The 57,255-nt window shown below is 70.2% G+C and carries 48 protein-coding genes, 1 tRNA gene, 1 other RNA gene and 7 pseudogenes (2 of these 57 cut by a window edge); 40 read left to right on the top strand and 17 right to left on the bottom strand.

What is annotated here, in order from left to right; translation table 11 throughout:
- The 4 genes from ACYUED_RS16625 to ACYUED_RS16610 all read left to right on the top strand — a co-directional run.
- Positions 1-245 carry the 3' portion of a serine/threonine-protein kinase gene (locus ACYUED_RS16625; protein ID WP_491293058.1) on the top strand. 1,393 nt of this gene lie to the left of the window's left edge, so only the last 245 of its 1,638 coding nucleotides appear in the window; the start codon falls outside the window, past its left edge; the stop codon is at positions 243-245.
- Between the two features lie 118 nt (positions 246-363).
- The gene (locus ACYUED_RS16620) at positions 364-1,602 is read left to right on the top strand and encodes a serine/threonine-protein kinase (RefSeq protein WP_491293057.1); all 1,239 of its coding nucleotides are present in this window, start codon (positions 364-366) and stop codon (positions 1,600-1,602) included.
- A gap of 251 nt (positions 1,603-1,853) precedes the next feature.
- On the top strand, positions 1,854-2,960 hold the full coding sequence (gene prfB / locus ACYUED_RS16615) for a peptide chain release factor 2 (protein ID WP_266584109.1): 1,107 nt from the start codon (positions 1,854-1,856) through the stop codon (positions 2,958-2,960).
- Positions 2,961-3,259: 299 nt separating this feature from the next.
- Positions 3,260-3,883, top strand: coding sequence for a hypothetical protein (locus ACYUED_RS16610; protein WP_491293056.1), 624 nt, complete (start codon positions 3,260-3,262; stop codon positions 3,881-3,883).
- Between the two features lie 106 nt (positions 3,884-3,989).
- On the opposite strand, the gene ACYUED_RS16605 is transcribed toward ACYUED_RS16610, so the two are convergent.
- Positions 3,990-4,181, bottom strand: a complete 192-nt coding sequence (locus ACYUED_RS16605) for a hypothetical protein (RefSeq protein WP_266515389.1) — start codon at positions 4,179-4,181, stop codon at positions 3,990-3,992.
- Between the two features lie 264 nt (positions 4,182-4,445).
- Between ACYUED_RS16605 and ftsE the strand changes: the two genes are divergently transcribed.
- From ftsE to ACYUED_RS16575, 6 genes are all read left to right on the top strand, one after another.
- Positions 4,446-5,135: a cell division ATP-binding protein FtsE gene (gene ftsE, locus ACYUED_RS16600; protein ID WP_266515387.1), complete on the top strand. Its 690-nt coding sequence runs from the start codon at positions 4,446-4,448 to the stop codon at positions 5,133-5,135.
- Positions 5,136-5,171: 36 nt separating this feature from the next.
- Positions 5,172-6,092: a permease-like cell division protein FtsX gene (gene ftsX / locus ACYUED_RS16595; RefSeq protein WP_491293055.1), complete on the top strand. Its 921-nt coding sequence runs from the start codon at positions 5,172-5,174 to the stop codon at positions 6,090-6,092.
- A gap of 67 nt (positions 6,093-6,159) precedes the next feature.
- Positions 6,160-7,341 carry a S41 family peptidase gene (locus tag ACYUED_RS16590; RefSeq protein ID WP_491293054.1) on the top strand — a complete coding sequence of 394 codons (1,182 nt, stop codon included), beginning with the start codon at positions 6,160-6,162 and terminating at the stop codon, positions 7,339-7,341.
- A 76-nt stretch (positions 7,342-7,417) separates the two neighbouring features.
- Positions 7,418-7,960, top strand: coding sequence for an SsrA-binding protein SmpB (gene smpB / locus ACYUED_RS16585; RefSeq protein ID WP_491294285.1), 543 nt, complete (start codon positions 7,418-7,420; stop codon positions 7,958-7,960).
- 89 nt (positions 7,961-8,049) lie between these two features.
- Positions 8,050-8,436, top strand: a transfer-messenger RNA (tmRNA) gene (gene ssrA, locus ACYUED_RS16580).
- A 101-nt stretch (positions 8,437-8,537) separates the two neighbouring features.
- Entirely contained in the window at positions 8,538-9,521 is a 984-nt protein-coding gene (locus ACYUED_RS16575; RefSeq protein WP_491293053.1) for an extracellular catalytic domain type 1 short-chain-length polyhydroxyalkanoate depolymerase, read from the top strand.
- A gap of 9 nt (positions 9,522-9,530) precedes the next feature.
- Here the strand turns inward: ACYUED_RS16575 and ACYUED_RS16570 are convergent, their stop codons facing one another.
- From ACYUED_RS16570 to ACYUED_RS16545, 6 genes and pseudogenes are all read right to left on the bottom strand, one after another.
- The gene (locus tag ACYUED_RS16570; protein ID WP_491293052.1) at positions 9,531-10,541 is read right to left on the bottom strand and encodes a LacI family DNA-binding transcriptional regulator; all 1,011 of its coding nucleotides are present in this window, start codon (positions 10,539-10,541) and stop codon (positions 9,531-9,533) included.
- Positions 10,541-12,808, bottom strand: a complete 2,268-nt coding sequence (gene yicI / locus ACYUED_RS16565) for an alpha-xylosidase (RefSeq protein ID WP_491293051.1) — start codon at positions 12,806-12,808, stop codon at positions 10,541-10,543. The genes ACYUED_RS16570 and yicI overlap by 1 nt, the downstream gene beginning before the upstream one ends.
- A gap of 13 nt (positions 12,809-12,821) precedes the next feature.
- The gene (locus ACYUED_RS16560; RefSeq protein ID WP_491293049.1) at positions 12,822-13,646 is read right to left on the bottom strand and encodes a carbohydrate ABC transporter permease; all 825 of its coding nucleotides are present in this window, start codon (positions 13,644-13,646) and stop codon (positions 12,822-12,824) included.
- Entirely contained in the window at positions 13,643-14,611 is a 969-nt protein-coding gene (locus ACYUED_RS16555; RefSeq protein WP_491293048.1) for a carbohydrate ABC transporter permease, read from the bottom strand. The genes ACYUED_RS16560 and ACYUED_RS16555 overlap by 4 nt, the downstream gene beginning before the upstream one ends.
- The gene (locus ACYUED_RS16550) at positions 14,608-15,906 is read right to left on the bottom strand and encodes an ABC transporter substrate-binding protein (RefSeq protein ID WP_491293047.1); all 1,299 of its coding nucleotides are present in this window, start codon (positions 15,904-15,906) and stop codon (positions 14,608-14,610) included. Before ACYUED_RS16550 ends, ACYUED_RS16555 begins: the two co-directional genes overlap by 4 nt.
- Before the next feature lie 129 nt (positions 15,907-16,035).
- Positions 16,036-16,971: pseudogene (locus ACYUED_RS16545) on the bottom strand (MFS transporter); the annotation flags it as partial.
- On the opposite strand from ACYUED_RS16545, the pseudogene ACYUED_RS16540 reads away from it, so the two are divergent.
- From ACYUED_RS16540 to ACYUED_RS16525, 4 genes and pseudogenes are all read left to right on the top strand, one after another.
- Positions 16,925-17,344 (top strand): annotated as a pseudogene (locus ACYUED_RS16540) (LysR family transcriptional regulator); the annotation flags it as partial. The pseudogenes ACYUED_RS16545 and ACYUED_RS16540 overlap by 47 nt on opposite strands.
- A 151-nt stretch (positions 17,345-17,495) precedes the next feature.
- Entirely contained in the window at positions 17,496-18,518 is a 1,023-nt protein-coding gene (locus ACYUED_RS16535; RefSeq protein ID WP_491293046.1) for a hypothetical protein, read from the top strand.
- Positions 18,519-18,757: 239 nt separating this feature from the next.
- A complete protein-coding gene (locus ACYUED_RS16530) occupies positions 18,758-20,887 on the top strand; it encodes a bifunctional polysaccharide deacetylase/glycosyltransferase family 2 protein (protein WP_491293045.1) in 2,130 nt (709 codons plus the stop codon).
- Positions 20,884-22,167 carry an acyltransferase family protein gene (locus tag ACYUED_RS16525; RefSeq protein WP_491293044.1) on the top strand — a complete coding sequence of 428 codons (1,284 nt, stop codon included), beginning with the start codon at positions 20,884-20,886 and terminating at the stop codon, positions 22,165-22,167. Before ACYUED_RS16530 ends, ACYUED_RS16525 begins: the two co-directional genes overlap by 4 nt.
- Positions 22,168-22,173: 6 nt before the next feature.
- On the opposite strand, the gene ACYUED_RS16520 is transcribed toward ACYUED_RS16525, so the two are convergent.
- Together ACYUED_RS16520 and tnpA are read right to left on the bottom strand one after the other, a co-directional pair.
- Positions 22,174-22,371 carry a DUF397 domain-containing protein gene (locus ACYUED_RS16520; RefSeq protein ID WP_491293043.1) on the bottom strand — a complete coding sequence of 66 codons (198 nt, stop codon included), beginning with the start codon at positions 22,369-22,371 and terminating at the stop codon, positions 22,174-22,176.
- Positions 22,372-22,553: 182 nt separating this feature from the next.
- Positions 22,554-22,982 (bottom strand): IS200/IS605 family transposase, encoded by a 429-nt coding sequence (gene tnpA / locus ACYUED_RS16515; protein WP_491293042.1) that lies wholly within the window; start codon positions 22,980-22,982, stop codon positions 22,554-22,556.
- A 47-nt stretch (positions 22,983-23,029) separates the two neighbouring features.
- On the opposite strand from tnpA, the gene ACYUED_RS16510 reads away from it, so the two are divergent.
- From ACYUED_RS16510 to ACYUED_RS16465, 10 genes are all read left to right on the top strand, one after another.
- Positions 23,030-24,265: an RNA-guided endonuclease InsQ/TnpB family protein gene (locus ACYUED_RS16510; RefSeq protein WP_491293041.1), complete on the top strand. Its 1,236-nt coding sequence runs from the start codon at positions 23,030-23,032 to the stop codon at positions 24,263-24,265.
- Between the two features lie 184 nt (positions 24,266-24,449).
- Entirely contained in the window at positions 24,450-25,394 is a 945-nt protein-coding gene (locus tag ACYUED_RS16505) for a hypothetical protein (protein ID WP_491293040.1), read from the top strand.
- A gap of 300 nt (positions 25,395-25,694) precedes the next feature.
- The gene (locus ACYUED_RS16500) at positions 25,695-27,074 is read left to right on the top strand and encodes a nitrate/nitrite transporter (protein ID WP_491293039.1); all 1,380 of its coding nucleotides are present in this window, start codon (positions 25,695-25,697) and stop codon (positions 27,072-27,074) included.
- A 116-nt stretch (positions 27,075-27,190) separates the two neighbouring features.
- Entirely contained in the window at positions 27,191-28,351 is a 1,161-nt protein-coding gene (locus ACYUED_RS16495) for a uroporphyrinogen-III synthase (protein WP_491293038.1), read from the top strand.
- A gap of 399 nt (positions 28,352-28,750) precedes the next feature.
- Complete coding sequence (locus ACYUED_RS16490; RefSeq protein ID WP_491293037.1) at positions 28,751-29,350, top strand: CGNR zinc finger domain-containing protein; 600 nt, start codon at positions 28,751-28,753, stop codon at positions 29,348-29,350.
- 317 nt (positions 29,351-29,667) lie between these two features.
- A complete protein-coding gene (locus ACYUED_RS16485; protein WP_010039908.1) occupies positions 29,668-30,189 on the top strand; it encodes a sigma-70 family RNA polymerase sigma factor in 522 nt (173 codons plus the stop codon).
- Positions 30,189-31,010: an anti-sigma factor family protein gene (locus tag ACYUED_RS16480; RefSeq protein WP_491293036.1), complete on the top strand. Its 822-nt coding sequence runs from the start codon at positions 30,189-30,191 to the stop codon at positions 31,008-31,010. Before ACYUED_RS16485 ends, ACYUED_RS16480 begins: the two co-directional genes overlap by 1 nt.
- Before the next feature lie 69 nt (positions 31,011-31,079).
- Positions 31,080-33,452 (top strand): HelD family protein, encoded by a 2,373-nt coding sequence (locus ACYUED_RS16475; RefSeq protein ID WP_491293035.1) that lies wholly within the window; start codon positions 31,080-31,082, stop codon positions 33,450-33,452.
- Positions 33,453-33,751: 299 nt separating this feature from the next.
- A complete protein-coding gene (locus ACYUED_RS16470; RefSeq protein WP_491293034.1) occupies positions 33,752-35,164 on the top strand; it encodes an NAD-dependent malic enzyme in 1,413 nt (470 codons plus the stop codon).
- Positions 35,165-35,509: 345 nt separating this feature from the next.
- On the top strand, positions 35,510-35,791 hold the full coding sequence (locus ACYUED_RS16465) for an HU family DNA-binding protein (RefSeq protein WP_007382399.1): 282 nt from the start codon (positions 35,510-35,512) through the stop codon (positions 35,789-35,791).
- Between the two features lie 298 nt (positions 35,792-36,089).
- Here ACYUED_RS16465 and murA read toward each other — a convergent pair whose 3' ends face one another.
- Entirely contained in the window at positions 36,090-37,436 is a 1,347-nt protein-coding gene (gene murA, locus ACYUED_RS16460) for a UDP-N-acetylglucosamine 1-carboxyvinyltransferase (RefSeq protein ID WP_491293033.1), read from the bottom strand.
- Between the two features lie 252 nt (positions 37,437-37,688).
- Here murA and ACYUED_RS16455 point away from each other — a divergent pair, with 252 nt between their 5' ends.
- The 12 genes and pseudogenes from ACYUED_RS16455 (at position 37,689) to ACYUED_RS16400 (ending at position 48,607) form a co-directional block, all read left to right on the top strand.
- Positions 37,689-38,261, top strand: coding sequence for a YqgE/AlgH family protein (locus tag ACYUED_RS16455; RefSeq protein ID WP_491293032.1), 573 nt, complete (start codon positions 37,689-37,691; stop codon positions 38,259-38,261).
- A 30-nt stretch (positions 38,262-38,291) separates the two neighbouring features.
- Positions 38,292-38,576, top strand: a complete 285-nt coding sequence (locus ACYUED_RS16450; protein ID WP_491293031.1) for a DUF3039 domain-containing protein — start codon at positions 38,292-38,294, stop codon at positions 38,574-38,576.
- Between the two features lie 115 nt (positions 38,577-38,691).
- A pseudogene (locus ACYUED_RS16445) lies at positions 38,692-38,833 on the top strand (carbohydrate ABC transporter permease); the annotation flags it as partial.
- Between the two features lie 273 nt (positions 38,834-39,106).
- Positions 39,107-39,460 (top strand): annotated as a pseudogene (locus ACYUED_RS16440) (carbohydrate ABC transporter permease); the annotation flags it as partial.
- 28 nt (positions 39,461-39,488) lie between these two features.
- Complete coding sequence (locus ACYUED_RS16435; RefSeq protein ID WP_491294284.1) at positions 39,489-41,138, top strand: beta-N-acetylhexosaminidase; 1,650 nt, start codon at positions 39,489-39,491, stop codon at positions 41,136-41,138.
- Between the two features lie 250 nt (positions 41,139-41,388).
- On the top strand, positions 41,389-42,282 hold the full coding sequence (locus ACYUED_RS16430; protein ID WP_491293030.1) for an FAD binding domain-containing protein: 894 nt from the start codon (positions 41,389-41,391) through the stop codon (positions 42,280-42,282).
- Positions 42,279-44,066 (top strand): (2Fe-2S)-binding protein, encoded by a 1,788-nt coding sequence (locus ACYUED_RS16425; protein ID WP_491293029.1) that lies wholly within the window; start codon positions 42,279-42,281, stop codon positions 44,064-44,066. The genes ACYUED_RS16430 and ACYUED_RS16425 overlap by 4 nt, the downstream gene beginning before the upstream one ends.
- The gene (locus ACYUED_RS16420; protein WP_491293028.1) at positions 44,063-46,372 is read left to right on the top strand and encodes a xanthine dehydrogenase family protein molybdopterin-binding subunit; all 2,310 of its coding nucleotides are present in this window, start codon (positions 44,063-44,065) and stop codon (positions 46,370-46,372) included. Before ACYUED_RS16425 ends, ACYUED_RS16420 begins: the two co-directional genes overlap by 4 nt.
- The gene (locus ACYUED_RS16415) at positions 46,369-46,509 is read left to right on the top strand and encodes a hypothetical protein (protein ID WP_491293027.1); all 141 of its coding nucleotides are present in this window, start codon (positions 46,369-46,371) and stop codon (positions 46,507-46,509) included. The genes ACYUED_RS16420 and ACYUED_RS16415 overlap by 4 nt, the downstream gene beginning before the upstream one ends.
- 10 nt (positions 46,510-46,519) lie before the next feature.
- Positions 46,520-46,603: pseudogene (locus ACYUED_RS16410) on the top strand (phosphotransferase); the annotation flags it as partial.
- 85 nt (positions 46,604-46,688) lie between these two features.
- Positions 46,689-47,250: pseudogene (locus ACYUED_RS16405) on the top strand (phosphotransferase).
- A 196-nt stretch (positions 47,251-47,446) separates the two neighbouring features.
- Positions 47,447-48,607: an SUKH-4 family immunity protein gene (locus ACYUED_RS16400; protein WP_491293026.1), complete on the top strand. Its 1,161-nt coding sequence runs from the start codon at positions 47,447-47,449 to the stop codon at positions 48,605-48,607.
- Positions 48,608-48,724: 117 nt separating this feature from the next.
- On the opposite strand, the gene ACYUED_RS16395 is transcribed toward ACYUED_RS16400, so the two are convergent.
- Positions 48,725-48,940 carry a hypothetical protein gene (locus ACYUED_RS16395; protein WP_491293025.1) on the bottom strand — a complete coding sequence of 72 codons (216 nt, stop codon included), beginning with the start codon at positions 48,938-48,940 and terminating at the stop codon, positions 48,725-48,727.
- 277 nt (positions 48,941-49,217) lie between these two features.
- Positions 49,218-49,289 (bottom strand) — tRNA-Cys (locus ACYUED_RS16390).
- Between the two features lie 295 nt (positions 49,290-49,584).
- Between ACYUED_RS16390 and ACYUED_RS16385 the strand changes: the two genes are divergently transcribed.
- The 4 genes and pseudogenes from ACYUED_RS16385 to ACYUED_RS16370 all read left to right on the top strand — a co-directional run bounded on the left by ACYUED_RS16385 (position 49,585) and on the right by ACYUED_RS16370 (position 53,598).
- Entirely contained in the window at positions 49,585-51,375 is a 1,791-nt protein-coding gene (locus ACYUED_RS16385) for a DEAD/DEAH box helicase (protein ID WP_491293024.1), read from the top strand.
- 350 nt (positions 51,376-51,725) lie between these two features.
- A complete protein-coding gene (locus ACYUED_RS16380; RefSeq protein WP_266515280.1) occupies positions 51,726-52,367 on the top strand; it encodes an IclR family transcriptional regulator in 642 nt (213 codons plus the stop codon).
- Positions 52,368-52,458: 91 nt separating this feature from the next.
- Positions 52,459-52,743, top strand: a pseudogene (locus ACYUED_RS16375) (o-succinylbenzoate synthase); the annotation flags it as partial.
- 63 nt (positions 52,744-52,806) lie between these two features.
- Positions 52,807-53,598 (top strand): S16 family serine protease, encoded by a 792-nt coding sequence (locus ACYUED_RS16370; protein WP_491293023.1) that lies wholly within the window; start codon positions 52,807-52,809, stop codon positions 53,596-53,598.
- Here the strand turns inward: ACYUED_RS16370 and ACYUED_RS16365 are convergent.
- The 5 genes from ACYUED_RS16365 to ACYUED_RS16345 form a co-directional block, all read right to left on the bottom strand.
- Complete coding sequence (locus ACYUED_RS16365; RefSeq protein WP_491293022.1) at positions 53,595-53,777, bottom strand: hypothetical protein; 183 nt, start codon at positions 53,775-53,777, stop codon at positions 53,595-53,597. The genes ACYUED_RS16370 and ACYUED_RS16365 overlap by 4 nt on opposite strands.
- Before the next feature lie 18 nt (positions 53,778-53,795).
- Positions 53,796-54,386 (bottom strand): ArsR/SmtB family transcription factor, encoded by a 591-nt coding sequence (locus ACYUED_RS16360; protein ID WP_491293021.1) that lies wholly within the window; start codon positions 54,384-54,386, stop codon positions 53,796-53,798.
- 85 nt (positions 54,387-54,471) lie between these two features.
- Positions 54,472-55,431, bottom strand: coding sequence for a glycine betaine ABC transporter substrate-binding protein (locus tag ACYUED_RS16355; RefSeq protein WP_491293020.1), 960 nt, complete (start codon positions 55,429-55,431; stop codon positions 54,472-54,474).
- Positions 55,428-56,303 carry an ABC transporter permease gene (locus tag ACYUED_RS16350; RefSeq protein ID WP_491293019.1) on the bottom strand — a complete coding sequence of 292 codons (876 nt, stop codon included), beginning with the start codon at positions 56,301-56,303 and terminating at the stop codon, positions 55,428-55,430. The genes ACYUED_RS16355 and ACYUED_RS16350 overlap by 4 nt, the downstream gene beginning before the upstream one ends.
- On the bottom strand, positions 56,300-57,255 hold the 3' portion of the coding sequence (locus ACYUED_RS16345; protein WP_491293018.1) for a betaine/proline/choline family ABC transporter ATP-binding protein. Its footprint extends 307 nt past the window's final position; only the last 956 of its 1,263 coding nucleotides appear in the window; the start codon falls outside the window, past its right edge; the stop codon is at positions 56,300-56,302. Before ACYUED_RS16345 ends, ACYUED_RS16350 begins: the two co-directional genes overlap by 4 nt.

Raw genomic sequence — 57,255 nt, 5'->3', positions numbered from 1 at the left:
AGCAGCCGCAGCAGCCCGCGCGTGAGCCGCGGCAGCGCAGCGCCAACCCGATGAAGATCCCCGGGCTGGGCTGTCTGAAGGGGTGCCTGTTCACGATCGTCATCCTGTTCGTCGCGGGCTGGCTGGTCTGGGAACTGAGCCCGCTGCAGGACTGGCTCCACACGACCAGGGGCTACTGGCAGCAGTTGACGCACATGTACAACACCGTGAGCGGGTGGATCGGGAAGCTGGGCGGCGGCAACTGAGCAGCGAGCTTGGCGATTTGTCGACACCTGGCGGGTGATTTCCGTCTCCGCAGTGAAGGTTGGCTCTCCGGACGCGTAGTTTTAGCGACTAACACGCGTCGGGTCGGTAGGAGCAGTCTTGGCACGGAAGATCGGCAGCCGGTACACCGCGCACCAGATCCTGGGACGGGGCAGCGCCGGCACGGTGTGGCTGGGCGAGGGCCCCGAGGGGCCCGTCGCCATCAAGCTGCTGCGCGAGGATCTGGCCTCCGACCAGGAGCTGGTCGGACGCTTCGTGCAGGAGCGCACGGCGCTGCTCGGCCTGGACCACCCGAACGTCGTCTCCGTACGCGACCTGGTGGTGGACGGCAACGACCTCGCGCTGGTCATGGACCTGGTCCGCGGCACCGACCTGCGCACCCGTCTGGACCGCGACCGGCGGCTCGCGCCCGCGGCGGCGGTGGCGATCGTGGCCGACATCGCCGACGGGCTCGCGGCCGCACACGCGGCAGGGGTCGTGCACCGGGACGTGAAACCGGAGAACGTACTGCTGGACATGCAGGGTCCGCTCGGCCCGGGCGGCTCGCACCCGGCGCTGCTGACGGACTTCGGTGTGGCCAAGCTCATCGACTCCCCGCGCCGCACCCGCGCGACGAAGATCATCGGTACGCCGGACTACCTGGCCCCGGAGATCGTGGAGGGCCTGCCCCCGCGCGCGGCGGTGGACATCTACGCGCTCGCGACGGTCCTGTACGAGCTGCTGGCGGGCTTCACGCCGTTCGGCGGCGGGCACCCCGGCGCCGTGCTGCGCCGGCACGTCACGGAGACCGTGGTGCCGCTGCCGGGCATCCCGGACGAGCTGTGGCAGCTGCTCGTGCAGTGCCTGGCCAAGGCGCCGGCCTCCCGGCTGCGGGCGTCGGAGCTGGGCGCGCGGCTGCGGGAGCTGCTGCCGCTGGTCGCGGGGATGCCGCCGCTGGACGTGGACGAGCCGGACACGGAACCCGACGAGGAGTCGCAGGCCGCGCCCGCGGACACCGCGGCGCCGACGCGTGAGCGGATACGGCGGGGCGCGGTGCCGCTGGTGCCGGGCGCGAAGCCGGCCGACTCCAACCGCGACACCCACACGTCGATGAGAGTGCCGGCACCCGACGAGCTGGCCGGCGGTGCGCGTGGGACGGCCCGGGCACCGCGGGCGGCGGGTGCCCCGCGGCCGGGATCCGCACGGCACCGTGCCGTGACCCGACGGCGCCGGTTGGCCCTGGGCGTCGCCGCGGTGGCGCTGGTGGCGGCGGCCGGGGTGGGGACGTGGCTGGCGACGTCGGACGACGCGGGAGGGTCCCCCCAGGACACGAAGAACTCGGCGCCGGCGTCCCCGTGAGGATGCAGGGGGCGGCCCCGGGCTCCTCTTCGCCCCCGCCGCCCTTCCCCGCCCCGTCTCCAGGGGCTCCGCCTCCGGACCCCCGCTCCTCAAACGCCGGACGGGACGAAATCAGCCCGTCCGGCGTTTGAGGACGAGGCCGTTCAGGCCGACGGAGGGGGTCCGGGGGCGGCAGCCCGGTCGACGGAGCCGGGAACCCCGGCTACAGCCCAGCGCGGCGTCCCGCTTGGCGGAGCCGTTAGGCTGGAGGCGTGGCAGTCGTCGACGTATCCGAAGAGCTCAAGTCCCTCTCCTCGACCATGGAGTCGATCGAGGCCGTTCTGGACCTCGACAAGCTGAGGGCAGACATCGCCGTGCTCGAGGAGCAGGCGGCCGCGCCGTCCCTGTGGGACAACCCGGACGAGGCGCAGAAGATCACCAGCAAGCTGAGCCATCTGCAGGCCGAGGTCAGGAAGGCCGAGGCGCTGCGGGGGCGGATCGACGATCTCGCCGTGCTCTTCGAGATGGCCGAGGAGGAGGACGACCCGGACACCCGCGCCGAGGCCGAGTCCGAGCTCGTGTCCGTCAGGAAGGCGCTGGACGAGATGGAGGTCCGGACGCTGCTGAGCGGGGAGTACGACTCCCGGGAGGCCCTCGTCAACATCCGCGCCGAGGCCGGTGGCGTCGACGCCGCCGACTTCGCCGAGAAGCTGCAGCGGATGTACCTGCGCTGGGCGGAGCAGAAGGGCTACAAGACCGAGATCTACGAGACGTCGTACGCCGAAGAGGCCGGCATCAAGTCGACCACCTTCGCCGTGCAGGTGCCGTACGCCTACGGCACTCTCTCGGTCGAGCAGGGCACCCACCGGCTCGTGCGCATCTCGCCCTTCGACAACCAGGGGCGCCGCCAGACCTCCTTCGCGGGCGTCGAGATCCTTCCCGTGGTCGAGCAGACCGACCACATCGAGATCGACGAGTCCGAGCTGCGCGTGGACGTGTACCGCTCCTCGGGCCCCGGCGGCCAGGGCGTGAACACCACCGACTCGGCGGTGCGGCTGACCCACCTCCCCACCGGCATCGTCGTCTCCTGTCAGAACGAGCGGTCGCAGATCCAGAACAAGGCGTCCGCGATGAACGTCCTCCAGGCCAAGCTGCTCGACCGGCGCCGGCAGGAGGAGCAGGCCAAGATGGACGCCCTGAAGGGCGACGGCGGCAACTCCTGGGGCAACCAGATGCGTTCGTACGTCCTGCACCCGTACCAGATGGTGAAGGACCTGCGCACCGAGTTCGAGGTCGGCAACCCCGAGGCCGTGTTCAACGGCGAGATCGACGGATTCCTCGAAGCCGGAATTCGCTGGCGCAAGCAGCAGGAGAAGTAAGTTTATCGACAAGGCAACTGCCGCCCGCCGGGCGGCAGTTGCCTTTTTCGTGCCCGCTTCCGCGCGCGATGTCTGGGTTTTACATCACACTCACACGCTTCAATGCCTGGCATAGAGCCCGTAGTTGGACATTGCGCGCGCAACGGCCTTGACGTTGTCTTGAAAAATGGGAAGGGTGCAGCGTGGCATGCGTATCTCTGGGGCGCATGTGAACCGGGGGCTTTCGCGTAGCTGACTCCGTCGATCACTGCCCCCGAGCGCCGCCCAACTGACGATGAGCTACTGGGGGTAGCAACCACATGACCAAGAAGACGCGCATCCGTGTCGCGCGGATCGCCGCCGGCGCCGTGATCGCCGCGGGTGCTTCGCTGACCGCTGCCGGTGCCGCTTCCGCGCTGGACATCGGCGTGAGCGTTGACGGCGGCGGTGTCGGTGTGAACGTGGACACCGGTCTCGGTGACGACCCGACGGACCCGCCCACCGGCCTCCCGACGGACCCGACGGACCCGCCCACCGGCCTGCCGACGGACCCGCCCACCGTCCCGACGGACCCGCCCACCTCCGACGACCCGACCGAGCCCACGGGGGAGCCCACCGAGCCCACCGAGGACCCGACGGGCCCGACCGACGAGCCCACCACCCCGGCCCCGACCCATGGCGGCGGCACCGGGCACCATGGCGGCGGCAACAACAACACCGACCCCGACGGCGGTTCCGGCACCTCCGCCCAGGAGGAGGGCTCCTCGGCCCTCACCGACACGGGCTCCGACACCTCGGCCCAGGGTAAGGGCGCCCAGCTCGCCGAGACCGGTGCAGGCCAGACGGCCTTCCTGATCATCGGTGCCGCCACCATGATCGCCGGTGGCATCGGCTTCCGTGCTCTGCCGCGCCTCGTGGGCGGCCGGGGCGGTGCGGCTGCCTGACGGTGGCCGCTCGCACACGGAACGTGTGTGACGACGTACGACGAGGGGCCCGGAGCGTGCATCGCTCCGGGCCCCTCGGGCGTCCTCGCTCCTGCTGTACCGCGCGCTATGCGGTCTGGTGCGCCAGCAGCGCCACCGCCGCGATCAGCACCGCCAGCAGTGCGATCAGCGTCATGGGGTTGACTCCCGCGAAGAAGTTCTCCTGCTGCAGCCGCTCGCGGTTCGCGCGGCACACGGGGCACCGGCCCTCGCTCACGGGCGCCGCGCAGTTCGCGCACACCAACCGGTCGTACGTCATGCGCTCGCCCTCCTTGCACCGGTTCCACGTAGTGAACGCCCTCGGGGGCGAGAACGTTCCCCTCTCTACTGTGCCAGGTTCGCCCGGAGGGTGCGCGGGGGTCGCTCCCAAGGGGTACGTGGGGGTCGTCACGCCGCCGCCGACAGGTGGGCCGGGCACACACAAAACGCACATCCGGTACGCAACCCCAACCGCCGCCTGCGCCCGCCCGCCCGACTCGCGTATGGTCACGCTCATCTACCCCCGGCGACCCGTGGTGCATCCGTGATCCGATTCGACAACGTCTCCAAGGTCTACCCCAAGCAGACCCGCCCCGCACTCAGGGATGTCTCCCTCGAAGTGGAGAAGGGCGAGTTCGTGTTCCTCGTGGGGTCCTCCGGCTCCGGAAAGTCCACCTTCCTGCGGCTGGTCCTCCGCGAGGAGCGGACCAGCCACGGTCAGGTGCACGTCCTGGGCAAGGACCTCGCGCGCCTCTCCAACTGGAAGGTGCCGCAGATGCGGCGCCAGTTGGGAACGGTGTTCCAGGACTTCCGGCTGCTGCCGAACAAGACGGTGGCGGAGAACGTCGCCTTCGCGCAGGAGGTCATCGGCAAGTCGCGCGGCGAGATCCGCAAGTCCGTTCCCCAGGTGCTCGACCTCGTCGGGCTGGGCGGGAAGGAGGACCGGATGCCCGGTGAGCTCTCCGGTGGTGAGCAGCAGCGTGTGGCCATCGCGCGCGCCTTCGTGAACCGGCCCAAACTGCTCATCGCCGACGAGCCCACCGGCAACCTCGACCCGCAGACCTCCGTCGGCATCATGAAGCTGCTCGACCGGATCAACAGGACGGGCACGACCGTGCTGATGGCCACGCACGACCAGAACATCGTGGACCAGATGCGCAAGCGCGTCATCGAGCTGGAGAAGGGCCGCCTCGTCCGCGACCAGGCACGCGGTGTCTACGGCTACCAGCACTGACCGCGACCGTCCACGGAAAGGCCTGAAGAAGACGCCATGCGCGCCCAGTTCGTACTCTCCGAGATCGGTGTCGGTCTCCGCCGCAACCTGACCATGACCTTCGCGGTCATCGTCTCCGTCGCCCTGTCGCTCGCCCTGTTCGGTGGTTCGCTCCTGATGAGCGACCAGGTCACCACGATGAAGGGCTACTGGTACGGCAAGGTCAACGTCTCGATCTTCCTCTGCAACAAGAGCGACGCCACGTCCGATCCCCACTGCGCCAAGGGCGCGGTGACCGAGGACCAGAAGAAGGACATCCTCGGCGACCTGGACAAGATGACGTCGGTCGTCCAGAAGGTGACCTACGAGTCGCAGGACGCGGCCTACAAGCACTACAAGCAGCAGTTCGGCGACTCCCCGCTGGCCAGCTCCCTCACGCCGGACCAGATGCAGGAGTCGTACCGGATCAAGCTGAAGGACCCGGAGAAGTACCAGGTCGTCGCGACCGCCTTCGACGGGCGCGACGGCGTGCAGTCCGTGCAGGACCAGAAGGGGATCCTCGACAACCTCTTCGGGCTGCTGAACGGCATGAACTGGGCCGCCCGGGCCGTCATGGCGCTGATGCTCGTCGTCGCGCTGATGCTGATCGTCAACACCGTGCGCGTGTCCGCGTTCAGCCGCCGCCGGGAGACCGGGATCATGCGGCTGGTCGGCGCCTCCGGGTTCTACATCCAGGCGCCGTTCATCATGGAGGCGGCGGTCGCCGGACTGATCGGCGGGACGGTCGCCTGCGGATTCCTGGTGGTCGCGCGGTACTTCATCATCGACCACGGCCTGGACCTGTCCCACAAGCTGAATCTGATCAACTTCATCGGCTGGGACGCCGTTCTGACCAAGCTGCCGCTCATCCTCGCCACCAGCCTGCTGATGCCCGCGCTGGCCGCGTTCTTCGCGTTGCGCAAGTACCTGAAGGTGTGACACATGCCAAGAGGGCCGTACGGGCAACCAGCCGTACGGCCCTTCGCGTTGTCCTAGACTCACCGGCATGTCCGGCCGAGACCTGTTGTGCCAGCCCCGCCGCATCCGCCGCGGGGCCGCCCTGACATTGGTCTTCGCGAGCGTGCTCGTCGCAGGCGCGGCGACCGGCTCCTTTTCCGAGGCCGACCGGAAATCCGCGTCCGGCGCGGCCCGTTCGGCCGTCCCCGCGGGGCATCACGAGGACGTGGCCAAGGCGGCCGAGGAGGCCATGGCCGACGGCAAGTCCCCCATGGAGGCCGCCGAACGCGCGGTCAGCCGCAGCGGCGACCGCTGGGGAGCCGTCTACTCTCAGGGTGACTACGAGGAGTTCGAGGAGGCCCTCGACGGCCAGTACACCGGCGTCGGCCTGTGGGCGCGACGCGAGCGGGACGGCCGTATCGAGGTGACCAAGGTGGCCGCCGGCTCGCCCGCGGCCGCCGCCGGGCTCCACCCGGGCGACCGGCTGCGCAGCGTCGACGGTGAGCGGGTCGACGGTCAGCCCGTCACCGAGGTCGTCTCCTTACTGCGCGGCGACGCCACCGACGCGCCCGCCGGTACGGCGGTGCGGCTCGGCCTGCAGCGCGGCACGCGCGCGTGGACCGAGACCCTGCGCCGGGCTCGGCTGTCCACGGACTCGGTCACCGTCCGAAAGCTCGCCGACGGAGTCACCGTCATCAAGATCGCCGCGTTCACCAAGGGCTCCGGCGACGTCGTGGGCACCGCCGTGCGGCGGGCCCCGGTCGGCGCCGGCATCATCCTCGACCTGCGCGGCAACTCCGGCGGCCTGGTCACCGAGGCCGTGACCACGGCCTCCGCCTTCCTCGACGGCGGCCTCGTCGCCACCTATGACGTCAACGGCGAACAGCAGGCCCTGCACGCCGATCCCGGCGCCGACACCACCAGGCCCCTGGTCGCGCTCGTCGACGGCGGCACGATGAGCGCGGCCGAGCTCCTCACCGGCGCCCTGCAGGACCGCGGCCGTGCGGTCGTCGTCGGCTCCCGCACCTTCGGCAAGGGCTCGGTGCAGATGCCGAGCCGGCTGCCGGGCGGCTCCGTGGCCGAGCTGACCGTCGGGCACTACCGCACCCCGTCGGGCCGCAGCGTCGACGGCCGGGGCATCACTCCGGACCTGGACGTGGAGCAGGCCGACGGGCAGCGCGCCCTCCAGCGGGCCGCGACCGTGCTCAGCGGCCTGGGCGACGCCGACTGAGCGTTCCGCCGCCGATTAAGGGCTGGCCCCGACCCCCCTCCTTAGTGCGAAAATGGACGGCACTATGAGCAAGGGAATGTACGTACCGAAGGAGTCCCAGCCCAAGCAGGGCGGTGGGACCAGCAAGGCCAGGGACGGCGAGAAGGGCGGCAAGCGCAAGATCGTCGCCCAGAACAAGAAGGCCCGCCACGACTACGCGATCGTCGACACCTACGAGGCCGGCATCGTCCTCACCGGTACCGAGGTCAAGTCGCTGCGCGAGGGCCGCACCTCGCTGACCGACGGCTTCGTCCAGATCGACCAGGGCGAGGCGTGGCTGCACAACGCCCACATCCCGGAGTACCACCAGGGCACCTGGACCAACCACTCCGTGCGCCGCAAGCGCAAGCTGCTCCTGCACCGCGAGGAGATCGACAAGCTGGAGTCCAAGTCCCAGGAGACGGGTCACACGATCGTGCCCCTCGCCCTGTACTTCAGCAACGGCCGTGCGAAGGCCGAGATCGCCCTCGCACGAGGCAAGAAGGAGTACGACAAGCGTCAGACCCTGCGCGAACAGCAGGACCGGCGGGAGTCGGACCGGGCGATCGCGGCGGCGAAGCGGAAGCAGCGGGAGGCGTAGCCGGGAATTGGCTGGCATCGTCGGGCGTTGTTCACGTACGATGGCATCAACACCGGCTGAGACCGGTGTGTGCATTGAAAACAAAACATGGGGATGATCGGTTTCGACAGCGGCTGTTGAAGCAGGGGAAGCGTGTCGAGGAAGCGGCAATGATCTCGTTAACCATATGTCGCAACCAATAATCGCCAATTCCAAGAGCGATTCCCGCGCCTTCGCCCTCGCTGCCTAATAAGCAGTGAGTGAAGGCCCTAACGGGTGTCAGCCCGGGGGTGTTCCCGACCCGGACCCTGGCATAATCTAGGGGACTAAACCATCGAGCCCGGTCACGGGGTTCGATGGGAAATCAAACAGTGACTGGGCCCGTCGGCGACTTGTTCGCGTGATCACCGGGGCCGAGAAAATCACAGCGAACTGCACACGGAGAAGCCCTGATTCTGCACCGTTGGACGCGGGTTCGATTCCCGCCATCTCCACTCATCCCATGTTGAAGAGCCTCTGACCTACCCAGGTCAGAGGCTCTTTTTGTGGTGGCGGGCCACATATGCGGGGATCGTTCACGCTTCTACGGTCCCTCCCCATGACACAGACCAGAGCCGCATGTCATGTCACCGTCCTCGCGACCCTCCTGGTCGCCCTGATCGCCGCCCTGCTCACTCCGGGCAGAGCCGCTGCCGCCTCTCTCCAGGAGGTCACCGGGTTCGGATCGAACGCCGGCGCGCTGCGGATGTTCCGCTATGTGCCCGCCGGGCTGCCCGCCGGACGGCCCGTCGTCGTCGCGCTGCACGGGTGCACGCAGGACGCCGCCGGATACGGGTCGGGCAGCGGATGGATCCAGCTCGCCGACCGGTGGGGGTTCTCCGTCGTACTGCCGCAGCAGCAGAGCGCCAACAACGCCTCCAGCTGCTTCGACTGGTTCCGGAGCGGGGACATGGAGCGCGGACAGGGCGAGGCCGCGAGCGTCGCGCAGATGGTGGACCGGCAGCTCGCCGACGCCGGTGGCGACGCCTCGCGCGTGTACGTCACCGGGCTGTCCGCCGGAGGTGGCATGACCGCGGTGATGATGGCGGACTACCCGGAGAAGTTCGCCGCGGGCGGGGTGGCCGCCGGGCTGCCGTACGGCTGCGCGCAGGCCGCCGCGTCGCCGTGGGTGTGCATGTACGTCGGCGCCACGCAGACGGCGAAGCAGTGGGGCGACCAGGTCCGGGCGGCCAGGCCCGGGTACGGCGGGCCCTGGCCCACGCTGACCGTCTTCCAGGGCACCGCCGACTACACCGTCAAGCCCGTCAACATGAGCGACCTGATGAAGCAGTGGACCGATGTGCAGGGGGCCGATCAGACCGCCGATGTCAGTGACACCGTCGGCGGCTACCCGCACCAGGTCTTCCGCGATCCCGCCGGAAAGGCCGTCGTGGAGACGTACAGCATCACCGGGATGGGGCACGGGCAGCCCGTCGATCCCGGCACCGGCACCGAGCAGTGCGGAACCGCCGGGGCGTACATCCTCGACGTCAACCTGTGTGCCGCCTACCGGCTCGGCCAGGCCTGGGGGCTCAGCCGGTAGTCCGCGGCCTCAGCCGACAGTCCTCGGCGCCGTGCTCGTGCGCTCCGTGAGCCGCGGTGGCAGCAGCGTGGCCTCGGGCACCGTGCTGCCGCCCAGCTTCCTCATCAGGAGCTCCACCGCCCGCTCACCCACCTCGGCGGACGGCACGGCGACCGAGGTGACGGGCACACGGACGGACTCGGCGAGCTCGTCGGGGCAGATGGCGGTGACGGAGAGGTCGCCGGGGACCCGCAGACCGAGCTGCTCGAAGGCGTCGATCAGCGGCCCGACGATCGCTTCGTTGTGGACCACGACCCCCGTCAACGCCGGGTGCTCGCGCAGCAGTTGCCCGGCCACCAGCCGGGCGGCCGTCGGCGAGGCCTCGCAGGGGTGCACGGAGGAGACCAGCCCGCCGCGGCCGGCGGCGGCCGTGAACCCCTGGGCCACCCGCTGCGCGAACGCGGTCTGCCGCACGTACACCTCAGGTGGCGACCCGACCAGCGCCACCACCCGGTGCCCGAGCCGCGCCAGATGTTCCACGCACGCCTCACCGGCCGCCTTGAAGTCGAGGTCGATGCAGGTCAGGCCCTCGGAGTCGGCCGGGAACCCGATCATCACCGACGGCAGTTCCAGCGAGCGCAGCAACGGCAGCCGGGGGTCCTGGAGTTGGACGTCCATCACGATCAGCGCGTCCACCAGAGCCGTGTCCACGACCCGCCTCAGGCCCTCCTCGCCCTCCTCCTGCGTCACCAGCAGCACGTCGTGGTCGTGTCTGCGGGCGGTCGTCACCACCGACACCGCGAACTGCATCACCACCGGGACGTGGATGCCCGGCCGTAACGGGATCACGAGTGCCAGCACGTTCGATCTGCTGCTGGCCAGCGCCCGGGCGCCCGCGTGCGGCCGGTAGCCCAGCTCGCGGGCGGCCGCCTCGACGCGCTGCCGGGTCTCCTCGGAGATGGGGCGCTTGCCGCTGAGCGCGTAGGAGACGGTGCTGGGGGAGACTCCGGCGTGCCGCGCCACATCGGTGATCTTCGCCATCAGCCCAGCTCCAGGGAGAGGAATCCGGTACCCGCCCGCGCCCGGGCCGTCCGCTGTCCGGCCGCCAGGCTCCACGGCGCCACGGGGTCACTGCACGAGGCCCGCAGCGTGTCCCCTTCGCGTACGACGGTGAAGGTCACGTCGCCGACCGGCACGGTCACCTGCGCGCCCCGCTCCAGGCCGTACGCCCGCAGCGTCACCCCGTCCGCGAGGTCGTAGTCGGGCCGGTCCTCCACCGCGCCCACCGGGATCACCGACCCCGGCCTGACCAGCAGCGGCACGCTCAGGAACCCGTGCCGTTCGCGCACCCAGCGCGGCCCGGTCACGGTCTGCCCGCTCAGGTAGTGCGTCCAGGTGCCCTCGGGCACGTAGTAGGACACGTCCCCGTCGTCGCCGAAGACCGGCGCGACCAGCAGGCTGGGCCCGAGCATGTACTGCCGTTCCAGATGCGCGCACCCGGGGTCGTCGGGGAACTCCAGCACCATCGCCCGCATCATCGGCACGCCCTCGGTGTGGGCGGTGCGCGCGGCCTCGTACAGGTAGGGCATGAGCCGGAGCTTCAGCCGGGTGAACAGTCCGAGCACGTCCACGGACTCCTCGTCGAAGAGCCACGGCACGCGGTAGGAGGAGCTGCCGTGCAGCCTGCTGTGCGAGGACAGCAGTCCGAAGGCGATCCACCGCTTGAACAGCGCGGGTGTCGGGGTGCCCTCGAAGCCGCCGATGTCGTGGCTCCAGTAGCCGAAGCCGGACAGGCCGAGCGAGAGCCCGCCGCGCAGCGACTCGGCCATCGACTCGTAGGTCGCCTCGCAGTCGCCGCCCCAGTGCACGGGGAACTTCTGGCTCCCGGTCGTCGCCGACCGGGCGAAGAGCACGGCCTCGCCCTCGCCCCGGTGCTTGCGCAGTACGTCGAAGACGGTGCGGTTGTAGAGGTACGTGTAGTAGTTGTGCATCCGCTCCGGGTCGGAGCCGTCGGACCACGCCACGTCGACCGGCACCCGCTCGCCGAAGTCGGTCTTGAAGCAGTCGACACCCTGTGCGAGCAGTGCCTCCAGCTTGGCCGCGTACCAGTCACGGGCGGCCGGGCTGGTGAAGTCGACCAGCGCCATGCCCGGCTGCCACATGTCCCACTGCCAGACGCGGCCGTCGGGCCTGCGCAGCAGGTGGCCGAGCGCCTTGCCCTCCGCGAACAGGGGCGAGCGCTGGGCGATGTACGGGTTGATCCACGCCGAGACCCGCAGCCCGCGGTCGTGGAGCCGGGCCAGCATGCCCTCCGGGTCGGGGAACACGCGCGGATCCCACCGGAAGTCGCACCAGTTGAACTCCCGCATCCAGAAGCAGTCGAAGTGGAAGACGGAGAGCGGGAGTTCACGCTCCCGCATGCCCTCGATGAACGACGTCACCGTCTCCTCGTCGTACGAGGTGGTGAAGGACGTCGACAGCCACAGGCCGAACGACCAGGCGGGCGGGAGGGCCGGGCGCCCGGTGAGGGCGGTGTACTTGCGCAGGATCTCCTTCGGGCTCGGGCCGTGGATGACGTAGTACGTCAACTCCTGGGTCTCGGCGCTGAACTGGACCCTGGACACCGCCTCCGAGCCGACCTCGAAGGACACCTTGCCCGGGTGGTCGACGAAGACGCCGTAGCCGGCATCCGTCAGATAGAAGGGGACGTTCTTGTAGGCCTGTTCGGTCGCCGTGCCGCCGTCGGCGTTCCAGATGTCGACGACCTGGCCGTTCTTGACCAGCGGGCCGAAGCGTTCGCCGAGGCCGTAGACGGAGGTGCCGACCCCGAGCTTGAGCTGTTCGCGCAGGTAGTGGGCGCCGTCCGCGTCCCGCATGATGCCCATGTTCTTGGGGCCGCTGGAGGTCAGGGTGCGGCCGCCCGCGAGGAAGTCGACCTGCCAGGGGCCGGTGCGGGAGACCCGCACCGACAGCTCGCCGGAGGTCAGGGTCGCGTGTCCGTCGTCGTACTCCACCTGTGCCGGGACGTCCTGCCCGGTGAGTTCGAACTCCGGGCGGGGCTGCTGCTCGCCGTCGAAGTGGGTGAAGGTCACGCCGATGACGTCGGGCATCGGCGCATGGGCACGGATCGTCACGACCGGTCCCTTCAGCAGGTCGCCGCGGTGGCGGATGGGTTGTGTCGGCGCGTGGATCTCCAGCGCGCATCCCTCAGAGGGGGTACCCCCGGTGGCGGTCACGTCGAGCACCTCGACCGGATGGGCCGCGGTCACGCCCTCGCGCAGCAGCCAGTAACCATCGGTGAACTTCACGTGGGGTCCGTCCTTACTTCACTGCACCGACGGCGATGCCGCGGGTGAGGGTCCGTTGGAAGACGAGGAAGAAGACGATGGCGGGGAGGACGCCGAGGAGGGCGGCCGCATTGGTCATCGTGGCGTCCATCAGGCGCTGGCCCTGGAGGACGCCGAGGGCCACCGACACGGTCTGGTTGTCGTTGGAGATCAGCATGACCAGGGGGAGGAGGAACTCGTTCCAGGTCCAGATGAAGAAGAAGACCAGGAGCACACCGATCGTCGGGCGGCTCACCGGGACGACGATCCGCCACAGAACCTGGCACGTGGTCGCGCCGTCGATCCTGGCCGCCTCGATGATCTCGCGGGGGAACCGGCCGAGCACGGAGGAGAGCAGATACGTGCCGAAGGCCGCCTGGATCACCGTGAAGACGATGATCACGCTGAGCCTGGTGTCGTACAGGCCCGCCTGCTTGCTCAGGTAGTAGACCGGGTAGACCAGCGCCTCCTGCGGCAGCATGTTGGCGAGCACGAAGAAGGCCAGGACCCAGGTGCGGCCCCTGATCCTGCCGATGCCGATCGCGTACGCGTTCAGGACCGACAGGATCGCCGCCAGTACTGCCACCGAACCGCTGATCAGCACCGAGTTGAACAGCTTCTGGCCGTAGTCCACCCGCTCCCAGAAGTCCTTCAGCCCGTCCAGGTAGAAGCCCCTGGGCAGGCTGAGCGGCCCGTTCGCGGAGTACTCGGACGGTGACTTGACGGCGTTGACCGCGACGATCGCGAACGGCACCACCATGAACAGGGCCGCGATGCACAGGGCGATCAGCACCGGGTAACGGCGCAGGGCGGCGGTCATGTCCGTACCCCTTCCCCGGTGTCCTCCGCGCGGGTCTGGAGTTTCAGGCCGGCCAGGGAGAGGAGCAGGATGATCACGGTGAGGACGGTGGAGATCGCGGCGCCGTAGCCGACCTGGGTCTTCTCGAAGAAGGTGGAGAAGGAGAAGTAGGAGGGGACGTCGGTCGCGCCTCCCGGCCCGCCCTTGGTCAGCACGTACACCGCGCCGAACACCTTGAGCGCGGCGATCGTGCACCAGGTCAGGACGACGTAGATCTCCGGCCGGATCTGCGGCAGCGTGATGTGCCAGAAGCGGCGCCACCAGCCCGCGCCGTCCAGCTCGGCCGCCTCGTACAACTGCGGGTCGACGCGCTGCAGTCCGGCCATGAAGACGACCAGCGGAAAGCCGATCTGCACCCAGACCATCACGCCCATCACGCTGTACAGCGCGAGGTCGGGGTCACCGAGCCAGTCCTGTCGCCAGGAGCCCAGCCCCACCGCTTTCAACAGCTCGTTGAGGGAGCCGTTGTCGGGGGCGAGGATCCAGCTCCAGACGATGCCGGCGACCGCGATCGGCAGCACCTGCGGGAGGTAGAAGCAGGCGCGCAGCACCGCGGCCCACCTCGGCCCGAAGTGCTTGCCGACGTAGTCGAACAGGGCGGCGGCCAGGACGAGCCCGGTCATCGTCGGTACGGCGGCCATGGCGACGACCATGAACAGGCTGTGCCGGAAGGACGCCCAGAACTCCGCATCGTCCATCAGCTCGCGGTAGTTGGCGAGCCCGGACCACTTCGGGCTGCCGATGCCCTGCCAGTCGGTGAAGCTCACGCCCGTGTTCATCAGGAACGGGACGATGATGATCGCGAGGAAGGCGAGGAACCCGGGGAGCAGGAACAGGGCGTACGAGTCGCGGGTACGGGGGCGGCGCGGGCCGGCGGCCGGGTGCTTGCCGACGGCACGCGCATCCCGTTCGACGGTGACCGTCATCGCTTCGGCGCGCCCTTGTCGTAGGCCTGCTGGAGGGCGTCGAGGTAGCCGTCCGGTTTCTCGTTGCCCGTCATCAGCTTCTGGGTCTCGGAGACGAGGACGTCGTAGAAGCCGGTGACCGGCCAGTCCGGGTAGAAGGCCAGGCCGTCCCGCCGGCTGACGGTGTTGAAGTCGGAGATGAGCTTCTTGGACTTCGGGTCGGTGATGGCGCTCGTGTCGGCGGCGACCGGGACGCCGCCCTTGTTGCCGAGCAGGTTCTGGATCTTCTTCGACATGGTGATGTCGATGAAGTCGTAGGCGAGGGCCTTGTTCCGGGCGTTCTTGGGGACCACCCAGAGGTTCCCGCCGGAGCCCGGGGTGAGCTCGGAACCCGGCCACAGGGAGGCGTCCCAGTCGAACTTGGCCTCCGCCTGGAAGCGGCCGTACCACCAACTGCCGGAGAACAGGATCGGGGCCTTGCCCTGGATGAAGGAGACGCCCGCGTCCTCGGCCTTGGTGCTGGTGGACTTCTTGCTGATGTAGCCCTTCTTCACCCAGTCGGCGAAGGTCGTCGCGCCGTACGTCCAGGCCGCGTCATGGAAGTCGGTCCTGCCCTTGTACAGCTGGAAGTTGTCGACCCAGGAGCGGTCGGCCCTGGACAGGGCGAGTTGGTAGAGGTACTGCTGGGCCATGTACTCGGCGCCCGCGTCGGCGAGCGGGGTGACGCCCTTCTTGGCGAACGCGTCCATGGCGGCCGTGAGTTCGCCGAAGGTCCTGGGTTCGGCGATCCCGTACTTCGTGAACAGGGCCTTGTTGTAGTAGACCATCGTGTACTCGGCGTAGTTGGGCACGCCGTACCACTTGCCGGATCCCATGACCCCGTCGGTGCCGTATCTGCTGGTCGTGGACACGCCCGGGCTGAGCTTCCTGTCCCAGCCGCGCTTGGTGGCCTCCGCGGTCAGATCGGTCAGCAGGCCCTGCTTGGAGAGGGCACCCGCGGTCGCGTTGCCCTTGTTGTACTCCATGAGGTCGGGTGCGTCCGAGGAGTTGAGGATCATGGGCGCCGTCTTCTGGATCTGTTCGAAGCCCTTCTCCTCGAACTTCACCTTGACACCCGGATGGGTCGCCTCGAACTCCTTGATCGCCTCGTTCCAGGCCGCGCCCATCGCGCTGTCGGGACCCTCGTAGTGCCAGAGCCGAAGCGTCTTGGCGTCGGAGGACGATCCGCCGTCCGAGCCGCCGCAGGCGGTCATGAGCAGCGAGCCGCCCAGGATCGCCGCCGCGACCGTCATCACATGCCTTCGTGCCGTCAACATCCCTGCCTCCAGGAGAGCCGGGCGGTTATCGGGGCCTCGCGCAGCGAACGTTCCCGCATCGTCGAATCGATTCGATGCAGTACGTCGAAGCGCTTCGACGGGTGAAGGTATGTGTGGTCCGTGGACCCGTCAATGCATCGGACGGGAATCGCTGTTCGGGTCTGTCGGAATCCGGTGGGCCAGGGAGATCATCAACGCCACGGCGGCCGCCGTCGCCGGCGCCCCGAACCCGGCCGTGGACGAGAGGTGGTCCACCAGCTCGCCGCCGGCCGCCGAGCCGCAGGCGATCCCGCCGAGCAGGCCGGTCACCGCGAGGGTCATGCCCTCGTTCAGCCGGCCCTCGGGGCTGCGCCGCTGCACCAGCGTCATGGTTGTGACCATGGTCGGGGCGGTCGCCATGCCGGCGATCAGCAGCGCGAGCGCCAGCAGCGGGAGCGAGCCGGTGAGGGCGGCGAGGAGGGGGAGCGTCAGCAGGGCGGTCATCGCCGCGATGCACCAGGGCAGCCGGGCCGAGGCGGCACCGGCCCGCGGCAGCGCCCCGTACAGCAGCCCGGCCGCGCAGGACCCCGCCGCCTGCAGCGCGAGCACGACGCCCGCCGCCGAACGGTGCCCCTGCGCGTCCGCGAACGCGATCGTGACGACCTCCATGGACCCGAACACCGCCCCCATCGCCAGACAGACGGTGAGGAGAGGGCGCATTCCGGGCGAGCGGATGGGGGACCCGGCGCGGGCCTGCCGCCGCGCCGGCGGTTCGGTCGAGCGCTGCGCGGCGAACAGCAGCATGCCGCTCAGCAGCAGCACCGCCCCGGCCAGCGTGCCCGCCTCCGGGAAGAACGTCCCGCACAGGAAGGCCGCGAGCACCGGGCCCAGCATGAAGCACAGCTCGTCGGCGGCCTGTTCGAAGGAGTTCGCGGTGTGCAGCGCACCCTCGTCGCCCTTCAGCAGACGGGCCCAGCGGGCGCGGGACATGCCGCCGGTGTTCGGGGTCGTCGCGGTGGCGGCGTACGAGACGATGGAGGCGGTGCCGCTCGCCGCGCTGAAGGGGGAGACGGTGTACGCGGGCGCCGGAAATCCACGTACGCCGGAATGGACCGATCTCGCACGCCGCTTGTTCGACGGCCGTGGCATCGAAATCGCACAGCCCGTTCCGCTGGCGATCGGGGACGAGGAGTTCCAGAGGATCATGGCCAAGATGCGGAACCCCATTCTCGCCGTCGTGGATTTCCCGGCCATGCCTGGCAGGGTGCTGCGTCCCTTGATCGATCCTGTTCCTTTGTCGGTGGTGTCACTTGTGTGGCGGAAGGGTCCGGTGCACCCCGGATTCGGTGCGCTTCGACGGGCTGCTGTCGAACTGTCTGTCGAGGGGCGGTGGCTTCGAGTGCCCTCCAATGGATGGATTCCAGCCATCGATTCAGAGATCATCCAGGGTCACAACTGACACGTGGCGCACACAGAACCTCCCCGTACGCTACATTCGGGGCCCGAGCATGTTGTGGTAAAGGGGGCGCTCGAATCCGGTGGGGGCCGGGTTCGGCCGATGTGTGCTCGTGTCGTACGCGCACCCAGAACTGTCCCGTGGGGGGATGTGCGTGCACGTGAAAAAGTGGCGGGAAGACGCCCAACCGGAATGGCCCGAAGCGGCATCAGAGGCCCAGGCCCTTCCAACAACGGGGGAAGCCAGAAGGAGCGACATCACCCAGTCGTTTCCGGACACGGCGAGAACCGGAGTCCCTCGTGGGGGCTTCGCGGACATCGACGCGACCGACGTACTGAGCGGCGGCTCCGGACGCCTTCCCGAACACGGCCGGGCCGCCGGCCTGCGTGATCCGTGGGAGGCGTCGGGCGAGAGCGCCCAGTCCCACGATCCGCACGAGGTGACCGTCCAGCTCGACTCCGTCGGCCTGCGGCTGGACCAGCGTCTGCGCAAGGCCGAGGGGGAGACCGGCAGTGGCTCCGACGGCGGTGACGCGCCGGTCTTCGTCGACGAGTCGGGCCGCCGCAGCCGGCGCTTCCGCCGCCTGGGCATAGCCGTCGGCATGGCCTGCGCGGTCTACGCCGTCGTCATCGTCGTCACGCTGCTGTCCGGGAGTTCCGACGCACCCTGGCTGCCCGTGCCGGGCCAGAAGGACGACAAGCCGGCCGGTCAGGTCGAGCCGACCTCGCGGCCCGCGGACTCGGCCCAGCCCTCAGGCGCCGGCGCCGGCACCGGCACCGGCGCCGTCGTGCCGGGTTCGACACCGACGGCCGGTGACGGTACGACACCGTCGCCGGGCGCGAGCGGCCCGGCTCCCGGCAAGTCCGCCGGCCCCGCAGGTCCGGGTGCGTCCGCCGACCCCGGCCCGACACCGTCCAAGTCCGCGACGAAGCCCGGGCCCGGTGTGGTCGACCCCGTCCCGTCGACCTCGGTGAACCCGCCGACGTCCAGCTCACCGGACCCGAGCCCCAGCGTGAGTTCCGTCGCACCGTCGCAGTCCCCGGGCGGCACGGGCGGGACCGGCACCGCCTCCGGCAGTGGTCCGGTCGCCGACGGTCCCAGCAGCCCTTCGCCCGTCATCGAGGAGCCGGGCACGCCCGGCCCCTCGTCCGCACCGTCCCCGGAGCCCACCCTCTGATGGCATCCCGCACCCGCCGTCACGGGCCCGCAACCTCGGAGCCTGTGTCCCCACCCCGGCCGGGCGTGCGTCGCCTGGCACGCACGTTCGCCGCGTTGCCGAAAAAAGGCCCTGGTAGCTCCGCTACGAGGCCCTCCCGGCGCCCTGCGATCGCACGCACCGGACGACGGACGCTGATCCGGCCGGAGTTCGGACACGGGCCCCCAGCCCGTGACAGCTCTCCGCGCCGCCGCCTGCCCATGCGCCTGCTGCTGCCCATGCTCGTCCTCGTCGCCATGGTGGCGATGCTGATGCTGCGCGGGTACGTGCACAGCGAGATCCTCGCCGACCATCGCATCCAGCCCGAGGCCGCCACCGACAAGGTCCCGGAGCGGATCCTGGACGGCGGCCCCGTCATCGACACCCGCAGCGGCCGCACCACCAGCCTGAAGGTGCCCGACCACCGCCTGGTCCTCACCTTCGACGACGGCCCGGACCCGGCCTGGACCCCCAAGGTCCTGGACGTGCTCAAGAAGCACCACGCGCACGCGGTCTTCTTCGTCACCGGCACGATGACCTCGCGCTACCCGGACCTGGTCAGGCGCATGGTCGCCGAGGGCCACGAGATCGGCGTGCACACCTTCAACCACCCCGACCTCTCCTTCCAGTCCCACAAGCGCATCGACTGGGAGCTGTCGCAGACCCAGCTGGCGATCTCGGGGGCCGCGGGCATCCGCACCTCCCTGTTCCGTCCGCCGTACTCCTCCTTCGCCGACGCCATGGACGACGAGTCCTGGCCGGTCACCCAGTACATCGGCAGCCGCGGCTACATCACCGTCGTCAACAACACGGACAGCGAGGACTGGCAGAAGCCCGGCGTCGACCTGATCATCCGCAACGCCACCCCGCACGGCGGCAAGGGCGCGATCGTCCTGATGCACGACTCGGGCGGCGACCGGCACCAGACGGTGCAGGCGCTGGACAGGTTCCTGCCCATGCTGCAGAAGCAGGGCTACGCGTTCGACAACCTCACCGAGGCCCTCGACGCACCGAGCGCGCACACCGAGGTCACCGGCGTCGGCCTGTGGAAGGGCAGGGCCTGGATCCTCCTGGTCCAGGCCTCGGACGACATCACCGGAGTGATGGTCGTCACCCTCGCGATCATCGGCGGCCTGGTCATCGGCCGTTTCGTGCTGATGCTCCTGCTGTCGGGGGTCCATGCGCGCAGGGTGCGGCGCCGGGGCTTCAGCTGGGGCCCACCGGTCACCGAACCGGTGTCGGTGCTGGTGCCCGCGTACAACGAGGCCAAGTGCATCGAGAACACCGTCCGTTCGCTGATGGCGAGCGAGCACCCCATCGAGGTGATCGTCATCGACGACGGTTCGAGCGACGGCACGGCGCGGATCGTCGAGGAGCTCGGCCTGCCGAACGTCCGCGTCGTCCGCCAGCTGAACGCGGGCAAGCCGGCCGCCCTCAACCGCGGCCTGGCGAACGCCCGTTACGACATCATCGTGATGATGGACGGCGACACCGTCTTCGAACCGGCGACGGTAGGGGAACTGGTGCAGCCCTTCGGCGACCGGCGCGTGGGAGCCGTCGCCGGCAACGCGAAGGTCGGCAACCGGGACTCGATGATCGGCGCCTGGCAGCACATCGAGTACGTGATGGGCTTCAACCTCGACCGCCGTATGTACGACATCATGCGCTGCATGCCGACGATCCCGGGGGCCGTCGGGGCCTTCCGGCGCTCGGCGCTGGAGCGGGTGGGCGGCATGAGCGACGACACGCTCGCCGAGGACACCGACATCACCATGGCCATGCACCGCGACGGCTGGCGGGTCGTCTACGCCGAGAACGCGCGGGCCTGGACGGAGGCGCCCGAGACGGTCCAGCAGCTGTGGTCGCAGCGCTACCGCTGGTCGTACGGCACCATGCAGGCGATCTGGAAACACCGGCGCGCCCTCGTGGAGAAGGGCCCCTCGGGCCGCTTCGGCCGCGTCGGCCTGCCCCTGGTGTCCCTGTTCATGGTGGTGGCCCCGCTGCTGGCCCCCCTGATCGACATCTTCCTCCTCTACGGAGTCGTCTTCGGCCCGACGCAGAAGACGATCGTGGCCTGGCTCGGCGTCCTGGCGGTGCAGGTGGTCTGCGCGGCCTACGCCTTCCGCCTGGACAAGGAACGCATGACCCACCTCATCTCGCTGCCGCTGCAGCAGATCCTCTACCGCCAACTCATGTACGTCGTGCTGCTCCAGTCCTGGATCACGGCGCTCACCGGCGGCCGCCTGCGCTGGCAGAAGCTGCGGCGCACGGGTGTCGTGGAGGCACCGGGCGGGCCGGTAGCCAGCCGGCGGCCCCGTGCCGACGGCAGTGATCGGAGGCCCGTGGCATGACCCACGGATACACGACCGGGACCGGGACTCCGGAGTCGACGCCGTCGTACGGCATCCCGCAGCAAGGTCCGGTGGCCGGTCCTGAGGCGCCGGCACCGACGCCGACACCGGCATCCGCGTCCTCGCCCGCGCCGAAGAAGCCGGGCCGCGACCGCTACCTGGACCTGCTGCGCGCGATCGCCCTGGTCCGCGTCGTGGTCTACCACCTGTTCGGCTGGGCGTGGCTGTCGGTCCTGTTCCCCTCCATGGGCGTGATGTTCGCGCTGGCGGGCTCCCTGATGGCGCGCTCGTTGAGCCGCCCGGCGGTGAGCGTGATCCGCGGCCGGATCCGCCGTCTGCTGCCACCGCTGTGGGCGTTCAGCGCGTTGGTGGTGGCCATGATGTTCGTGGACGGCTGGAACCCGGCGAAGGACCCGGACAACGGCGGCACCTGGGGCGTCGTCGAACTGATCAACTACGTCATCCCGATCGGCGCCCCGCCCTACCCCTGGCACCTCGGCAACGACGGGGGCCTGCTGGACTCCACCTGGGCCGACCAGGCGGCCGGGCCGCTGTGGTACCTGCGGGCGTATCTGTGGTTCGTGGTCGCGTCCCCGCTGCTGCTGTGGGCGTTCAGGCGCATGCCGTGGGCGACGCTGCTGGCCCCGCTGGGCCTGACGGCGATCGTCGGCATGGGCCTGGTGACCATCCCGGGCGAGACCGGCAACGCGATCACCGACTTCACGGCCTACGGCGGCTGCTGGGTCCTGGGCTTCGCCCACCACGAGGGCGTGCTCCAGCGGGTCCCGCGCTATGTCGCCGTCTCCTGCTCGGCGTTGCTGATGGCGTTCGGCCTGTGGTGGGCGTCGGGCCACCTCGGCCCCGACGGCTGGGACCTCAACGACATCCCGCCGGCACAGGCGGCCTGGTCCTTCGGCTTCGTGGTGATCCTGCTCCAGTACTCGCCGTCGTGGCAGGAACTGCCGGGCCGCCTCGCCAGGTGGGACAAGCTGGTGACCCTGGCCAACAACAGGGCCGTCACCATCTACCTCTGGCACAACCTGCTGATCATGGCGACGGTCCCGATCATCGACCAGGCGTACAGCCTCCCGTTCATGGAGAGCGACCGTGCGTCGGCGGCACTGGACTCGACGTACACGCTCTGGATGTTCGTCCTCGTCTGGCCCCTGATCGGCCTCGCGATCCTCACCTTCGGCTGGATCGAGGACCTCGCAGCAAAACGAAGCCCACGCCTTTGGCCGAACGGGGCGAAGCGGGGGAGGGCTCGGCGGAAGGGCTGATCAGATCTACGCGGAGGGGCGGGGCCGGCGCCGCTGCACCGCGTAGGAGAGGAAGGCCGTCCAGGCGGAGGACGTGACGGCCAGGTGAGGGCCGTCGGTGCTCTTCGAGTCGCGGACGAGGACGGTGGCCGGGGCGGGGGATATCTCGACGCAGTTGGAGGCGTCGGGGCTGTAGGTGGACTTCTGCCAGTGGTGCGTGGACATGTCGTCGCCTCTCAGAGATCTTGCGCGATGCGGTGACGAGGCCGCGGGACGCTTCGGGGCTGAGGGCGTTCGCCTCCATCCTTGATCTTGCGTGGGTATTCCCGGCTTCAGCCGGGGAGGGAGCCGCATCCTCGGCCCGGAGGCGCGAAGCGCCGGGGTTCGCTGCGCCTCTGGGGTGATGATCAGGTGGGCCGCTTCTGGCCTTCGATGTACTGGCGGATCACGGTCAGTGGAGCCCCGCCGCAGGACCCCGCGAAGTATGAGCGGGACCAGAACGCGGAGCCCATGCCGATGCGGTTGATCCGGCCGGTGTATTCGGCGCGCAGGTAGCGGGAGCTGACTCCCTTGAGGCTGTTGATCAGCTTCGACAGAGCGACCTTCGGCGGGTAGTGCACGAGAAGGTGCACGTGGTCCTGTTCGCCGTTGAACTCCCGCAACTGCGCATCGAAGCCGACGCACACCTCACGCATGATCTCCTCGCACCGCTTGAGCATGGCGTCATCGAAGACTCCGCGCCGATACTTCGTGACGAACACCAAGTGCACGTGAAGGCTGTATGCGACGTGCCGTCCGGTGCGGATAGCGGCGTTTGGTTCCCAACGCGGTGACATACGCCAAGTGTAGTAGGCTCTTTGGGCCGAAGTGGAAAGGGGGCCGGATGATCCGTGCGTACAAGTTCCTCATGCGGCCCACCGCGGGCCAGGCCGCTGCGCTCGCCGCGATGCCGGCCGATCACTGCTCGCTCTACAACGGCGCGTTGCAGGAACGCCGGGACGCCTACCGGCACGTGTCGAAGACGAGCGTCACCTACAGGCAGCAGTCCGCACAGCTCAAGGAGATCCGCGCCTTCGACCCGGAGCGTCAGGGCCGCTGGTCTTTCTCCTCCCAGCAGGCTACGTTGCGCCGGCTGGACAAGGCGTTCCAGGCGTTCTTCCGTCGGATCAAGGCTGGTGAGACGCCCGGCTACCCGCGTTTTCGGGGTGTCAACTGGTTCGACACGGTGGACTTCCCCAAGGACGGGGACGGCTGCCGCTGGGACTCCACCCCGCACGATCGGATCATCCGAGTCCGCTTCCAGGGCGTCGGCCACGTCAAGGTCAACCAGCACCGGCCCGTGGTCGGCAAGGTCAAGACCGTGTCCGTCAAGCGCGAGGGCAAGCGCTGGTACGTCGTACTGACCGCCGAGCAGGCCCAGCCCGAGCCGCTGCCCCCGACGGACAGCGTGGTCGGCATCGACCTGGGCATCGCCTCATTCCTCACCACCTCAGGCGGTGAGCATGTCGCCAACCCTCGGCACGGCCGCAAGGCCGCCGCGAAGCTCGAAGCCGCGCAGCAGGCCCTGTCCCGTTTCCCGCGCGTGCGTCGCGACAAGCGCACCGCCAACCACCAGCGGGCCGTGGACAATGTCGCCAAGCTGCACCGCAAAGTCCGCCGCCAGCGGCTCGACCACGCCCACAAGGCCGCTCTTGACCTCGTGCGGGAACACGACTTCATCGCGCACGAAGACCTCAAGATCCGCAACATGGTCAGGGCCCCCGCGTCGAAGGCCGATCCTGACCAGCCGGGCAGCTTCCTGCCCAATGGTGCCGCTGCGAAGGCCGGGCTCAACCACTCGATCTCGGATGCCGGATGGGGGGTGTTCCTCACGATTCTGCACGCCAAGGCTGAAAGCGCCGGACGGGAAGTGATCGCCGTGGACCCCCGCAACACCTCCCGGACCTGCCCCGAATGCGGGCACGTCTCCGCGGAGAGCCGGCTCAGCCAGGAGAAGTTCCACTGCGTTTCCTGCGGCCACTCGGCGCACGCGGACACGGTGGGCGCCCTGAACGTTCTACGGGCCGGGCTGGTCCGTCGCGACGCCGGCCGGCATAGCGAGAAGCCCCCTCATTCATGAGGGGGAGGAGTCACGTGGGCAACCACTGATCGACCTGAGGGCGGTCGGCCGACGCGGGCGGTGACCGCGTCCAACACTGTCAAAGGCCGGTCAAGCCCCCGCACCCGAGATCCCCTGCCCCACGCCCTCATGACACACTGCCCGAGTTGCGTAAGTGAACAGAGTGCCCGGGGGAGCAGGAGCGATGAGTAAGCGGCAGGTTCGGAACATGCTGCGGTTGATGGCCGGTGGGGAGCCCGTCGAGCTCACCAGTCCGATGGCTTCTGTGAAGAAGCTGTCCCGACTCGCCTTCGTCGCCCAGCAGTTCGGGTACGAGTACATGGACGCGCGGCACACCGGCTCGCGCAACAACGCGCTGAAGATGCTGATCGTGCCCGACCCGAACCCGCAGGCCCGGGCGCGGGCCGCGCAGAACTGGGCGCAGTATCCGAACGCGCACGACGGGGTCTCACTGCCGCCCCTCGTCCCCGACGCCCTCGAACTCCTCAAGGCCCGCATCCAGTTCGACCTCACCGGCAAGAACGCCGAGAAGCGCATGGGGTACGCGGCGCTGGGCATCACCGTCGCCTGTGGGATCGCCGGGTACCGGGCAGGCGGCGAGGCCCTCGACTTCGTCGTGGCGGGCATCGTCTGGCTGATCTTCATGGCGATCTTCGGCATCGGTCTGCTCGTGACCCGCAAGCGCAACGCCAAGTTCGCGCGCCGGCTGCAGGCCGCCGGATTCGTGCCGATGACGGACGAGACGGGGCGGGTGCGCTACCTGCCCCCGGGGCTGCAGATGCCGGGCCAGGCGAACCCCTTCGCGGGCGGACCGTACGGTGCCGGTCAGCCGCCGATGGGTGCGCCGGGCGCTCCCGCCACCCCGGCCCACGCTCCTTACGGACAGCCGGGACAGCCGGGACAGCAGGTCCCGGGGCCGTACGCCGCCCAGCCCCAGTACCAAGCCCAGCCCTACGGCTATCCGCAGCAGCCGCCGCCCCAGCCCTACGGCCACCCGCAGCAGCCCCCGGCCCCCGGCCCCTACGCCGCCCCTCAGCAGCCGTATCCCCCACAGCAACCGCCCCAGCCGTACCCGCCGCAGCAGCCCTACCCCCAGCAGAACCCCAACTGGCAGTCCCCTCAGCGCTGAACTGCCCACTGCCCACCACCCACCGGGCTCGGCTGCCCACCGGGTCCCGCTGCCCACCGGGCCCGGCCCGCCCCGCAGGCGCCGCGGCGCCGCCTTCACACGGAGCCGCACGCAGCCGGAGAGCTGTTCGTAACGTACCGACGCGGTACCTCTCATCCCGCCTCCGGGCCGGGTGAGAGCAAAGTTCCTTCACGGTCACCCGGCGCCACAGACCGGAAACGCCGCCTCCCTACCTTCGGGACTCATCACCGCTCATCTGCCCCCGAGCACGACCGAGCCCCGGAGCACCGTGGAGGCGTCATGACAGCCCCTAGCACAGCCCCCGTATCGAGCAGGGGAGGTCGCTGGATCCAGCAGTGGGATCCTGAGGACGAGACCTTCTGGAACGAGACCGGAGAGAAGATCGCCAAGCGCAATCTCTTCTTCTCCGTCCTCTCCGAGCACATCGGCTTCTCGATCTGGACTCTGTGGTCCGTGCTGGTGCTCTTCATGGGCCCGGAGTACGGGCTGACCCCGGCCGACAAGTTCATGCTGACCTCGATGGTCACGCTGGTCGGCGCCGTCGTCCGCGTCCCCTACACCTTCGCCGTCGCCGTCTTCGGCGGGCGGAACTGGACGATCGTCTCGGCCGGCCTGCTGCTCATCCCGACGGTCGCCGCGTTCACGGTGATGAAGCCGGGCACGTCCTTCGACACCTTCCTGCTGATCGGGCTGCTCGCCGGCATCGGCGGCGGCAACTTCGCCTCCTCCATGACCAACATCAACGCCTTCTTCCCGCTCAGGAAGAAGGGGTGGGCGCTCGGCCTCAACGCCGGCGGCGGCAACATCGGCGTCGCAGCGATCCAGCTCGTGGCCCTCGCCGTCATCGGCGCGAGCGGCGGTCCGCGGGTTCTGCTCGGGATCTACATCCCGCTGATCGTCGTCGCCGCCGTCCTCGGCGCGCTCTTCATGGACAACATCGAGAACGTGAAGAACGACACCGGTGCGGCCAAGGACGCCGCGAAGGACGCCCACACCTGGATCATGTCCTTCCTCTACGTCGGCACGTTCGGCTCGTTCATCGGATACAGCTTCGCCTTCGGGCAGGTGCTCACCAACCAGTTCGGGCGCACGCCGCTGCAGGCCACGTACCTCACCTTCATCGGCCCGCTGCTCGGCTCGCTGATCCGCCCCGTGGGCGGCTGGCTCGCCGACAAGTACGGCGGCGCGAAGATCACCCTCTGGAACTACGTCGCCATGGGCGCCGCCACGGCCGTCCTGGTCGTCGCCAGCATGCAGAAGTCGCTGCCGCTGTTCGTCGTCGCCTTCGTCGTCCTGTTCTCGCTCACCGGGATCGGCAACGGATCCACGTTCAAGATGATCCCCGGCATCTTCCATACCAAGGCCTTGGCCAAGGGGCTGGAGGGCGAGGCGGCCGCCGCCCACGGCCGACGCCTCTCCGGTGCCTCCATGGGGCTCATCGGCGCGGTCGGCGCGCTCGGCGGCGTAGGCATCAACCTGGCCTTCCGGCAGTCCTTCCTCTCCTACGGCTCCGGAACCGGCGCATTCGTCGCCTTCCTCGCCTACTACGCCCTCTGCTTCGGGGTCACCTGGGCCGTATACCTTCGCCGCCCGGCCGCAGTCTCCGAGGCCACGACTGCCGCAGAGACGAAGCCGCAGCTCAGCTACGCCGAGGTGTGACGTAACACCGGCGACATCAAGCCGAACCGAGCCTGTCACGGACCGTTGACAGGCTCGATCGGCATGTGGGTACCGCCGTACCTCATGTACGACGACTCGAGCTCGGGACGAGAGCCATGTACGACGAACAGCAGCGACCGGACACCGGTCAACACGGGCCCCTCGCCGGATTCACCGTGGGCGTCACCGCCGCGCGCCGGGCCGACGAACTGGGCGCGCTGCTGCAGCGACGGGGAGCCGCCGTCCTGCACGCACCCGCCCTGCGCATCGTGCCGCTCTCCGACGACAGCGAACTGCTGGCGGCGACGAAGGATCTGCTCGACCAGGCGCCGGACGTCGTGGTCGCGACCACGGCCATCGGCTTCAGGGGATGGATCGAGGCCGCCGAGGGGTGGGGCCTCGGGGAGCCGCTGCTCGAACGGCTGCGGGCCGCGGAGCTGCTCGCGCGCGGGCCCAAGGTGAAGGGAGCGGTACGGGCCGCCGGGCTGACGGAGGACTGGTCGCCGTCGAGCGAGTCCATGGCCGAGGTGCTGGACCGGCTGCTGGAGGAGGGGGTCGACGGGCGCCGCATCGCCGTACAGCTGCACGGCGAGCCGCTGCCCGGGTTCGTGGAGTCGCTGCGGGCCGCGGGCGGGGAGGTCGTCGGGGTGCCGGTGTACCGGTGGATGCCGCCGGAGGACATCGCGCCGCTCGACCGGCTGCTGGACGCGGCCGTCTCCCGGGGCCTCGACGCGGTCACCTTCACCAGCGCGCCCGCCGCCGTGTCCCTGCTGGACCGGGCCGAGAAGCGCGGTCTGCTGCCCGAGCTGCTCGCCGCCCTCCACCACGATGTGCTGCCGGCCTGCGTCGGACCGGTCACCGCGCTGCCACTGCAGGCCCACGGCGTCGACACCGTCCAGCCCGAACGCTTCCGGCTCGGGCCTCTCGTCCAGCTGCTCTGCCAGGAACTGCCGAGCCGGGCGCGCACCCTGCCCGTCGCCGGGCACCGGGTGGAGATCCGCGGCCACGCGGTCCTCGTCGACGACGACCTGAAGCCCGTACCGCCCGCCGGGATGTCTCTGCTGCGTGCGCTGGCCCGGCGGCCGGGGTGGGTGGTGGCCCGCGCGGAGCTGCTGCGGGCCCTGCCGGGTGCGGGCCGCGACGAGCATGCGGTGGAGACCGCGATGGCCCGCCTGCGCACGGCACTCGGGGCGCCGAAGCTGATCCAGACGGTGGTGAAGCGGGGGTACCGGCTGGCGCTGGATCCGGCGGCTGACGCGAAGTACGCGGACGGGTGAGGCTGTTCCCGGGGGTGTGCGGCCCCGTTGCCGGAGCTGCTCTCTCCGGGACGGGGGCTTCGGCCTGAACAGCCTCGCCCCCACATGCCCGACGGGCTCACACGCCGGGCCGGCCCACACGCCGGACGGGCTGAGATCGTGTGATGACCCGCGCTGAACCGCTCCGTACAGCACCAGCGCCCGCGCCTCTGTCTGCTCTCCTTGTTCCCCTTGTTCTGCCTCATGCCCTCAAGTCAACGGGCGGCCCGGCAGCCGGGACATCGCCGAGACGCGCACCCGCATAACCGCTCGTCCACCCGCCGCCGGTACGAGGGGTTCCGGCCGCGCGAACGGGCAGGCACTGTAAGAGGGATCGGTTCCTCAGCCCTCAGCTTTCCCGAGCCAGGCGGTGACAGGCACATGGCACTGGGTACGGTCACGGTCGCGTACGAGCTGCGGTTCGACGCCGGTCGGATCTGTCTCGACCTCCTCGCCACCAACCACCCCGTGGAGCGGTTCGACTCCGTCGGGGTGCTGTGTGCCTGGGTCACCGGGGCGGGACTGGTCCCGGCGACGGCCTCGCTGGGCCACGCCGACCCGTCCTGGCTGGTCGCCTTCCGTGAACTGCGCGGACAGATAGGACAGTTGGTGCGCGGTGGACTGACGCCGACCGTGCCCCGGCCGTCGTACGACCTCGCGCTCGGCCGCGTGAACGAGCTGGCCCGCGTCTCGCCGCCCGCGCCACGGGCCGTGCGGGGCGAGGACGGCTCGCTCGTCCGGGAGCTGGAGGGAGCGCCCCAGTGTGCGGCGCTGCTCGGGGCGATCGCCCGGGACGCCGTGGAACTGCTCACGGACCCCGTCGCGCGGGCCGGTCTGCGGCAGTGCGAAGGGGACAACTGCCCGATCGTCTATGTCGATTCATCACGGGGGCGCAGGAGGCGCTGGTGCTCCAGTGAGGTCTGTGGGAACCGCGAAAGGGTGGCCCGGCACCGTCGACGGGCGGCTCTCGCGCGCGCCTGACGCCCGTTACACCCCTTATGCGAACAGGGCATCGAAGTGATTTCGATTACACGCCGTTTACCCCACGTGTGACGCGGACATCAGTTGCGATCTTGCCAGTGTGTCGGAAATGTAAAGATCGCACGGGGGGAATGTGCACCCATGTCCCCCTCGTCACGTCACGCAGAAGAAAACTGTCATCCCACTTTGAACATGACGCGCACCACATCCGTACCTGTGCACGAGCGACCGAACGGGGGAACCCCCGGACATCGGAGGTGGGCGTGCGCAAGGATTCCGTCGTGGCCAATGAACGTGGATCGAGGGCCCGACATCGCATGTCCCAGCCCTCGGAACCAGATGAGGAGCTCATGCGTGCCCTCTATCGCGAGCACGCCGGACCTCTCCTTGCGTACGTACTCCGGCTGGTCGCCGGAGATCGGCAGCGTGCCGAGGACGTGGTTCAGGAGACGCTAATCCGTGCCTGGAAGAACGCCGGTCAGCTCAATCGGGCGACCGGATCGGTACGCCCCTGGCTGGTGACGGTTGCGCGCCGCATCGTCATCGACGGCCACCGCAGCCGGCAGGCCCGGCCGCAGGAGGTCGATCCGTCGCCGCTGGAGGTCATCCCCGCGGAGGACGAGATCGACAAGGCGCTGTGGCTGATGACGCTGTCCGATGCGCTCGACGACCTGACCCCTGCCCACCGGGAGGTACTCGTCGAGACGTACTTCAAGGGGCGTACCGTCAACGAGGCGGCCGAGACGCTGGGCATTCCCAGTGGCACGGTGCGGTCCCGGGTGTTCTACGCCCTGCGGTCGATGAAGCTGGCACTGGAGGAGCGGGGGGTGACGGCGTGATGAGTGTTTACGGGGGAAACCAGGGATTCGGTACAGGTGGTTCGGGTATGTCTGGCTCCATGATGGGATCTCCGGGCCCGAGCGAGCACGAAACGGTCGGTGCCTACGCCCTCGGGATCCTCGACGATGCCGAGGCAACCGCTTTCGAGGCACATCTCGCCACCTGCGAATGGTGCGCCCAGCAGCTCGACGAGCTGGCCGGGATGGAACCGATGATGGCCGCGCTCGCGGACCTGCCCGGGACCGGTTCACCCGCGATCGGGGAGTCCCTGTCGGCACGGCCCAGCCCGCGGCTCGCGGAGCGGCTGGTCGACGAGGTCTCCGAACGCCGGGCACAGAAGCGGCGCAAGGGCTTCTACCTGGTCGCGGCCGCGGCGGCACTGATCATCGGCGGCCCCCTGACCGTCATGGCGGTCAACGGCGGCAGCGACTCCGGAAAGACCGCCACGCCGCTCGCGGCCGGCGCCAAGGCGGCCTTCGGCACGCTCTCCGACAAGGTGACGGCGACGGACCCGTCCACCAAGGTCAAGGCCACCGTGGCCATGCAGGAGAAGGAGTGGGGCACCTGGGGAGTCGTCGAGCTCAGCAACGTCAAGGGCCCGCTGAAGTGCTCGCTCATCGCCGTCGGCAAGAACGGCGAGCGCGAGACGATGTCCTCCTGGTCGGTCCCGAAGTGGGGCTACGGCATCGCGAACGCCAAGTCCGAGGAGGCCAAGGAGCCTCTCTACGCCCAGGGCGGAGCGGCTCTGCAGCCCAATGACATCGACCACTTCGAGGTCATGACCTTCGACGGCAAGAAGCTCGTGGAGATCGACGCGTAGCGTACGTAGCTTTGCCGGGCCCCTTTCGCGTACGGTTGACGGCTGCCCAGCACGTCAGAAGGGGGCCCGGTGGCCGCACAGGCTCAACAGGAAACCGCGCTCGACTCGGATCACGACTCAAGTCGCGACCAGGAGATCAGCGTCGAACAGGAACACCTGGACCGGGTGTACCGGCGCCTCGAGGAGAAGATCCACGAGGCGGAGTTCCTCATGCACGACGCCGCCAAGCGAGGCCACGTCGGCACGCCCGGCGCGCTCGCCGAGCGGGACGCACAGGTCTTCCGGGCGGGAGTCCACCTCAACCGGCTCAACAACGAGTTCGAGGACTTCCTGTTCGGACGGATCGACCTGCTGCCCGGCAAGGACGGCAAGAAGGGGCCGGACGGTGCATACACCGCCATAGAGCCCGCCGACGGAGCTGTCCGGGACGACAACACCGCCGACATCGCCGAGACCCTGCACATCGGCCGCATCGGCGTACTGGACGCCGAGTACGCCCCCCTCGTCATCGACTGGCGGGCCCCCGCGGCCGCGCCGTTCTACCGCTCCACCCCCGTCGACCCGGGCCGGGTCGTGCGCCGGCGCGTCATCCGATCCAAGGGCCGCAGGGTCCTCGGTGTCGAGGACGACCTGATGCGCCCCGAGCTCAAGGCCTTCCTCGACGGCCGTCAGCTGCCCGTCATCGGTGACGGCGCCCTGATGGCCGCCCTCGGCCAGGCCCGCAGCCACACCATGCGGGACATCGTCGCCTCCATCCAGGCCGAGCAGGACATGGTCATCCGCGCCCCCGCCGCCTCGGTGACCTATGTCGAGGGCGGCCCGGGCACGGGCAAGACGGCCGTGGCGCTCCACCGCGCCGCCTACCTCCTCTACCAGGACCGGCGCCGGTACGCGGGCGGCATCCTCATCGTCTCCCCGACCCCGCTGCTCGTCGCCTACACCGAGGGCGTCCTGCCCTCCCTCGGCGAGGAGGGCCAGGTCGCCATCCGCGCGATCGGCTCACTCGCCGTGGACGCGGTCGGCGCCGAGGCCACCCTGTACGACTCCCCGGCCATCGCCCGCGCCAAGGGCTCGTACCGCATGCTCAAGGTCCTGCGGAAGGCGGCACGGGGGGCGCTGGAGCTCGGGTCGGCCGCCCCCGCCTCCGGTCAGCTCGCCCTCGGCGACGACACCGACGCGGCCACCCCGGCCGCCCTTCCCACCCGCCTGCGTGTCGTCGCCTTCGGCCGGCGTCTGGAGCTTCAGGCACCGGAGCTGGACCGCGTGCGAAGAGCCGTCCTCGGCGGCACCGCGCCCGTCAACCTGCTGCGCCCCCGCGCCCGCAAGCTCCTCCTCGACGCCCTGTGGGCGCAGTCCGGCGCGGCCGGCAGGCACACCGACCCGGAGCTGGCCGCCGAGCTGCGCTCCTCCTTCGACGAGGACATCTGCGACGAGGACAGCTTCCTCACGTTCCTCGACGCCTGGTGGCCGGAGCTGACTCCCGGGGCCGTCCTGGCCGCCATGTCCGACGAGCGGCGCCTGGGCCGCTGGGCCCGCCGCATCCTCAACCCCGGCGAGGTCCGCCGGGTCGCCCGCTCGCTGCGCCGCGAGGGCCACTCCGTGCACGACATCGCCATGCTCGACGAACTCCATTCGATCCTCGGCAGTCCGGTCCGCCCGAAGAAGAAGCGCGAGCTGGACCCGCTCGACCAGCTGACCGGCCTGGACGAACTGATGCCGGTGCGCGAGGAGTCGCAGCGCGAGCGGGCCGAACGGCTCGCTCAGGAACGCACCGAGTACGCCCACGTCATCGTCGACGAGGCCCAGGACCTCACGCCCATGCAGTGGCGCATGGTCGGCCGCCGCGGCCGGCACGCCACCTGGACGGTCGTCGGCGACCCGGCCCAGTCCTCCTGGTCCGACCCCGACGAGGCGGCCGAGGCCCGCGACGAGGCCCTCGGCACCCGCCCCCGCCGCCGCTTCCAGCTCACCGTCAACTACCGCAACCCGGCCGAGATCGCCGAGCTGGCGGCCAAGGTGCTGGCCCTCGCGATGCCCGGTTCGAAGGCCCCGTCGGCGGTCCGCTCCACCGGCGTCGAACCCCGCTTCAGCGTCGTACGGGATTCCCTCGCACAGACCGTCCGCGCGGAGGCCGCCCGCCTCCTGGACCGCGTCGACGGCACCGTCGGTGTCGTCGTCGCCATGCAGCGCCGCGACGAGGCGGCCCGCTGGCTCGCCGGACTCGGCGACCGGGTGGTGGCCCTCGGCAGCCTGGAGGCGAAGGGCCTGGAGTACGACGCGACGGTCGTCGTCTCGCCCGCGGAGATCGCCGACGAGTCCCCGGCGGGCCTGCGCGTGCTGTACGTGGCCCTCACCCGGGCCACCCAGCAGCTGACGATCGTCTCGGCGGACCGGGACGAACCGGACCCGAACGGAGTTCCAGACCTGCTCCGGGACGAGTAACCGGATGAACTCTCGGCACGGGAATGGCCTTACGGGATCTGTTTGTTAGCCTGGGTGTGGCACCGGCTCGATCCAAGCCCCCGGGCCCAACCTTCGTCGCTACGAGCGACCACTTGCCGCGAGGCGAGCATGGCGGGTCGGTGCCACTTGACCTGCAAGGCCCGCGTCACTTCGTGACGCGGGCCTTTTTTGCCGTGAACAAAACGTTCGCAATCCAGAGTGACTAACGCTTACCCGACGGTAGGTGCGACCATCGGACGGCATACCCAGCGTCACGGTGAAAGCGGAGGAAGTCGGCCATGGCAACGGCGCCCAGCGTCTCCTACTCGATTACGGTCCGGTTGGAGGTGCCCGCGAGTGGAACCGCGGTCTCCCAGATCACCACGGCCGTAGAGTCCCACGGAGGCTCGGTGACCGGCCTCGACGTGACCGCCTCCGGCCACGAGAAGCTCCGGATCGACGTCACCATCGCGGCGAGCTCCACCGCTCACGCGGACGAGATCGTCCAGCAGTTGCGCGGCATCGAGGGCGTCACCCTCGGCAAGGTCTCCGACCGTACGTTCCTGATGCACCTCGGCGGCAAGATCGAGATGCAGTCCAAGCACCCCATCCGCAACCGTGACGACCTCTCCATGGTCTACACGCCGGGTGTGGCCCGCGTCTGCATGGCGATCGCCGAGAACCCCGAGGACGCCCGCCGCCTCACCATCAAGCGCAACACCGTCGCGGTCGTGACGGACGGCTCGGCCGTGCTGGGCCTCGGCAACATCGGCCCGATGGCCGCCATGCCGGTCATGGAGGGCAAGGCAGCCCTCTTCAAGCGCTTCGCCGACATCGACGCCTGGCCGCTGTGCCTCGACACCCAGGACACCGACGAGATCGTCGCGATCGTCAAGGCGATCGCTCCGGGCTTCGCCGGCATCAACCTCGAGGACATCTCCGCGCCCCGCTGCTTCGAGATCGAGGCGCGCCTGCGCGAGGCCCTCGACATCCCCGTCTTCCACGACGACCAGCACGGCACCGCGATCGTCGTCCTCGCCGCCCTGACGAACGCACTGCGCGTCACCGGCAAGGCGATTGAGAACATCCGGGTCGTCATGTCCGGCGCCGGCGCGGCCGGTACGGCCATCCTCAAGCTGCTGCTCGCCGCGGGCCTCAAGAACGCCGTCGTCGCCGACATCCACGGCGTCGTGCACGCCGGCCGCGAGGACCTGCGCGACGCCGCCGTGGACTCGCCGCTGTGCTGGATCGCCGACAACACCAACCCCGAGGGTCTGACCGGGACGTTGAAGGAAGCCGTTCGCGGAGCGGACGTCTTCATCGGCGTCTCCGCCCCGAACGTGCTGGACGGCGACGATGTGGCGGCCATGGCCGAGGGCGCCATCGTGTTCGCGCTCGCGAACCCCGACCCCGAGGTGGACCCGGCAATCGCCCGGCAGACGGCGGCGGTTGTGGCCACCGGCCGCTCCGACTTCCCGAACCAGATCAACAACGTGCTGGTGTTCCCGGGTGTGTTCCGCGGCCTGCTGGACGCCCAGTCCCGCACGGTCAACACCGAGATGATGCTGGCCGCCGCCACCGCCCTCGCGGACGTGGTGACCGAGGACGAGCTGAACCCGAACTACATCATCCCGAGCGTCTTCAACGACAAGGTCGCGGGCGCGGTCGCCGGTGCGGTGCGGGAAGCGGCCAAGGCGGCGGCAGCGTCGTAGGGCTGGGGCGGGGCGATGTGCCAAGGCTGTGAGGATCGCCACGGCAAGGCCTTGCATCGGCGCGTCGTGGAACCCGTCCCTCCTGGTCGGCGTTTATCGTGTCGGCCAGGCTCATACCCTCTTTTCGTGTGACTCCCAAGGGTGTTCTCACGAGTCCTGCGGGTGCCGGATTGGCTTTCGCGCCGCAGGTGGGGGCAGGATGCGTCCCGGGGCGCGAGGGCTCTGGCCACGGACCCGGGTCCGGGGCCTCACCGAGGACCCTGGCAGCATCGGCTTCACCGTGCCCGATATGCGGCTCCGCCGCGTGGCACGCCTCAACGGCAAGAAGAACACGGGAGTAACGACATGAACCGCAGTGAGCTGGTGGCCGCGCTGGCCGACCGCGCCGAGGTGACCCGCAAGGACGCCGACGCCGTTCTGGCTGCCTTCGCCGAGACCGTCGGCGAGATCGTCGCGAAGGGCGACGAGAAGGTCACCATCCCCGGCTTCCTGACCTTCGAGCGCACCCACCGTGCCGCTCGCACCGCGCGCAACCCGCAGACCGGCGACCCGATCCAGATCCCGGCCGGCTACAGCGTCAAGGTCTCCGCGGGCAGCAAGCTCAAGGAAGCCGCCAAGGGCAAGTGACCCTGCCGTCTGCACCTCACGGGACGGTGCAGGCCACGTAGGCAAAGCGATGGGGCGGCACCTGGACTTCCAGGTGCCGCCCCATCGTTGTAGCGCCTGCCCAGGGCCTCGGACGCCCCGGCCGGGTCGGTTTCGGCCGGAGTCACCCGAGAGCCCTGCCGGGCAGCTCCGCCTTCGCGCCCAGCTCCACGAGCTTCTCCAGGCGGTGTCTGTCCGGGGGCCGTGACATCAGCGGCTCTGCCGCTGATGTCACGGCCCGGAACAGGTGTTGCCCTGGGCCGGAGCCAGGAGGCAGAGGTCAGCCGAGTGCTTTGCCCGGAAGCTCGACCTTCGCCCCAAGCTCCACGAGCTTCTCCATGAAGTTCTCGTAGCCGCGGTTGATGAGGTCGATGCCGTGGACGCGCGACGTGCCCTGGGCCGCAAGGGCGGCGATGAGGTACGAGAAGCCGCCGCGGAGGTCGGGGATGACCAGGTCGGCGCCCTGGAGCTTCGTGGGGCCGGAGACCACGGCCGAGTGGAGGAAGTTCCGCTGACCGAAGCGGCAGTCGGAACCGCCCAGGCACTCGCGGTACAGCTGGATGTGAGCACCCATCTGGTTGAGCGCGGAGGTGAAGCCGAGGCGGGACTCGTAGACCGTCTCGTGGACGATCGACAGGCCCGTCGCCTGCGTGAGGGCGACCACCAGCGGCTGCTGCCAGTCCGTCTGGAAGCCCGGGTGCACGTCCGTTTCGAGCGCGATGGACTTCAACTGGCCGCCGGGGTGCCAGAAGCGGATGCCCTGGTCGTCGATCTCGAAGGCGCCACCCACCTTCCGGTAGGTGTTCAGGAACGTCATCATCGAGCGCTGCAGTGCGCCACGGACGTAGATGTTGCCCTCGGTCGCCAGCGCCGCGGACGCCCACGAGGCGGCCTCCAGACGGTCCGGCAGGGCGCGGTGGTTGTAGCCGCCGAGGCTGTCCACGCCCGTGATGAGGATGGTGCGGTCGGTGTCCATCGCGATGATGGCGCCCATCTTCTGCAGGACGCAGATCAGATCCTCGATCTCCGGCTCCACGGCCGCGTTCGAGAGCTCGGTGACGCCCTCCGCGAGGACGGCCGTCAGCAGCACCTGCTCGGTCGCGCCCACGGACGGGTACGGCAGCCGGATCTTCGTGCCGCGCAGCCGCTGCGGTGCCTCCAGGTACTGGCCGTCCGCCCGCTTCTCGATCGTCGCGCCGAACTGCCGCAGCACCTCGAAGTGGAAGTCGATCGGCCGGCCGCCGATGTCGCAGCCGCCGAGGCCCGGGATGAACGCGTGCCCGAGGCGGTGCAGCAGCGGACCGCAGAGGAGGATCGGGATGCGGCTCGAACCCGCGTGCGCGTCGATGTCCGCGACGTTCGCACTCTCCACGTGGGACGGGTCCATCACCAGCTCGCCCGGCTCCTCACCCGGACGGACCGTCACCCCGTGCAGCTGCAGGAGTCCGCGTACGACACGCACGTCACGGATGTCCGGAACGTTGCGCAGTCGACTCGGTTCACTGCCCAGCAGGGCGGCGACCATGGCCTTCGGTACGAGGTTCTTCGCACCGCGGACACGGATCTCGCCCTCCAGCGGGGTTCCGCCGTGGACAAGCAGTACGTCGTCATTGCCGTTGACGGTCATGTATCTCGCGTTCCGATGAGTCGGGCAGGGGCCAGAAGGGAAAGGGTAATCGCCGCCCACCCCCCTTCAGTAAGCCCAAGGACGGTCCAGCTACGTCATAGCTGTGTCACAACACGAACCGTTCCCCGACGGGCACATGGGGTCACCGCCGCCGTCGTGCGCCCCGAGGTGCCTCTCTCGCTCCTGAGCTGCACTCACCCCCTTCCGCCATTGCCTCCCCACACCAGGGGTAGATGCGGGATCATGTCTGGCATGACCGAGGTGTCCTCGCTCACAGGGCGGTTGCTCGTGGCAACGCCCGCCCTGGCGGACCCGAACTTCGACCGTGCGGTGGTGCTCCTTCTCGACCACGACGAGGAGGGCTCCCTCGGTGTCGTCCTCAACCGGCCCACCCCGGTGGATGTCGGCGACATCCTGGAGGACTGGGCGGACCTCGCGGGTGAACCGGGCGTCGTCTTCCAGGGCGGCCCGGTGTCCCTGGACTCGGCCCTGGGGGTCGCCGTCGTTCCCGGCGGCGGAGCCGTCGACGGGGCGCCGCTGGGCTGGCGCAGAGTGCACGGCGCGATCGGTCTGGTCGATCTGGAGGCACCGCCCGAGCTGCTCGCCTCGGCCCTCGGCAGCCTGCGGATCTTCGCCGGATACGCAGGCTGGGGCCCGGGCCAGCTGGAGGACGAGCTGGTCGAGGGCGCCTGGTACGTCGTCGAGTCGGAGCCGGGTGACGTCTCCTCGCCGTCCCCGGAGAGACTCTGGCGCGAGGTCCTGCGCCGCCAGCGCAACGAACTGGCGATGGTGGCCACCTACCCGGACGACCCTTCGCTCAACTGATGCGTGTGAGCTTCAGTACCCTTGGATTTTATGAGCACTCTTGAGCCCGAGCGCGGGACTGGTACGGGGACCCTCGTAGAGCCGACGCCACAGGTGTCCCACGGCGACGGCGACCACGAGCGCTTCGCCCATTACGTCCAGAAGGACAAGATCATGGCGAGCGCCCTCGACGGGACCCCCGTCGTGGCGCTGTGCGGCAAGGTGTGGGTACCGGGGCGCGACCCGAAGAAGTACCCGGTGTGTCCCATGTGCAAGGAGATCTACGAGTCCATGGGCGCCGACGGCGACGACAAGGGCAAGGGCGGCGACAAGTAGGACCGGCCTCCCTGCCCGGTCCGGCCTGACCTGTGCGGGGCCCCCGGGGCGCGTTTTGACGCGCCCCGGGGGCCTTTGTGCTGTCTGTCGTTGCACGGCGTGCGTCGGACGGTCGCAGATCGAGTCGGCCGAGCCGCGGCCGTGGACCACGGCGCCTTCCCTGGATTGCTTCCGGCGCGTGTTCGGGCAGGAGGATTTCGGTCGGTATTTCGTCAACAGCCTTGTGGTGGCGGGCACTGTCGTCATCGTCCATCGCGATTGGACGACGCGCCCAAGGGCACTCGATCCGGCGACGGACGACACCGCCCCCTGCTCACCGGAGTGATGATCAGGGGCATCGGACCGTCCAGGCCGACCGGCGTGCTCTTGGGCGTGAGGAGACCCGCCCCCGCATCCCCGGACCACGGACACGATCCGTGCCGCCGGACGCGGAGCGAACGCGGGCGACCAGGACTTCTAAAACCGTTCGGGATGTCCGCAGTGACCAGGAATGGGTCCAAGACTCACTCCTGCTCACTGATTAGGAACGGTTTGTGAAGGCGGTCCCGGAGGCCTTGGAGGAGGCCGCGTACATCGACGGGGCGAGCCGCGGGCGATTCCTGTGGCAGATCCTTTTCCCTCTCGTGTTCCCGGGTCTTGTGGCCACGAGCGTGTTCTCCTTCATCTCGGCCTGGAACGACTTCCTCTTCGCCAAGTCCTTCATCATCAGCGACACTTCGCAGTCGACCCTGCCGATGGCGCTGCTGGTCTTCTACAAGCCGGACGATCCGGACTGGGGCGGGATCATGGCCGCCTCCACGGTGATGACGATTCCGGTGCTGGTGTTCTTCGTACTCGTACAGCGACGGCTGGTCTCCGGCCTCGGCGGAGCGGTAAAGGACTGACGTGACTGATGTGACTGACGTGATGCGCATGACTGGCACGGCTTCTGAGACAGCACTGGTTCCGGCCCCCGGCAGCGTGCGGGCGGCACTGCCCGGCGGGGGCGTGGGCTACGTCCTCGGTGCCGGGACGGAGATCGACGCCGGCCCCGGCACGGAGCGGGTCGCGCAGTGGCTGCGGGCCACCGTCGGCGCCGCGACCGGGCTGCCGCTGCGACCGCACACCGACAGCGGCGACCGCATCATGCTGCGCATCGAACCGCGGGACGGCGAGGACCCGGAGGCGTACACCCTCGTCGCCGACGGGTACCTCGTGCATCTGCGGGGAGCCGGTGAAGCGGGCTTGTTCTACGCCGCCCAGACGCTCCGCCAGCTCCTCGGCCCCGACGCCTTCCGCCGCGCACCGGTCACTCCGAAGCGGGACTGGGAAGTACCCGCGGTCAGCATCCAGGACGCGCCCCGATTCCGCTGGCGCGGCCTCATGCTCGACGTAGCCCGGCACTTCATGCCCAAGGACGGTGTCCTGCGCCACCTCGACCTGATGGCCGCGCACAAACTCAACGTCTTCCACTTCCACTTGACGGACGACCAGGGCTGGCGCGTCGAGATCAAGAGGTACCCCCGGCTGACCGAGGTCGGGTCCTGGCGGGCGCGCACGAAATTCGGCCACCGGGCCTCACCGCTGTGGGAGGAGAAGCCGCACGGAGGCTTCTACACCCAGGACGACATCCGGGAGATCGTCGCCTATGCCGCCGAGCGGCATATCACCGTCGTCCCCGAAATCGACGTACCCGGCCACTCGCAGGCGGCCATCGCCGCGTACCCGGAACTCGGCAACACCGACGTCATCGACACGACCTCGCTCTCCGTCTGGGACAACTGGGGGATCTCCGCCAACGTACTCGCCCCCACTGACAACACCCTGCGCTTCTACGAGGGGGTGTTCGAGGAACTGCTGGACCTGTTCCCCTCCGAGTTCGTCCACGTCGGCGGTGACGAGTGCCTCAAGGACCAGTGGCGGCAGTCGCCGACCGCGCAGGCGCGCATCAGGGAACTCGGGCTCGCCGACGAGGACGCGTTGCAGTCGTGGTTCATCGGCCATTTCGACAAGTGGCTTTCCGCGCGCGGGCGCAGGCTCGTCGGCTGGGACGAGATCCTCGAGGGCGGCCTCGCCGAGGGCGCGGCCGTCTCCTCGTGGCGCGGCTACGCGGCCGGCATCGCGGCCGCCCGGGTCGGCCACGACGTCGTCATGTGCCCCGAGCAGTACGTGTATCTGGACCACCGTCAGGCGGCGGGCGAGGACGAGCCGGTGCCGATCGGTTACGTGCGTACCCTGGAGGACGTCTACCGGTTCGAGCCGGTTCCACCGCAGCTCACCGAGGCCGAGTCCCGCCATGTCCTCGGCACCCAGGCCAACGTGTGGACCGAGGTGATGGAGGACCGGGCGCGCGTGGACTACCAGACGTATCCGAGGCTTTCGGCCTTCGCGGAGGTGGCCTGGAGTTCCCTGCCGGCCCCCGCGGAGCGGGACTTCGCCGACTTCGAGCGGAGGATGGCCGTCCACTACCGGCGACTTGACGCCCTGGGCGTGGGCTACCGGCCGCCGGCCGGACCGTTGCCCTGGCAGCGGCGCCCCGGGGTGCTCGGGCGGCCGGCCGAGGGTGCGCCCCCGAACAGATAGCTGAACTCCCGAACGGGCGAAAAAGTCGTAAGAATCGACGAAGAGTGGCAATCGGTGTGCACCGGTGATGCCGTGCGAAAACGGACTATCTCGCTGGTGAGGTGGGCGAATGCCTCCTAGCGGACCCCCGTCTTCGGCCCCTGCGAAGATGTGCCAGAGTTGCCACGTCCGCCCTGTCAGCACGTACCGTACGGCAGCAACAGGCGGGACCAGCTGGGACCAGGTGGGGCAGCGGGAAGGGGCAGCCGGTTTGACCACGCACGCATCGCAGGCGGCGCAGGCCGTCACGCTGCCCACGACGCTGGAGGAGGCCGTGGCGGCGCTCGCCGCAGTGCCCGCCGCCGTTCCGGTGGCCGGCGGCACCGACCTCATGGCCGCCGTCAACTCCGGCCAGCTCAGGCCGGCCGCACTGGTCGGCCTCGGCAGGATCAGCGAGATCCGCGGCTGGCAGTACCAGGACGGGCACGCCCTGCTCGGCGCCGGACTCACGCACGCGCGCATGGGCCGCCCCGACTTCGCCGCCCTGATCCCGGCGCTCGCCGCCGCGGCGCGCGCGGCGGGCCCGCCGCAGATCCGCAACGCGGGCACGCTGGGCGGCAACATCGCCACGGCCGCCCCCACCGGCGACGCGCTGCCGGTGCTGGCCGCCCTGGAGGCGACACTGATCATCGCGGGCCCGGGCGGAGCCCGCCGGGAGATCCCGGTGTCGCACCTGCTGGCCGGCGTGGACATGCTGCGAGGCGGCGAACTCATCGCCTTCGTGCGCGTGCCGTTGCTGCACGCGCCGCAGGTCTTCCTGAAGGCGACCGGCCGGACCGGCCCCGGGCGCTCGTCCGCGTCCGTCGCGCTCGTCCTCGACCCCGCCCGGCGCGGAGTCCGGTGTGCCGTCGGTGCCATAGCGCCGATGCCGCTCAGGCCCCTGGACGCCGAGCAGTGGGTCGCCCGGCTCATCGACTGGGACAACGGCAGGGCGATCGTCCCGGAGGCGCTGACCGCCTTCGGTGAGTACGTCGCCGCGGCCTGCATCCCCGACCCCGTTCCCGAGGGGGACGGCACCGTTCCACAGCTTCCGCCCGCCGTACTGCACCTGCGGCGCACCGTCGCCGCGCTGGCCCGACGAGCACTGGGGAGGGCGCTGTCGTGACCGACGACCAGCACGGAGAGGGAGCGCCCCGCAGCGGCGGCCGCTGGGACCCGCTGCCCCAGGGCGACTACGACGACGGCGCCACCGCCTTCGTGGAGCTGCCGGAAGGGGGGATCGACGCCCTCCTGGCCGCCGCGGACAGTCCGCTCGCCGCGCCCGGCCACGGCTACGTGCCGCCGCAGATAACGGTCACTCCCGGCACGGCCGCGGGGACCGACCCGGCGGCGACCGGCAGCTGGGCGGTGCCCGCCGAGGGCGCCCAGTGGCCCGACCCCAACGCCGTGCCCCAGGACACCGGGAACGACCGGTTCACGTACAACCCCGCGGCCACGCAGCAGTGGAACTTCGCGGAGACGGCGCCCCAGGAGTCCGGTCCCGCGCCGGGTCACGACGTGACCGGGCAGTGGTCGATCCCCGTGGCCGGGGGGGATCTTCCGGACGAATCGGGCGAGTTCACCACGTCGTCCCTGGTCCAGCAGTGGGGCGGCACACCGCCTGCCACGCTCCCGGGCGGCGCCCCCGCCCCCTGGGCGACGGAGGGCGCGGGGCAGCCGTGGGGGCAGCCGCAGACCGAGGAACCGATGGCGCCCGCGGACGAACCCGGGCAGGAGTACGACCACGACCACGCGGCCGAGTCGCCGGCGGACGCGGATCACACGGCGGGCGACGCGTCGGGCCACACGGCCGGTCACACCTACGAGCAGCCCCCGGCGCATCCCGGTGGCCGCCCCGACGAGCGGATGCCGGAGCACCTCGGGTCCGCCGCCCACGCGCCCGTGCGGCGGGATCCGGCCGCGCACGAGCGGGAGAGCGCGTCGGCGCACACCGCCGAGCGGTCCGCACGGCCGCACGACGGCCGGCACGCCACCGACCCGTACGCGCAGACGCCCGCCGAATCCGCCGCACAGCCCGCTCTCGGGCCCGATGAGGCCGTCGGGGCGGCGGAGGATGCCCAGGGGGCCATGGAGGCGCCTCAGGGGCCCGTGGAGCCGCTCGCGGAGTCCCCGGTCGATGCCGTCGTCGGATCCCTCGCCGCCAACGCGCCCGACGCACCGGACACTTCGGCCTCCCCGGACACCTCCGACGGCCCGGACACCGACGCGGACGCCGCCGACGAGACCCCGCCGCCTCCCGGCGAGGAACACCCCCTCGCCGCCTACGTCCTGCGCGTCAACGGCGTGGAGCGTCCCGTCTCCGACGCGTGGATCGGCGAGTCGCTGCTGTACGTGCTGCGCGAGCGGCTCGGTCTCGCGGGCGCCAAGGACGGCTGCTCGCAAGGCGAGTGCGGGGCGTGCAACGTACAGGTCGACGGGCGGCTCGTCGCCTCCTGCCTGGTGCCGGCCGTGACCGCCGCGGGCAGCGAGGTCCGTACGGTCGAGGGGCTGGCCGTCGACGGGCAGCCCTCGGACGTGCAGCGCGCGCTCGCCCGCTGCGGCGCGGTGCAGTGCGGTTTCTGCGTGCCCGGCATGGCGATGACCGTGCACGACCTGCTGGAGGGCAACCCGGCGCCGAGCGAGCTGGAGACCCGCCAGGCCCTGTGCGGCAACCTGTGCCGCTGCTCCGGCTACCGGGGCGTCGTGGACGCCGTCAAGGAGGTCGTCGCCGAACGCGAGGGGCACTCCGAAGGCGACGCTTCCGAACAGGACGGCGACGAGGCACGTATCCCTCACCAGGCGGGTCCGGGAGCCGGCGGTGTCAACCCGTCGGCGTTCGAGTCACCCGGGTTCCCCGCGCCGCCGGGACCGCATGACCAGGCGTACGGACAGGACGGAGGCCAGGCGTGAGCAACGAAGCCGCCACCGCGACCACCCCCGCGGAGGCAGCACCCTCCCCCGAGCAGCTGCCGCACGGCCTCGGCGTCTCCCTGCCGGCCGCCGACACGCGCGCGAAGACCGAGGGCACGTTCCCGTACGCGGCCGACCTGTGGGCCGAGGGCCTGCTGTGGGCCGCCGTCCTGCGCTCCCCGCACCCGCACGCGCGCATCGTGTCCATCGACGCCTCCCACGCGCGCGACATGCCCGGCGTACGGGCCGTCGTCACGCACGAGGACGTGCCGGGCGCCGCCCGCTACGGCCGCGGCATCGCCGACCGGCCGGTGTTCGCCTCCGAGGTCGTGCGCCACCACGGCGAGCCCATCGCCGCCGTCGCCGCCGACCACCCCGACACCGCGCGCATGGCGGCGGCGGCCATCAGCGTCGAGTACGAGGTGCTCGACCCGGTCACCGACCCCGAGCAGGCCTTCGAGGCCGAACCGCTGCACCCCGACGGCAACCTGATCCGGCACATCCCGCTGCGCCACGGCGACCCGGACGCGGTCGGTGAGATCGTCGTCGAGGGCCAGTACCGCATCGGCCGCCAGGACCCGGCCCCGATCGGCGCCGAGGCGGGCCTCGCCGTGCCCCGGCCCGACGGCGGCGTCGAGCTCTACCTCGCCTCCACCGACCCGCACAACGACCGCGACACCGCCGCCGCCTGCTACGGCCTCGAACCCGAGCGCGTCAAGATCGTCGTCACCGGTGTCCCCGGCGCCACGGCCGACCGCGAGGACCAGGGCTTCCAACTCCCGCTCGGCCTGCTGGCGTTGAAGACGGGCTGCCCGGTCAAACTCACCGCGACGCGCGAAGAGTCCTTCCTGGGCCACACCCACCGGCACCCGACCCTCCTGCGCTACCGCCACCACGCCGACGCCGAGGGCAGGCTGGTGAAGGTCGAGGCGCAGATCCTGCTCGACGGCGGCGCGTACGCCGAGACCTCCTCCGAGGCACTGGCGGCCGCCGTGGGGTTCGCCTGCGGCCCCTACGTCGTCCCGAACGCCTTCATCGAGGGCTGGGCGGTACGCACCAACAACCCGCCCTCCGGCCATGTGCGCGGCGAGGGCGCGATGCAGGTCTGCGCCGCCTACGAGGCCCAGATGGACAAGCTCGCGAAGAAGCTGGGCGTCGACCCGGCGGAACTGCGCCTGCGCAACGCCATGGCCACCGGCGACGTACTCCCGACCGGTCAGACCGTGACCTGCCCGGCGCCGGTCGCCGAACTCCTGCAGGCGGTACGGGACTTCCCGCTGCCCGCCCTGCCCAAGGACACCCCCGAGGACGAGTGGCTGCTGCCCGGCGGCCCCGAGGGCGCGGGCGAACCGGGCGCGGTGCGCCGGGGCGTGGGCTACGGCCTGGGCATGGTGCACATGCTCGGCGCGGAGGGCGCCGACGAGGTCTCCACGGCGACCGTGAAGGTCCAGGACGGCGTGGCGACGGTGCTGTGCGCGGCCGTCGAGACGGGCCAGGGATTCACCACGCTGGCCCGCCAGATCGTCCAGGAGACCCTCGGCATCGACGAGGTGCACGTCGCGCCCGTGGACACCGACCAGCCCCCGGCCGGTGCGGGCTGCCGCGGCCGCCACACCTGGGTGTCCGGCGGCGCGGTGGAGCGTGCGGCCAAGATGGTCCGCACCCAGCTCCTGCAGCCCCTCGCCCACAAGTTCGGCATGTCGACCGAACTGCTCCAGATCACCGACGGCAAGATCACCTCCTACGACGGCGTCCTGTCGACCACCGTCACCGAGGCGATGGACGGCAAGGAACTGTGGGCGACGGCCCAGTGCCGACCGCACCCGACCGAGCCGCTCGGCGAGCACGGCCAGGGCGACGCCTTCGTGGGAATGGCCTTCTGCGCGATCCGCGCGGTCGTCGACGTGGACATCGAACTCGGTTCGGTGCGGGTCGTGGAGCTGGCGCTCGCCCAGGACGTCGGCCGGGTGCTCAACCCGGCCCAGCTGGCCGCCCGTATCGAGGCGGGCGTCACCCAGGGCGTGGGCATCGCGCTGACGGAGAACCTGCGCACCGCGCGCGGGCTGATCCGCCACCCGGATCTGACGGGTTACGCGCTGCCGACGGCCCTGGACGCGCCCGACATCCGGATCGTGAAGCTCGTGGAGGAGCGTGACGTGGTCGCACCCTTCGGCGCGAAGGCGGTCAGCGCGGCGCCGGTGGTCACCTCCCCGGCGGCCGTCGCCTCGGCCGTACGGGCCGCCACGGGCCGCCCGGTGAACCGGCTGCCGATAAGGCCACAGGCCGCGGTGGTGACGGACCGATGACCTCACCCGAGCCCGGGGCCGAGCCCGAGGAGGCGCGGTACGAACCGCCGCCCAGCGTCGGCAAGCTGCTGGTGTGGGTGCTGCTGTTCGTCGTGGCGGCGCTGGCGGTCGTCCTCGGTGGCGTGTACTTCACCTAGGACCTGACCCGTGCCGCGCGGAGTGGTGCTGATCACCGGGGTGACAGCGGCCGGCAAGTCGACGGTCACGCAGGCGCTTGCGATGGGGGTCCCCCCACGCCCCCGGTGTGGGTGCTGCTGTTCGTCGTGGCGGCGCTGGCGGTCGTCCTCGGTGGCGTACTTCACCTAGGACCTGACCCGTGCCGCGCGGAGTGGTGCTGATCACCGGGGTGACGGCGGCCGGCAAGTCGACGGTCGCGCAGGCGCTTGCGATGGGGGTCCCCCCACGCCCTTGAGGCAGTGAGGGAGGCTGCCCCGAGCGGCGCACGTCCGCGGTGACCTCTTCCGGCGGATGATCGTCTCCGGGCGCGAGGACCACGTCCCCGGGGCCGACGGCGAGGCCCAACTCCTGCTGCGGTACCGGCTGTCGGCGGCGACGGCGGACGCGGACGCGTACGCGGAGTCCGGGTTCACGGCGTGGCCCAGGACGTGTTCCTCGGGAACGAGCTGACGGCGTACGTCGGCCTGGTGCGCACGCGTCCCCTGTACGTCGTCGTCCTGGCTCCGAGCCCCGAGGCCGTCTCGGCACGGGAGACGGGGCGGGCGAAGACGAGGTAAGGCGCGTGGACGGTCGAGGACCTGGACGGGGCGCTGCGGGCGCACACTCCCCGGTTCGGGCTGTGGCTGGACAGCTCGGAGCTGACGGTGGGGGAGAGGGTGGAGGCGATTCTCGCCGGGCGGGAACGGGCGAGGGTGCGCTGAGCGTTCTTGTGGTGCGGGGCTGTGGTGCTGCGCCGTGGTGCGGCGCGATCCGGGGCATTGTCAGTGGCGGGGCGTAGTGTTCTGGGCAGTGGAGAACGGCCCGCGGGACCATGCGGCGGACGATCGTGCCACGGGGACGCGCCATGCGGCCGGCAGGCCCCGCAGGGCCTGTGAGCGGGAAAATCCGGGGGAAGCCATGAGCACGACCGATGCCGCCACGTTGGCGATCACCTTCACCGAGGACCAACTCGATCCTTTTGTGACGCACATGCCGACGCGGCGCCGGCTCACCGGACCCGGACTGCCGGGCGACAGCGCCCTGTTGACGTTCGCCGCACCGCGCACGGGCGGGCTGCACACGCAGGCGCAGGCCACGGACGGCGGCGCCGGCCTGGCGGAGGGGCTGCGGGACAGGCTGGTGATAGGGGAGCTGTCGGCCCCGGCGGGCATGCCGGTGGAGTCGATCCTCCTGGACGGCGGCACCGGTGAGATCAGCACCGCGTACCTGTTCGAGCTGCTGGGCGACCGCCCTCTGGCGCCCTCCCTGGAGGCGCTGGTGCGGTTCGCCGCGGTCACCGAGGAACTGGCCGACCTGCGGGGGCAGTTCGCGTCCTTCGCGGGCCGCCACGGCAGCAAGGCGGCGGCCGAGGCGTCACGACAGCTGCTGGCACTGTTCGAGGAGGGCGCCGACGGCGACGTCCCGCCGTACTGGAAGGCCGCCGCCCTGATCCGCCCCCTGTCCCTCGCCACCGGTCCCGGCATGGCGGGTGGCCTCACTCTGGACGTGCCGGCCCGCCTCCTGGACGAGGAGTTCGGACTCGGGCGCGTGGTCCGCTTCGAGGACGTCGACTTCCCGGCCGCGCTCACCCACGAGCCGACCCGCCGCTTCCTGCGCGAGACGGGCCTGCCGGAGGACACGGTCCTGTTCCGGCTCGACACGGAGGTACCGCTGCAGACGCAGGCGGAATACGCCGCTGACGACCGCTCCGGTACGGATTCGTTCTTCGAACTCCCGGCCAGGGCCGACCACTTGATACGTCTGGGCCACCTGGTCGAGGACAACAGCCTGGTGGTGGACGGCGCGACGGGCGAGGTCCTCAACTGGAGCGAGACCGAGGCGAAGCTGTATCCCCTGAACACGGACGTCTCCACGCTCGCCTTCACCCTCTGGCTGCACCACCGGGAGCGGACGATCGACGAGGCCCTGTCCCACGAACTCACCACTCGGGCCTACGACCAACTGGCCGCGACCATGCTCCAGGTCCTCTCCTCCGTCGACCCCACAGCCATCACGACGCACGCGGACTGGCACTACTGGACGCAGGCGTTCCGGGACGAGGCGGGCGGGGTGTTGTAGCTGCTGCATCCGGGGCGCGGGACGTCACCGCCGAACGCGATCCGGGTGCGCTGGGGAGACGGAGGAGGAACTGCGCAGGCACACGGCCCTCCTCCCCTGCCTACCCTGGCTCAGCTGTCACGCACAGATGTTGCCGGTGCCGTTGCAGTCGCCGCCCCAGTCGTCCCAGTCGTCCCAGCCGCCGTGGTCGGAGGTGACCTGGCTGGACTGGACCGTCGTGGTCTGCGTGGCGGTGTGAAGGGCTGATGGCGCGGCCACTGCGCTTGATGCCGTGGCCAGTCCGGCTGCGAGAGCGAGGCCGAGGGCGGCGCTGATCGCACATATTCGTGACATGGATATCTCCAGTCGGGTTTCGGGAGTTGCGTTCACGTGGATCAATTTGCCTGCCCCCGCGGCAGGTTTCATCTCTTGCGCGGCCAACCGGGTGACGCACGCGATATCCGCGGAATCCAACAGCGGGCCCGATGGCCGCACTTCAGAGGGTCATAAGGATCAGAAGGATCAGAAGGATCAAGGGGCGGGAGGAAAGGGACCAAGACGGACGAACGAGAGGGCGGCACCCCCTCGGGGGTACCGCCCTCTCGTTCGTCTTGCCTGGTACGGCAGGTTGAGGCCGTGGCGGGAATCGAACCCGCGTAACTCGCTTTGCAGGCGAGTCCCTAAGCCACTCGGGCACACGGCCGGGTCGGTCGGAGCGCTGGGCCCTGTTCCGAACTCGGTGAGACGACCGTACGGCGGGGCCGGGAGGGGCTCAAGGGAACCAGGGCGGCCGCAACGGGACTGCCATACGCCGTTCATGAAAGGGGGAGGGCCGGCTTCGCGTCGCCGCCCGGCGTCCCTGCTCCGGTGACGTGAGGTGATGTGAGGTGAGTCGCACCCCGGGGTGACCCGGCCTTGTCCGCGCGTTGACAGCTGCGGGCCGCCGGTAGGGTGGCCCGGTTGTCATACCCAGGCCGCCCGACCACCCCACGGAGATCGTGACTACCACCGCCGCCTCCTCCCACCACCTCTCTCCCGCCTTCCCCGGCCGGGCCCCCTGGGGCACCGCCGGCAAGCTGCGTGCCTGGCAGCAGGGGGCGATGGAGAGATATGTCCAGGAGCAGCCGCGCGACTTCCTCGCCGTGGCCACCCCGGGCGCCGGCAAGACGACCTTCGCGCTCACCCTCGCTTCCTGGCTGCTGCACCACCATGTCGTGCAGCAGGTGACCGTCGTCGCCCCGACCGAGCACCTGAAGAAGCAGTGGGCCGAAGCTGCCGCCCGGATCGGGATCAAGCTGGACCCCGAGTACAGCGCCGGTCCGCTCGGCCGTGACTACCAGGGCGTCGCGGTGACGTACGCGGGTGTCGGCGTGCGGCCCATGCTGCACCGCAACCGTGTCGAGCAGCGCAAGACCCTCGTGATCCTCGACGAGATCCATCACGCCGGTGACAGCAAGTCGTGGGGCGAGGCCTGCCTCGAGGCCTTCGAGCCCGCCACACGCCGGCTCGCGCTCACCGGTACGCCCTTCCGGTCCGACACCAACCCCATCCCCTTCGTGACGTACGAGGAGGGGAACGACGGGATCCGGCGGTCCTCCGCCGACTACACCTACGGCTACGGCAGCGCGCTGTCGGACGGCGTCGTCCGGCCCGTCATCTTCCTCTCCTACAGCGGCAACATGCGCTGGCGGACCAAGGCGGGCGACGAGATCGCCGCGCGGCTCGGCGAGCCCATGACCAAGGACGCGATCAGCCAGGCCTGGCGCACCGCCCTCGACGCGCGCGGCGAGTGGATGCCCAGCGTGCTGCGCGCCGCCGACCAGCGGCTGACCGAGGTCAGGAAGGCCATCCCGGACGCCGGCGCCCTCGTCATCGCCTCCGACCAGGACTCCGCCCGCGCGTACGCCAAGCTCATCCGCGAGATCACCGGCGACAAGGCGACCCTCGTCCTGTCCGACGACGCCGGCGCCTCCAACCGGATCGACGAGTTCAGCGGCAGCAACGACCGCTGGATGGTCGCGGTGCGGATGGTGTCCGAGGGGGTCGACGTCCCGCGGCTCGCGGTCGGGGTGTACGCCACCACGATCTCCACCCCGCTCTTCTTCGCCCAGGCCGTCGGCCGCTTCGTGCGGTCCCGGCGGCGCGGCGAGACCGCCTCCGTGTTCCTGCCGACCGTCCCCGACCTCCTCACCTTCGCCAACGAGATGGAGGTCGAGCGCGACCACGCCCTCGACAAACCGAAGAAGGAGGGCGAGGAGGACCCGTACGCCGAGTCCGAGAAGGAGATGGAGGAGGCGAACAAGGAGCAGGACGAGGACACCGGCGAGCAGGAGCAGTTCTCCTTCGAGGCACTGGAGTCCGAGGCCGTCTTCGACCGGGTGCTCTACGACGGCGCCGAGTTCGGTATGCAGGCCCACCCGGGAAGCGAGGAGGAGCAGGACTACCTCGGGATTCCCGGCCTCCTGGAGCCGGATCAGGTGCAGCTCCTCCTCCAGAAGCGGCAGGCCCGGCAGATCGCGCACAGCCGCAAGAAGCCGGATGCCGAGGCCGACCTGCTGGAGCTGCCCGCCGAGCGGCGGCCGGTCGTCTCGCACAAGGAGATGATGGAGCTCCGCAAGCAGCTCAATACGATGGTCGGGGCGTACTCCCACCAGAGCGGCAAGCCGCACGGGGTCATCCACACCGAACTGCGGCGCGTGTGCGGCGGCCCGCCGAGCGCCGAGGCCACGGCGGGACAGCTGCGGCAGCGGATCGCCAAGGTGCAGGAGTGGGCCACGCGCATGCGGTGACGCCCGCTACCGGTGTCCGCCAGGCGGACGCGGGGCGTGTGCGCCTGGTGCGGTTGTGGTCCACGGCCGCGCCGTACGCCGTACGAATCAGGACAAACGGAGGTAGTTCCTCCTTGCATGTGCCCGGATTCTGGACGGAGCCTTCCGCTGAGCGAACCCGCTTCGCTACTGTCCCGCTACGCATACGCCCCGTGGCAGAGCCGCCGCGGAGCGCAGCCGTGAAGCGACGCGGCTCGGTACAGGCCGGGCCGCCGGCCGATCGGCGGCCTCTGTTGCGCGTCACCGACGGGACTCGGTGTCGCACTGTCGCGCGGAGGTCGCCGACCTCACCACTTGGAGGAGTGGGCGTCGTGACCGCGGAGACCTCTCAGACGCTCGACCGGGGACTACGAGTCCTCAAGCTGCTGGCCGATACGGACCACGGGCTGACCGTCACCGAGCTTTCCAACCGACTGGGCGTGAACCGGACCGTGGTGTACCGGTTGCTCGCCACGCTCGAACAACATGCGCTCGTGCGCCGGGACTTGGGCGGCCGCGCCCGGGTCGGGCTCGGAGTGCTGCGACTGGGCCGTCAGGTGCATCCGCTGGTGCGGGAGGCCGCGTTGCCGGCGCTCCGGTCGCTGGCCGAGGACATAGGCGCGACCGCGCATCTCACCCTCGTGGACGGGGCGGACGCATTGGCCGTGGCCGTCGTCGAGCCGACCTGGACGGACTATCACGTGGCGTACCGGGCCGGGTTCCGGCACCCGCTGGACCGGGGTGCCGCGGGCAGGGCGATCCTCGCCGCACGGGCGAGGCCGGTGGCGGAGCCCGGATACACCTTGACCCACGGGGAGCTGGAGGCCGGGGCGAGTGGAGCCGCGGCGCCGCTTCTCGGGGTCACCGGCGTCGAGGGCAGCGTCGGGGTCGTGATGCTGGCCGACGCGGTGCCCGAGCGGGTGGGTCCGCGCGTGGTCGACGCGGCACGGGAGGTGGCCGAGGCCCTGCGGTAGCGCTCCGGCGGGTGGGGCGGTTGTACGGCCGGGGGTGGGGGCGGCCGGGGGGCTGCGGGTCTGCTGTGGCCGGGCGCGCGGTTCCCCGGGCCCCGCGGTGGCCCCCGCCGTGGCGAAGACCAAGGGCCACGAACTGGCGAAGGCGGCCCTGGAGACGGCGGTCCTGGACACGGAACTGCGGTCGTACGGCATGTCCCTCGCCACCTACCTCGGGGCGGTGCGCGCCCGGGTCCCCGCGGGCGTGTCGGTGGGCATCAAGGACTCGGTCCCCGCTCTCCTGGACGACGTCGAGCGCTATCTCGCCGAGGGCTACGTCCGCATCAAGCTGAAGATCGAGCCGGGCTGGGACATCGAGCCGCGGTTCACCAGGGAGCGGCGAGACCTGACTGTGAGCTGACCGCCACCTGGCCGGAAGTCACCGCCACGTTAGATTGATCCCGTGCTCTCTCGTCTCACACGCCCCCAGGCCCTCGCCGTATGCGCCCTGCCCGTCGTGGCGCTGGTCGCCACCGCGGCCTTCGCGCCGCTGCCGTTCTCGCTGGCGCAGCCCGGGATGACGGCGAACGTGCTCGGGGACAACCAGGGCACCGCCGTGATCACGATCTGGGGGGCGAAGACCCGGGAGACGAGCGGGCAGCTGCGGATGACGACGATCGAGGCGACCAACCCGGACACGCATGTGGCGCTGGGCGACGTACTCAGTGCCTGGTTCGCCACCGACCGGGCCGTGATGCCGCACGACTCGGTCTATCCGAGCGGTGAGTCCACCAAGGAGATCGAGCAGCACAACAGCGCGCAGATGAAGGAGTCGCAGGACGCGGCGACCCAGGCCGCGCTGGACTACCTGCACCTCAGCGACAAGAAGGTCAAGGTCACGCTGAAGCTCGCCGACGTCGGCGGCCCCAGCGCCGGCCTGCTGTTCACCCTCGGCATCATCGACAAGCTGGATGGGAACGGCGGCGGCGGGGACCTCACCGGCGGCCGCACCATCGCGGGCACGGGCACGATCGACGCCGACGGCACGGTGGGTGCCGTGGGCGGCGTGGCGCTGAAGACGCAGGCCGCGCGCCGGGACGGCGCCACCGTCTTCCTGGTGCCGAAGGCCGAGTGCTCCGACGCCAAGTCCGAGCTGCCGAAGGGACTGCGGCTGATTCCGGTGACCACGCTGAAGGGTGCGGTGAACTCGCTGGTGGCGCTGGAGTCGGGGAAGAGTTCCGTACCGAGCTGCTAGGCGATCGCAGGCCTGGGAGCGGCGGCGAGCCGCAATCCGACCTCCACGAGCGTCCAGCCGAGGCGGGCGCGCAGGTCGCGGGGGCGCTTGGCGACGGCGGCGAGGCGGTACCCGGCGGCTTCGGCGCGGAGTTCCGCGGCGCGGGTACGGTGCAGGGCGAGGTGGGTTTCGGGGTGCATCGGCATTGCCTCTCTGCGTCAGTCCGTGCTGATCGGGAAGGTGTGCGTGTGGATGCGTACACGCTCGGCATCGGGGGCGTCCGCCGCCCCGGGCAGGTCGCGGTAGCTCTCGACGAGGGCGTGCATCTTCTCGATGAGTTCGTTGGCGAGTCGGGGTGTGAGCCGTAGCGTCATGTCGCTCATGTCCGTGCCCGGCACCCATTCCTCGGGCCAGGTGTGCCGATTGCCGAGCCAGGTGTACAGGTCCTGGGCGTGCTTCGTGGCCACCTGGTGCATGACCATGTCGACGGCGCCCCGGACGGCGGGGCTGGCGTCCGTGAACAGCGCGTCGTCGAAGTACAGGCCGTCGTCGGCGGCCTTCCACCACCGCTCCCGCCCCTTGCCCCGCTCGGGGTCGTCCTCCACGAAGCCGTGTGCCGCGAGCTGGCGCAGGTGGTAGCTCGTGGCCCCGCTCGACTCGCCCAGTCTTTCGGCGAGTTGGGACGCCGTGGCGGGTCCGCTGAAGCGCAGGGAGTCGAGCAGCTGCATACGCAGGGGGTGGGCCAGTCCGCGCAGCGAACGGGCGTCGAGATGGCGGACCTGGCGGTCTTGGCGTGCTGGCTCGGGCATGCGTACAAAGGTATCGTTGCAAAGAATCCTTTGCAACGCTTTCTTTGTAAGTCTTTCCGACCCTCTGTCTCCCCGTCCCACGGGCCTACTTGACCAGCCCCTCCCGTTTCATCCAGTCCAGCGCCACCTGGTGCGGATCCTCCCCGTCGACGTCGACCTTCGAGTTCAGCGTCTGTGCCACCGTGTTGTTCAGCTTCCTCGTCACCGGGTCGAGGACCTCGGCGATCGCCGGCCACTTCTTCAGCGCCTTGGTGTTGATCTGCGGTGCCGCGTTGTAGTTGGGGAAGAACTTCCTGTCGTCCTTCATCACCACCAGGTTCATCGACCTGATGCGCCCGTCGGTGGTGAACACCTCCCCGTAGGCGCAACTCCCCTTCCTCACCTGGGTGTAGACGATCCCGGTGTCCATCTGGGTGACGTTCTTCGCGGGCACGCTCATCCCGTACGCCTTCTCCATGCCCGGCAGTCCGTCCGCGCGGTTGGCGAACTCGCTCTCCACGCACAGGGTCACGGCGCCGGGGTCCTTCCTCGCCGGCGCGGCCACGTCGGACAGCGTCTTCGTGCCGTACTTCTTGAAGTTGGCCTGGTTCATGGCGAGGGCGTAGGTGTTGTTGAGCTTCGAGGACGGCAGCCAGGTCAGGCCGTTCCTGAGGTCCGCGTCGCGCACCGCCCGCCACTGTTTCTCCGGGGCGGGAATCGGCTTGCTGTTGCCCAGGTAGGTGATCCAGGCGGTGCCCGTGTACTCGTACATGCCGTCCGCGTCGCCGCTCTTGACCGCCTCGCGGGCGCCGATCGAGCCCTGGATGCCGGTCCGGTCGAGGACGTCGGCGCCGGCCGCCTGGAAGGCGATGCCCATCATCGCGCCGAGGATGAGCTGCTCGGTGAACTCCTTCGAGGTGACGGTCAGACGGGCGCCCTTGAGGGGCTCGCCCTTCCCGACCGAGCCGGGCTGCACGTCGTCGACCATGGGGGAGCCGCTCTGCAGACCGCAGCCGGACCCGGCCACCAGGACCGAGGCCAGCAGCAGACCCGTACGCCGTCTCATGCCCCCACCTCCAACCCGCGCGGTCTGAGCAGGAGTTCGGCGAGGGAGGCCAGCCAGTCGACGAGCAGGGCCAGTACGACGGTGAGGATCGAGCCCAGCATCAGCACCGGCATCCGCTGGGTGGTGATGCCGGTCTGGATCAGCACACCGAGGCCGCCACCCCCGCCGAAGGTCGCCAGGGTCGCCATGCCGACGTTCAGGACCAGCGCCGTGCGGACGCCCGCGAGGATCAGCGGGACGGCCAGCGGGAGTTCGACCCTGGACAGCACTCCCAGCGGGGACATGCCGATCCCGCGGGCCGCCTCCAGCAGTGTCGGGTCGTTGGCCTTCAGGCCGGCGATGGTGTTCGAGAGCACCGGCAGGACGGCGTAGATGGTGATGCCGATCAGGGCGGCCTTCATCCCTGTGCCGAGCCAGATCACCAGCAGCGCGAGGAGACCGATCGCCGGGGTCGCCTGGCCCATGTTGGCGAAGGCCATCGCCACCGGGGTGCCTTTCCGGAACGCCTTGCGGGTGAGCAGGATGCCCAGCGGGATCGCGATGATCAGTACGAAGAAGGTGGAGATCGCGGTCAGTTCGATCTGCTGCCACAGGGCCTTGGAGACCTGTCCGTTCGACAGGGCGTTCTCGGAGATCGGGTCCAGGTCGGCCTGCCGGAACCACAGCCAGGTCGTGAGCAGGACGGCGACGAGCACGGCGGGCAGGACCGTCAGCTTCTGCCAGGTCAGGCGCGGCCTCGGGGGACTCGGCTGGGGCGGCGGTGCGGTGTGCTCCGCCAGGCCCGGCTCCAGGTCCGGCTCCAGTCCCTCCGCCAGGCCCGGCTCCGGGCCCCCCTCCAGCTCCTCCTGTTCCTCCAGCTCGGGGGCGGTCACGCCTTCGTCCCTCCTCCGGGACCCTCCTGCTCGGCGTGCGTCCGGGCGGCCCGCAGCTCCTCCAGTTCGTGCTGGTGCTCCATCGCTTCGAGCCGGTCGGCCTCCAGCAGCTCGTGCACGGAGTTGATGAGGATCTCCATGTCGACGACGCCCTCGTACTCGCCGCGCCGCCCGGTGACCGCGACCCGGCCCGCGTTGTCGGTCAGCACGGCCTCCAGCGCGTCCCGCAGCGTCGCGTCCCTGGTCACCGTGTCGTGCACCAGCGTCCCCGCCCGGGCGAGGGAGCCCCGGGCGCGCATGAGGTCGCCGCGCCTGAGCCACTTGTAGGGCCGACTGCGCTTGTCGAGCAGCAGGATCTCGTTCGTGCCGCTGCCCCGGAGCCGGTTGAAGATCTCCTGGAGCGGGTCGTCGAGGGTGACGGTCGGATAGTCGGTGATCTCGACGTCCCGTACGCGGGTGAGGTTCAGCCGCTTCAGGGCGGCCCCCGCGCCCACGAACCCGGACACGAAGTCGTCGGCCGGGTTGGTGAGGATCGCCTCCGGGGTGTCGAACTGCGCGATGTGCGAGCGTTCGCGCAGGACGGCGATGCGGTCGCCGAGCTTGATCGCCTCGTCGAAGTCGTGCGTGACGAACACGATCGTCTTGTGCAGTTCGCGCTGCAGCCTGATCAGTTCGTCCTGGAGGTGGTCGCGGGTGATCGGGTCGACCGCGCCGAACGGTTCGTCCATCAGCAGGACGGGCGGGTCGGCTGCCAACGCCCTTGCCACGCCCACACGTTGCTGCTGACCGCCGGACAGCTGGCGCGGATAGCGGCCGCGGAACTCGCCCGGGTCGAGGCCGACGAGGTCGAGCAGCTCCTCGACGCGCGCCGAGATGCGGGCCTTCGGCCAGCCGATCATCCTCGGTACGAGGGCGATGTTCTGCGCGACCGTCATGTGCGGGAACAGGCCGG

The organism is Streptomyces sp. DF42, from assembly GCF_058267695.1.
Note: the sequence above shows the minus strand (reverse complement) of the source record. Positions and strands in the feature narration are given on the sequence as shown.

Bases quoted from the DNA above. Each gene is read 5' to 3' on its own strand.
- smpB (WP_491294285.1), top strand. From the start codon at position 7,418: ATGTACGTACCGAAGGAGTCCCAGCCCAAGCAGGGCGGTGGGACCAGC.
- ACYUED_RS16505 (WP_491293040.1), top strand. From the start codon at position 24,450: ATGAGTAAGCGGCAGGTTCGGAACATGCTGCGGTTGATGGCCGGTGGG.
- ACYUED_RS16485 (WP_010039908.1), top strand. From the start codon at position 29,668: ATGTCCCAGCCCTCGGAACCAGATGAGGAGCTCATGCGTGCCCTCTAT.
- ACYUED_RS16495 (WP_491293038.1), top strand. From the start codon at position 27,191: ATGTACGACGAACAGCAGCGACCGGACACCGGTCAACACGGGCCCCTC.
- ACYUED_RS16365 (WP_491293022.1), bottom strand. From the start codon at position 53,777: ATGCACCCCGAAACCCACCTCGCCCTGCACCGTACCCGCGCCGCGGAA.
- ACYUED_RS16360 (WP_491293021.1), bottom strand. From the start codon at position 54,386: ATGCCCGAGCCAGCACGCCAAGACCGCCAGGTCCGCCATCTCGACGCC.
- ACYUED_RS16510 (WP_491293041.1), top strand. From the start codon at position 23,030: ATGATCCGTGCGTACAAGTTCCTCATGCGGCCCACCGCGGGCCAGGCC.
- tnpA (WP_491293042.1), bottom strand. From the start codon at position 22,982: ATGTCACCGCGTTGGGAACCAAACGCCGCTATCCGCACCGGACGGCAC.
- ACYUED_RS16450 (WP_491293031.1), top strand. From the start codon at position 38,292: ATGAGCACTCTTGAGCCCGAGCGCGGGACTGGTACGGGGACCCTCGTA.
- ACYUED_RS16525 (WP_491293044.1), top strand. From the start codon at position 20,884: ATGACCCACGGATACACGACCGGGACCGGGACTCCGGAGTCGACGCCG.
- ftsX (WP_491293055.1), top strand. From the start codon at position 5,172: ATGCGCGCCCAGTTCGTACTCTCCGAGATCGGTGTCGGTCTCCGCCGC.
- ACYUED_RS16465 (WP_007382399.1), top strand. From the start codon at position 35,510: ATGAACCGCAGTGAGCTGGTGGCCGCGCTGGCCGACCGCGCCGAGGTG.
- ACYUED_RS16490 (WP_491293037.1), top strand. From the start codon at position 28,751: ATGGCACTGGGTACGGTCACGGTCGCGTACGAGCTGCGGTTCGACGCC.
- ACYUED_RS16570 (WP_491293052.1), bottom strand. From the start codon at position 10,541: ATGGCGAAGATCACCGATGTGGCGCGGCACGCCGGAGTCTCCCCCAGC.
- ACYUED_RS16610 (WP_491293056.1), top strand. From the start codon at position 3,260: ATGACCAAGAAGACGCGCATCCGTGTCGCGCGGATCGCCGCCGGCGCC.
- ACYUED_RS16520 (WP_491293043.1), bottom strand. From the start codon at position 22,371: ATGTCCACGCACCACTGGCAGAAGTCCACCTACAGCCCCGACGCCTCC.
- ACYUED_RS16435 (WP_491294284.1), top strand. From the start codon at position 39,489: ATGACTGGCACGGCTTCTGAGACAGCACTGGTTCCGGCCCCCGGCAGC.
- ACYUED_RS16530 (WP_491293045.1), top strand. From the start codon at position 18,758: ATGCGCCTGCTGCTGCCCATGCTCGTCCTCGTCGCCATGGTGGCGATG.
- ACYUED_RS16355 (WP_491293020.1), bottom strand. From the start codon at position 55,431: ATGAGACGGCGTACGGGTCTGCTGCTGGCCTCGGTCCTGGTGGCCGGG.
- ACYUED_RS16590 (WP_491293054.1), top strand. From the start codon at position 6,160: ATGTCCGGCCGAGACCTGTTGTGCCAGCCCCGCCGCATCCGCCGCGGG.
- ACYUED_RS16605 (WP_266515389.1), bottom strand. From the start codon at position 4,181: ATGACGTACGACCGGTTGGTGTGCGCGAACTGCGCGGCGCCCGTGAGC.
- ACYUED_RS16470 (WP_491293034.1), top strand. From the start codon at position 33,752: ATGGCAACGGCGCCCAGCGTCTCCTACTCGATTACGGTCCGGTTGGAG.
- ACYUED_RS16395 (WP_491293025.1), bottom strand. From the start codon at position 48,940: ATGTCACGAATATGTGCGATCAGCGCCGCCCTCGGCCTCGCTCTCGCA.
- ACYUED_RS16480 (WP_491293036.1), top strand. From the start codon at position 30,189: ATGAGTGTTTACGGGGGAAACCAGGGATTCGGTACAGGTGGTTCGGGT.
- ACYUED_RS16455 (WP_491293032.1), top strand. From the start codon at position 37,689: ATGACCGAGGTGTCCTCGCTCACAGGGCGGTTGCTCGTGGCAACGCCC.
- ACYUED_RS16560 (WP_491293049.1), bottom strand. From the start codon at position 13,646: ATGACCGCCGCCCTGCGCCGTTACCCGGTGCTGATCGCCCTGTGCATC.
- ACYUED_RS16415 (WP_491293027.1), top strand. From the start codon at position 46,369: ATGACCTCACCCGAGCCCGGGGCCGAGCCCGAGGAGGCGCGGTACGAA.
- ACYUED_RS16575 (WP_491293053.1), top strand. From the start codon at position 8,538: ATGACACAGACCAGAGCCGCATGTCATGTCACCGTCCTCGCGACCCTC.
- ACYUED_RS16400 (WP_491293026.1), top strand. From the start codon at position 47,447: ATGAGCACGACCGATGCCGCCACGTTGGCGATCACCTTCACCGAGGAC.
- ACYUED_RS16555 (WP_491293048.1), bottom strand. From the start codon at position 14,611: ATGACGGTCACCGTCGAACGGGATGCGCGTGCCGTCGGCAAGCACCCG.
- murA (WP_491293033.1), bottom strand. From the start codon at position 37,436: ATGACCGTCAACGGCAATGACGACGTACTGCTTGTCCACGGCGGAACC.
- ACYUED_RS16550 (WP_491293047.1), bottom strand. From the start codon at position 15,906: ATGTTGACGGCACGAAGGCATGTGATGACGGTCGCGGCGGCGATCCTG.
- ACYUED_RS16500 (WP_491293039.1), top strand. From the start codon at position 25,695: ATGACAGCCCCTAGCACAGCCCCCGTATCGAGCAGGGGAGGTCGCTGG.